The 46,050-nt window shown below is 66.0% G+C and carries 45 protein-coding genes and 1 pseudogene; 45 read left to right on the top strand and 1 reads right to left on the bottom strand.

The features are described from left to right. The 30 genes and pseudogenes from ACIQ51_RS08660 to xerD form a co-directional block, all read left to right on the top strand. Positions 1 to 309 (top strand): NAD(P)H-dependent oxidoreductase subunit E (locus ACIQ51_RS08660; protein ID WP_396204639.1); only part of this gene is annotated, 309 nt, incomplete at its 5' end. Continuing rightward, positions 309 to 1,637, top strand: a complete 1,329-nt coding sequence (gene nuoF, locus ACIQ51_RS08655) for an NADH-quinone oxidoreductase subunit NuoF (protein ID WP_396204638.1) — start codon at positions 309 to 311, stop codon at positions 1,635 to 1,637. The genes ACIQ51_RS08660 and nuoF, both read left to right, overlap by 1 nt. Before the next feature lie 7 nt (positions 1,638 to 1,644). After that, positions 1,645 to 3,234 (top strand): 2Fe-2S iron-sulfur cluster-binding protein, encoded by a 1,590-nt coding sequence (locus ACIQ51_RS08650; RefSeq protein WP_396204637.1) that lies wholly within the window; start codon positions 1,645 to 1,647, stop codon positions 3,232 to 3,234. 77 nt (positions 3,235 to 3,311) lie between these two features. Further along, a pseudogene (gene nuoH, locus ACIQ51_RS08645) lies at positions 3,312 to 4,319 on the top strand (NADH-quinone oxidoreductase subunit NuoH); the annotation flags it as partial. Between the two features lie 284 nt (positions 4,320 to 4,603). Continuing rightward, positions 4,604 to 5,101, top strand: a complete 498-nt coding sequence (locus tag ACIQ51_RS08640) for a NuoI/complex I 23 kDa subunit family protein (RefSeq protein ID WP_396204636.1) — start codon at positions 4,604 to 4,606, stop codon at positions 5,099 to 5,101. Next, positions 5,098 to 5,604, top strand: a complete 507-nt coding sequence (locus ACIQ51_RS08635; RefSeq protein ID WP_396204635.1) for an NADH-quinone oxidoreductase subunit J — start codon at positions 5,098 to 5,100, stop codon at positions 5,602 to 5,604. Before ACIQ51_RS08640 ends, ACIQ51_RS08635 begins: the two co-directional genes overlap by 4 nt. Further along, positions 5,601 to 5,894, top strand: a complete 294-nt coding sequence (nuoK, locus tag ACIQ51_RS08630; protein ID WP_396204634.1) for an NADH-quinone oxidoreductase subunit NuoK — start codon at positions 5,601 to 5,603, stop codon at positions 5,892 to 5,894. The genes ACIQ51_RS08635 and nuoK overlap by 4 nt, the downstream gene beginning before the upstream one ends. Next, positions 5,891 to 7,918: an NADH-quinone oxidoreductase subunit L gene (nuoL, locus tag ACIQ51_RS08625; RefSeq protein WP_396204633.1), complete on the top strand. Its 2,028-nt coding sequence runs from the start codon at positions 5,891 to 5,893 to the stop codon at positions 7,916 to 7,918. The genes nuoK and nuoL overlap by 4 nt, the downstream gene beginning before the upstream one ends. Positions 7,919 to 7,921: 3 nt before the next feature. Further along, complete coding sequence (locus ACIQ51_RS08620) at positions 7,922 to 9,496, top strand: NuoM family protein (RefSeq protein ID WP_396204632.1); 1,575 nt, start codon at positions 7,922 to 7,924, stop codon at positions 9,494 to 9,496. Beyond that, complete coding sequence (locus tag ACIQ51_RS08615) at positions 9,493 to 11,079, top strand: NADH-quinone oxidoreductase subunit N (RefSeq protein WP_396204631.1); 1,587 nt, start codon at positions 9,493 to 9,495, stop codon at positions 11,077 to 11,079. The genes ACIQ51_RS08620 and ACIQ51_RS08615 overlap by 4 nt, the downstream gene beginning before the upstream one ends. A 108-nt stretch (positions 11,080 to 11,187) precedes the next feature. Next, the gene (locus tag ACIQ51_RS08610) at positions 11,188 to 12,567 is read left to right on the top strand and encodes a phosphomannomutase/phosphoglucomutase (RefSeq protein WP_396204630.1); all 1,380 of its coding nucleotides are present in this window, start codon (positions 11,188 to 11,190) and stop codon (positions 12,565 to 12,567) included. Between the two features lie 21 nt (positions 12,568 to 12,588). Further along, the gene (locus tag ACIQ51_RS08605; RefSeq protein ID WP_396204629.1) at positions 12,589 to 14,412 is read left to right on the top strand and encodes a UPF0182 family protein; all 1,824 of its coding nucleotides are present in this window, start codon (positions 12,589 to 12,591) and stop codon (positions 14,410 to 14,412) included. An 88-nt stretch (positions 14,413 to 14,500) separates the two neighbouring features. Continuing rightward, on the top strand, positions 14,501 to 15,115 hold the full coding sequence (locus ACIQ51_RS08600; protein ID WP_396204628.1) for a hypothetical protein: 615 nt from the start codon (positions 14,501 to 14,503) through the stop codon (positions 15,113 to 15,115). 143 nt (positions 15,116 to 15,258) lie between these two features. Further along, complete coding sequence (gene sucC, locus ACIQ51_RS08595) at positions 15,259 to 16,404, top strand: ADP-forming succinate--CoA ligase subunit beta (protein ID WP_396204627.1); 1,146 nt, start codon at positions 15,259 to 15,261, stop codon at positions 16,402 to 16,404. Further along, positions 16,401 to 17,273, top strand: a complete 873-nt coding sequence (sucD, locus tag ACIQ51_RS08590) for a succinate--CoA ligase subunit alpha (protein ID WP_396204626.1) — start codon at positions 16,401 to 16,403, stop codon at positions 17,271 to 17,273. Before sucC ends, sucD begins: the two co-directional genes overlap by 4 nt. 95 nt (positions 17,274 to 17,368) lie before the next feature. Next, positions 17,369 to 17,788, top strand: a complete 420-nt coding sequence (gene ndk, locus ACIQ51_RS08585; RefSeq protein WP_396204625.1) for a nucleoside-diphosphate kinase — start codon at positions 17,369 to 17,371, stop codon at positions 17,786 to 17,788. Positions 17,789 to 17,885: 97 nt separating this feature from the next. Then, complete coding sequence (locus ACIQ51_RS08580; RefSeq protein WP_396204624.1) at positions 17,886 to 18,386, top strand: YceD family protein; 501 nt, start codon at positions 17,886 to 17,888, stop codon at positions 18,384 to 18,386. A 45-nt stretch (positions 18,387 to 18,431) separates the two neighbouring features. Continuing rightward, entirely contained in the window at positions 18,432 to 18,614 is a 183-nt protein-coding gene (gene rpmF / locus ACIQ51_RS08575) for a 50S ribosomal protein L32 (RefSeq protein ID WP_396204623.1), read from the top strand. Between the two features lie 2 nt (positions 18,615 to 18,616). Next, positions 18,617 to 19,657, top strand: coding sequence for a phosphate acyltransferase PlsX (gene plsX, locus ACIQ51_RS08570; protein WP_396204622.1), 1,041 nt, complete (start codon positions 18,617 to 18,619; stop codon positions 19,655 to 19,657). Continuing rightward, positions 19,654 to 20,646, top strand: coding sequence for a beta-ketoacyl-ACP synthase III (locus ACIQ51_RS08565; RefSeq protein WP_396204621.1), 993 nt, complete (start codon positions 19,654 to 19,656; stop codon positions 20,644 to 20,646). The genes plsX and ACIQ51_RS08565 overlap by 4 nt, the downstream gene beginning before the upstream one ends. 47 nt (positions 20,647 to 20,693) lie before the next feature. Further along, positions 20,694 to 21,641 carry an ACP S-malonyltransferase gene (gene fabD, locus ACIQ51_RS08560; RefSeq protein WP_396204620.1) on the top strand — a complete coding sequence of 316 codons (948 nt, stop codon included), beginning with the start codon at positions 20,694 to 20,696 and terminating at the stop codon, positions 21,639 to 21,641. Positions 21,642 to 21,655: 14 nt separating this feature from the next. Continuing rightward, complete coding sequence (gene fabG / locus ACIQ51_RS08555; RefSeq protein WP_396204619.1) at positions 21,656 to 22,417, top strand: 3-oxoacyl-[acyl-carrier-protein] reductase; 762 nt, start codon at positions 21,656 to 21,658, stop codon at positions 22,415 to 22,417. 116 nt (positions 22,418 to 22,533) lie between these two features. Then, positions 22,534 to 22,773 (top strand): acyl carrier protein, encoded by a 240-nt coding sequence (locus tag ACIQ51_RS08550; protein WP_396204618.1) that lies wholly within the window; start codon positions 22,534 to 22,536, stop codon positions 22,771 to 22,773. Further along, positions 22,773 to 24,014: a beta-ketoacyl-ACP synthase II gene (gene fabF / locus ACIQ51_RS08545; RefSeq protein WP_396204617.1), complete on the top strand. Its 1,242-nt coding sequence runs from the start codon at positions 22,773 to 22,775 to the stop codon at positions 24,012 to 24,014. Before ACIQ51_RS08550 ends, fabF begins: the two co-directional genes overlap by 1 nt. Positions 24,015 to 24,080: 66 nt before the next feature. Further along, on the top strand, positions 24,081 to 25,280 hold the full coding sequence (locus tag ACIQ51_RS08540) for a CofH family radical SAM protein (RefSeq protein ID WP_396204616.1): 1,200 nt from the start codon (positions 24,081 to 24,083) through the stop codon (positions 25,278 to 25,280). 1 nt (position 25,281) lies between these two features. Further along, positions 25,282 to 26,139 carry a menaquinone biosynthesis protein gene (locus tag ACIQ51_RS08535; RefSeq protein WP_396204615.1) on the top strand — a complete coding sequence of 286 codons (858 nt, stop codon included), beginning with the start codon at positions 25,282 to 25,284 and terminating at the stop codon, positions 26,137 to 26,139. A 30-nt stretch (positions 26,140 to 26,169) separates the two neighbouring features. Beyond that, positions 26,170 to 27,207, top strand: a complete 1,038-nt coding sequence (mqnC, locus tag ACIQ51_RS08530) for a cyclic dehypoxanthinyl futalosine synthase (protein WP_396204614.1) — start codon at positions 26,170 to 26,172, stop codon at positions 27,205 to 27,207. Beyond that, positions 27,204 to 27,710 (top strand): 2-C-methyl-D-erythritol 2,4-cyclodiphosphate synthase, encoded by a 507-nt coding sequence (gene ispF / locus ACIQ51_RS08525; RefSeq protein ID WP_396204613.1) that lies wholly within the window; start codon positions 27,204 to 27,206, stop codon positions 27,708 to 27,710. The genes mqnC and ispF overlap by 4 nt, the downstream gene beginning before the upstream one ends. A 34-nt stretch (positions 27,711 to 27,744) precedes the next feature. Continuing rightward, positions 27,745 to 28,377 (top strand): DedA family protein, encoded by a 633-nt coding sequence (locus ACIQ51_RS08520; protein ID WP_396204612.1) that lies wholly within the window; start codon positions 27,745 to 27,747, stop codon positions 28,375 to 28,377. Then, positions 28,374 to 29,315, top strand: coding sequence for a site-specific tyrosine recombinase XerD (gene xerD / locus ACIQ51_RS08515; RefSeq protein WP_396204611.1), 942 nt, complete (start codon positions 28,374 to 28,376; stop codon positions 29,313 to 29,315). Before ACIQ51_RS08520 ends, xerD begins: the two co-directional genes overlap by 4 nt. A gap of 47 nt (positions 29,316 to 29,362) precedes the next feature. On the opposite strand, the gene ACIQ51_RS08510 is transcribed toward xerD, so the two are convergent. After that, positions 29,363 to 30,307, bottom strand: coding sequence for a TerC family protein (locus ACIQ51_RS08510; RefSeq protein WP_396204610.1), 945 nt, complete (start codon positions 30,305 to 30,307; stop codon positions 29,363 to 29,365). Positions 30,308 to 30,424: 117 nt separating this feature from the next. On the opposite strand from ACIQ51_RS08510, the gene kdsB reads away from it, so the two are divergent. The 15 genes from kdsB to dapF all read left to right on the top strand — a co-directional run bounded on the left by kdsB (position 30,425) and on the right by dapF (position 45,698). Beyond that, the gene (gene kdsB / locus ACIQ51_RS08505) at positions 30,425 to 31,198 is read left to right on the top strand and encodes a 3-deoxy-manno-octulosonate cytidylyltransferase (RefSeq protein ID WP_396204609.1); all 774 of its coding nucleotides are present in this window, start codon (positions 30,425 to 30,427) and stop codon (positions 31,196 to 31,198) included. Positions 31,199 to 31,246: 48 nt separating this feature from the next. Next, complete coding sequence (locus tag ACIQ51_RS08500; RefSeq protein ID WP_396204608.1) at positions 31,247 to 32,923, top strand: CTP synthase; 1,677 nt, start codon at positions 31,247 to 31,249, stop codon at positions 32,921 to 32,923. Next, the gene (gene kdsA, locus ACIQ51_RS08495; protein ID WP_396204607.1) at positions 32,920 to 33,762 is read left to right on the top strand and encodes a 3-deoxy-8-phosphooctulonate synthase; all 843 of its coding nucleotides are present in this window, start codon (positions 32,920 to 32,922) and stop codon (positions 33,760 to 33,762) included. Before ACIQ51_RS08500 ends, kdsA begins: the two co-directional genes overlap by 4 nt. Positions 33,763 to 33,776: 14 nt before the next feature. Continuing rightward, entirely contained in the window at positions 33,777 to 34,397 is a 621-nt protein-coding gene (locus tag ACIQ51_RS08490; RefSeq protein WP_396204606.1) for a KdsC family phosphatase, read from the top strand. Further along, positions 34,394 to 35,380, top strand: coding sequence for an SIS domain-containing protein (locus ACIQ51_RS08485; RefSeq protein ID WP_396204605.1), 987 nt, complete (start codon positions 34,394 to 34,396; stop codon positions 35,378 to 35,380). Before ACIQ51_RS08490 ends, ACIQ51_RS08485 begins: the two co-directional genes overlap by 4 nt. A gap of 14 nt (positions 35,381 to 35,394) precedes the next feature. After that, positions 35,395 to 35,958, top strand: a complete 564-nt coding sequence (gene lptC / locus ACIQ51_RS08480; protein WP_396204604.1) for an LPS export ABC transporter periplasmic protein LptC — start codon at positions 35,395 to 35,397, stop codon at positions 35,956 to 35,958. 221 nt (positions 35,959 to 36,179) lie between these two features. After that, positions 36,180 to 37,739 (top strand): hypothetical protein, encoded by a 1,560-nt coding sequence (locus ACIQ51_RS08475; protein ID WP_396204603.1) that lies wholly within the window; start codon positions 36,180 to 36,182, stop codon positions 37,737 to 37,739. 389 nt (positions 37,740 to 38,128) lie between these two features. Next, positions 38,129 to 38,932 carry an LPS export ABC transporter ATP-binding protein gene (gene lptB / locus ACIQ51_RS08470; protein WP_396204640.1) on the top strand — a complete coding sequence of 268 codons (804 nt, stop codon included), beginning with the start codon at positions 38,129 to 38,131 and terminating at the stop codon, positions 38,930 to 38,932. Continuing rightward, the gene (gene rpoN / locus ACIQ51_RS08465; RefSeq protein WP_396204602.1) at positions 38,932 to 40,428 is read left to right on the top strand and encodes an RNA polymerase factor sigma-54; all 1,497 of its coding nucleotides are present in this window, start codon (positions 38,932 to 38,934) and stop codon (positions 40,426 to 40,428) included. Before lptB ends, rpoN begins: the two co-directional genes overlap by 1 nt. Positions 40,429 to 40,492: 64 nt before the next feature. Beyond that, positions 40,493 to 41,524, top strand: coding sequence for a glycosyltransferase family 2 protein (locus tag ACIQ51_RS08460; protein ID WP_396204601.1), 1,032 nt, complete (start codon positions 40,493 to 40,495; stop codon positions 41,522 to 41,524). A gap of 23 nt (positions 41,525 to 41,547) precedes the next feature. Then, the gene (locus ACIQ51_RS08455; protein ID WP_396204600.1) at positions 41,548 to 42,771 is read left to right on the top strand and encodes a glycosyltransferase; all 1,224 of its coding nucleotides are present in this window, start codon (positions 41,548 to 41,550) and stop codon (positions 42,769 to 42,771) included. A gap of 2 nt (positions 42,772 to 42,773) precedes the next feature. Further along, entirely contained in the window at positions 42,774 to 43,724 is a 951-nt protein-coding gene (locus ACIQ51_RS08450) for a lysylphosphatidylglycerol synthase domain-containing protein (protein ID WP_396204599.1), read from the top strand. A 50-nt stretch (positions 43,725 to 43,774) separates the two neighbouring features. Further along, entirely contained in the window at positions 43,775 to 44,104 is a 330-nt protein-coding gene (locus ACIQ51_RS08445) for a hypothetical protein (RefSeq protein ID WP_396204598.1), read from the top strand. Between the two features lie 8 nt (positions 44,105 to 44,112). Next, on the top strand, positions 44,113 to 44,865 hold the full coding sequence (locus ACIQ51_RS08440) for a polyprenol monophosphomannose synthase (protein ID WP_396204597.1): 753 nt from the start codon (positions 44,113 to 44,115) through the stop codon (positions 44,863 to 44,865). Continuing rightward, positions 44,865 to 45,698, top strand: a complete 834-nt coding sequence (gene dapF, locus ACIQ51_RS08435) for a diaminopimelate epimerase (protein ID WP_396204596.1) — start codon at positions 44,865 to 44,867, stop codon at positions 45,696 to 45,698. The genes ACIQ51_RS08440 and dapF overlap by 1 nt, the downstream gene beginning before the upstream one ends. Positions 45,699 to 46,050: the final 352 nt, after the last annotated feature.

The raw sequence follows: 46,050 nt of genomic DNA, 5'->3' as shown, positions 1-46,050 counted from the left end.
CCGGCCTACGTCAAGGGCGTGGTGAGCTTCTACACCATGTACCACCAGCACCCGGTAGGTCGCCACTTCGTTCAGGTATGCACCACCACGCCGTGCAACGTGTGCGGCGCCGAAGACGTGGTGAAGAGCTTTCTCGAGCACACCGGCTGTGGTGATCTCGGGCTCACGAGTGCCGATGGAAAGTACACGGTCATCGAGGTGGAGTGCCTCGGCGCCTGCGGCTTCGCCACGCCCGTGATGATCAACAACACCTTCATCGAATCCGTGACACCTGAGTCGGTGCCACGCATTCTGTCGGAGCTGAAGTAATGGGATACCCGCACACGTCGCATCCGCGGGAGACACCGGTGCTTTCGAAGTACTTCGGCGATGCCGAGGCGCGCACGCTGGACGGCTGGCGCGCCCGCGGCGGCTATCAAGCGCTCCAGACGGCGCTGGTCACCGACCCGCAGGAATTGCAGGGCATCGTGAAGGACTCGGGCCTGCGTGGCCGTGGTGGGGCAGGCTTCCCGACGGGCATGAAGTGGTCGTTCATGAAGCCCGACGGCAAGACACACTACCTCTGCTGTAACGCCGACGAGTCGGAGCCCGGCACGTTCAAGGATCGCGAAATCATGCGCTGGACGCCGCACGGCCTCGTGGAGGGCGTGGCCCTTGCGGCCCATGCCATCTACGCGGAGACGGCCTACATCTACATCCGCGGGGAGTTCACCGAGCCGTACGCGCGCGTCACCAAGGCCGTGGAAGAGGCGTACGCTGCTGGTGTTCTTGGCGCCAACGCCATGGGCTCCGGCAAGCGCGTCGATGTGCACGTGCACCGCGGAGCAGGGGCGTACATCTGCGGTGAAGAAACGGCGCTGATGAATTCGCTCGAAGGGCGTCGTGGCAATCCGCGCATCAAGCCGCCGTTCCCGGCGGTGGCCGGGCTGTTCGGCAAGCCGACCACGATCAATAACGTGGAAACGCTCACCACCGTACCCTACATCATCAAGAATGGGGCAGCGTGGTACAAGCAGTTCGGCCGTGCCGACAACCCCAAGAGCATCGGCACCAAGCTGTTTTCGGTGTGCGGCAACATCACCCGCCCCGGCAACTATGAAGTCGCGCTGGGGTTCCCATTCAAGGAGTTCCTGTACGACCTGTGCGGGGGCCCGCTTCCAGGGCGTGAAATCAAGGCGGTGATCCCTGGTGGATCCTCGGTGCCGATCCTGACGCGCGAGGAGGCCGAAGGCGCCATCATGGACTACGAGGGCATGGTCGCCGCCGGCACCATGCTGGGCTCCGGCGGCGTGATCGTGTTCGATGACCGCCAGTGCATGGTTCGACAGATCGCGCGCCTCACGCGCTTCTATGCCCACGAGAGCTGCGCGCAGTGTTCCCAGTGCCGGGAAGGCACGGCGTGGACCACGCGCATCATGGAGCGCATTCGCGACGGGGAGGGGACAGCGGAGGACCTCGATACGCTGCTCTCGATCGCCGACAACATGAGCGGCAAGACGATCTGCGTGCTGAGCGATTCCTGCGCCACGCCCGTCGTGTCCGGGCTCAAGAAGTTCCGCCACGAGTTCGAAGCAAAGATCGCCGCGAATCCGTCGATGGTCACCGTGCCCGGGGCGTTCCGCGCCTCGGCAGCGTGAGGACCGCATGCCTGACGTGAAGATGGTGTCGCTGACGATCGAAGGGCGCCCGGTCTCCGTACCGGACGGCATGTCGATTCTCGAGGCGGCTAAGACCGCCGGGGTGCTCATTCCGCACTACTGCTACCATCCGGGACTCCCGGTGGCGGGCGTGTGCCGCATGTGCCTCGTGGAAGTCGAGAAGTTCCCCAAACTGGCCCCTGCGTGCGCCACCAGTGTCATGGAAGGGCAGGTGGTACACGTGCACTCACCCAAGGCGCTCGAAGCCCGCAAGGGGGTGCTCGAGTTCCTGCTCATCAACCACCCGCTCGATTGCCCCATCTGCGATCAAGCCGGTGAGTGCGAGCTGCAGGACTACACCTTCGCCGAAGGGCGCAACGATTCGCGGTATCGCGAACCGAAGCGCTTCAATCCCGTTGAGGATTTCGGCGGCGATGTGCTTTATGTGCAGAACCGCTGCATCCTGTGCACGCGATGCGTGCGCTTCATGGGCGACGTGGCGCACGAGCCCGTGCTCAATGTGTCGGAGCGCGGCGATCGCGCGTTCATCGGCAAGGCCGAAGGGCACGACCTGACGAACCCGTGGGCCGGGAACGTGATCGACCTGTGCCCGGTGGGCGCACTGCTCAGCAAGGACTTCCTCAACAAGGCGCGTGCGTGGGAGCTCGATCGGGCCCCCACGATCTGTACCGGCTGTAGCCAGGGCTGCAACGCCGTGGCGGAGACCCGCGACAACGTGCCCGTGCGCCTCAAGCCGCGTCCCAACGATGCGGTCAACCAGTACTACATGTGCGAGGTGGGTCGAGAGACCTACCGCGAGTTCGCGCGTCGCGATCGTGCCGACCAGCCTATGGTCCGCATGAACGGCGGCCTGCAAGTCGTCGACTGGGATACCGCGCTGAGCGCCTCGGCACGGGTGATCAGCGGCGGCCGGGTAGTCGTGGTCGCGTCACCCAATCTGTCGAATGAAGCGCTCTTTCTTCTCGATCGTCTGGTGGCACGGACGAACGGGCAGGGGATCTTCCGCCTTGAGCGTGGCGCCGTGGTGCCGCTTCCTGGCGCACCGGACCTGGCGCTTCGAGAGGAGCGCGCGGCGAATGCCGTGGGCGCCCGACAGCTTGGCTTTACCGAAGTCGCACAGATCACCGATGCGATTCGAGCGGGCGACACGCTCCTGGTGGTCGGTGATTCCCTCGACGGAATGAGCGCCGACATGCTCGCGCGTGCCGCTCAGCTGGTGTATGTGGGGACGACGGTGCCGACCCTCGCGCAGGCATGGGCCGCTGTGGTCCTCCCGGTGACCAATACCTGGGAGGAAGAAGGGACCTTCACCAACATCCGTGGTCGTGTGCAGCGCTTTCTCCAGGCGCGCACCGCTCCGGGTGTGGCACGCCCCACGTGGTTCGTACTGGGGGATCTGCTCGGCGCCATGGGCGACACGGGAGACTATCACCTCCCGTCGGACGTGTTCGCGGCGCTCGCGTCGTCGCGACCGGCCTTCGCCGGTCTCGAATATGAGGCGCTTGGCCTCCACGGCCTGCCAATCATCGAGCAGACGCTTGCCAGCGCGGCCACGGTGGCGGGGGCTTCGGTATGACCCCCACGGCACTCCTGGCCGCCATCGACCTAGGCACGTGGTTTCCCTACGCCGATTCACAGCAGGCGCCGGCGGCCATCGGCACCTTCGTGGCGGCCAGTGTCATCAAGATCCTCGTATTCTTCGGAATCTACCTGGTTACCGTTGCGCTGCTCACGCTGCTTGAGCGCAAGCTCGCCGCGTGGTTCCAGGACCGACGCGGCCCCAATCGCGCGGGCCCTGGCGGCATTCTCCAGCCCGTGGCCGACGGCATCAAGAATTTCATGAAGGAAGAAACCAATCCGGTTTTTGCGGATCGGTGGCTTTTTATCCTCGCACCGGCGCTGGCGTTCATCCCCGCCATGCTCACGTGGGCCGTGCTGCCGTTTGCGGCGCCGCTCCCCACGCCGTGGGGACTGATCGACATGGCGATTGCGCCGCTGCCCGTGGGCTTCCTGTTCTCGCTCGCGATCTCGTCGCTTGGCGTGTACGGGATCGTGCTGGCGGGTTGGTCATCCAACAACAAGTACGCGCTCCTCGGGGGACTCCGCTCGAGCGCCCAGATGATCTCGTATGAGATCGCGATGGGCATGTCGACCATCCCCGTAATCCTGCTCGCCGGCAACGTCTCGATCGGCGCGATTATCCAGCAGCAGGCCTCGACGGGCTGGAACGTGCTATCGCTCACGATCGCGTGGTTCACGTTCCTCGTGGCCGCCTTCGCCGAGACCAACCGTTTGCCGTTCGACCTGCCGGAAGCCGAGTCGGAACTGGTGGCCGGATATCACACCGAGTACAGCGGCATGAAGTTCTCGATGTTCTTCATCGCCGAGTATGCCAACATGCTCACGGTGAGCGGCCTCACCGCCGCGCTGTTTTTCGGCGGCTGGGACATCCCTTTCACGCAGTGGGACAACGTCGCCCCGTTCACGGTGCTCAAGACGCTGACGACGCTGCTCATGACGTTGATCAAGACCGGCTTCTTCATCTTCGTGTTCATGTGGGTGCGCTGGACGCTGCCGCGATTCCGCTACGACCAGCTGATGTCGCTGGGATGGAGCGTGATGCTTCCCGTGGCACTCGCCTATATCGTCATCATCGCCGCTGCCACCCTCGGCCTCGATATGCTCGGCGTGGCCCGTGGCCCGGTGTTCTCGCTTGCCCTGCTCGGGCTCAACATCGCGCTCATCGCGCTGCTGCTGGGATGGCTGGATCGCGGCAAGCTGATCAGCCCGGCGAGTGCGCGCGTGGGCCCTACGGACCTCGAGCGCCTGCGGGCGCGCGGTCTCGACCTGTCGCGTCGCCAGTTGGCTACGCAGCAGGCACTTCCCGGCGCCACCGGAGTGGTGGGCGCCCCGACACCGACGTTGCTCGCCGAGGGAGGCGACTGATGGCCATCGGCGTGAAGGTCATGGAGCGTCCGCTCGAGCGCGTGAGCTACGTGCGCGCGACGCTCAAGGGGATGGCGGTGACGCTGAAGCACCTCGTGGATCCCCACAAGGTGACCATGGAGTATCCGGAGACGAAGTGGGATCTCTCGCCGCGCTGGCGCGGCACACACCGTATGCTCACCACGGAGGACGGCAAGGCCAAATGTGTGGCCTGCGGTTTGTGCCCCACGGTGTGCCCGGCGAACTGTATCAAGCTCACCCCCGGCGAGGACGAGCAGGGCAACCGCTATCCTCTGGTCTTCGAGATCGACGAATTCCGCTGCATTTTCTGTGGCTACTGCCAGGAGGTGTGTCCGGAGGAGGCGATCCACGTGGGGCGGCATTACGAGAACGCCGAGTATGACCGCGCGGCGTTCGTCTACGACCTCGAGCGCCTGATGGCGCAGACGCATCCGGTCAGCGAGTTGTGGGACCCCGCAGACCCGAAGGGTGAATGAACGGCTTCTTCGAGTTCCAGTTCTATTTCTTCGCGCTGCTCGCGGTCGCGTCGGCGATCCTCTTCGTGACACGCAAGAACCCGGTACCGGCTGCGCTCTGGCTGGTCAACGTGATGTTTGCATTGGCCGGCCTCTATGTGATGCTCGACGCGCCGTTCGTGAGTGCCATTCAGGTACTGGTTTACGCCGGCGCGATCATGGTGGTGTTCGTCTTCGTCGTGATGCTCCTCAACCTCGGCCGCAACGAAATCTCCGATCTGCGCTCGTTGAGTACGCGGATCGGGGCAGGGCTGATGGGCCTTGCGCTGCTGGCCAACCTGCTGGTGGCGTTACGCCGCAAGCTGCCGCGGATCGAACCGGCGTCGGTCTCGGACAATGTGGTTGAGCCGGTCGCCGCGTCGCTTTTCACCGACTATCTCGTGGCTTTCGAACTCACCAGCCTCGTGCTCTTGGTGGCCGTGGTGGGTGCGGTACTCCTTGCCAAGAAGCGGGTGCGGGTATGATCACCGAAGCGCTCATCGTTTCCGCCCTCCTGTTCGTGATCGGCGTCGTCGGCGTGCTCACCCGTCGCAACGCGATCATCCTGTTCATGTGCGCGGAGCTCATGCTCAATGCCGTGAACCTGAGCTTCGTGGCGTTCACGAAACTTCATAACGTCACAGGTCACGTATTCGTGATCATGGTGATGACCATCGCCGCCGCCGAGGCGGCCGTTGGGCTGGCGATCATCCTTTCGATCTTCCGGCATTTCGGCACGGTGGACCTGTCGAACCTTCGGACCCTCCGCGGATGATCGCTGCCTTGCTGCCGATCCTCATCCTGCTGCCGATCCTCGGCTTCTTGGTGAACGGCGTCATTGCGCTCACGCGCACCCCCGATGCCGTCACGGGAGAGCGCTCCACGGCCCGGCATCCGGTCGTCTCCCTCATCGGCCCGGGCGTGATCATTGCCAGCTTCGCGCTGGCCATCGCCCTGTTCATGCGCATGCGCGTGGGACTAGCCGGCCCGGCGGTGGTGTCGCTTGGACAGTGGATGCCCGTCGGTAATCTGGTGGTGGACTGGAGTTTCCAGCTCGATCAGCTGTCGATGCTGATGGTCCTCGTGATCACCGGCGTGGGATCCCTCATTCACCTGTTCTCGATTGGCTACATGAAGGAGGATCCGGGGTACGCCCGCTACTTCGCGTATCTCAATCTCTTCGTGGCCTTCATGCTCGTGCTCGTACTGGGGGGCAGCTACCCGGTCATGTTCGTGGGCTGGGAGGGCGTGGGCCTGGCATCGTATCTGCTGATCGGCTTCTGGTTCAGCGACAAGGCCAATGCCGATGCCGGCAAGAAGGCCTTCGTCGTCAATCGCGTCGGCGACTTCGGCTTCCTCGTGGCGATGTTCCTGATCTGGAGCACCACACAGAAACTCGATTACCTCGGGGCGCATGCGGCGCTCGGCGGAATGGCGGGCGCACCGGTGGTGCTCGCCATCGCGCTCTTCCTGTTCGTTGGGTGCGCCGGCAAGAGCGCGCAGCTGCCGCTGTATATCTGGCTCCCCGATGCCATGGCCGGCCCGACCCCCGTCTCAGCGCTGATCCACGCCGCCACGATGGTGACCGCCGGTGTCTATCTGGTGGCCCGCGCTGCGCCGATTTTCTCGGGTGCACCGGAAGCCTCGCTCGTCGTGGCGACGGTTGGCGCCCTCACGGCGCTGTTCGCGGCCACCATCGCGTTGCGACAGTGGGACATCAAGAAGGTGCTGGCCTACTCCACGGTATCGCAGCTCGGATACATGTTCATCGGCGTGGGGACCGGTGCCTACACTGCCGGTGTCTTTCATCTGGTCACGCACGCCTTCTTCAAGGCCCTGCTGTTCCTCGGTGCCGGGTCGGTGATCCATGCGATGCACCACGCGTATCACCACACGCATCGCCAGGAGGACCCGCAGGACCTTCGCAACATGGGCGGACTTCGGCGTTTCATGCCGGCGACGGCCGCCGCAATGACGCTGGCGACGCTGGCCATTGCCGGTGTGCCTCCGCTGGCCGGTTTCTTTTCAAAGGACGAGATCCTGGCCAGTGTGTTTGCGCGTGCCCACGGGTCACCCCTGGCATCCGCGTCACTCCTGGGCATTCCGGGCAGCTCGCTCCTGTACGTCGTGTACGGCATCGGCGTCGTGACGGCGCTGCTGACCGCCATCTACATGACCCGCATGCTGCTGCTCGCTTTCTACGGTGACAATCGCACCGGTGAGTCAGAGCAGGGTGCGCTGCACGAGGCACCGCTGATCATGACGGCCCCTGTGCTGGTACTGGGTGCGCTCACGGTGGCCGGCGGCTGGCTCAACCTGCCCGCGCTCCTGCCCATTGGCCCCGTCGGTGTCCTCGAGCAATGGCTGGCGCCGGTGACGGGGGCGAGTGCGGCCCGCCTCTCCGGCGGTGGGCACCTCGATCACAATACCGAGGTGGTGCTCGTTGCGATCGCGATCGGTGCGGCCCTCGCGGGGATCGCGCTGGCGATCGTGCTGTATCGGAAGCCGATCAGCGACAAGGCCAATGCTCCGGCAGACACGGGACTGTTGGCGCGTGCCTATGGCGTGGATGCGCTAGTCGACGCCATGATCGTGCGTCCCGTACAAGCGTTCGCCACCGTGGTCCTCGCCCGCGGCGTGGATCGCCAGGTGGATCGTGGTTTCAACGCCGGCGGCTCGCTGTTATCGCGTACGGCGGCGCTCATGGGCGCCCGCCTGCAGGATGGTGACGCGGGCAAGTACGCGTGGCTGCTTGCCGCCGGCGCCGTCGCGCTGATCGCCGCCCTCACGTTGAGCTGACCGATGCAACAGATGCTCCTTTCCCTTGGCGTGGATCAGTGGGTGCTTCCCGCCATGCTCCTGTGGCCGATCCTCGCCGCGCTCACCGTACGCCTCGTGGGTCGTGATGTGGTCGCCGACCCGGCTGCTGCCGTGGCGCCGACCGGGGGCCCCGACGCACGGGTACTCACCCTCGGTGCGCTCATGATCGAGGCGCTGCTCGCCCTTCTCCTCTGGGGCGTATACGATCCGGCCCAGCGCGGCTGGCAGGCGCGCGTCGACCTGCCGTGGCTCACGGATATCGGGGCAACGATCAGCCTTGGCGTGGACGGGCTGTCGCTCCCCATGGTGTTGCTCACCGCGCTGGTGGTACCCCTGTCGCTGCTCGGGTCGTGGAACAATGTACGTGTTCGCACGCCGGCCTTCGGTGCGCTTGCGCTGCTGCTCACCAGCGGACTGGTGGGCGTGTTCGTCACCCTCGATCTCCTGCTGTTCTATCTCGCGTGGGAACTGATGCTCATTCCCACGTACCTACTCGTGGGCATCTGGGGCGCCGCGGGCACGTCACGCGCGAGCCTCCGCTACGTGCTGTTCACGCTCGTGGGCTCGCTGCTGATGCTGGTGGCGATCGTGGTGCTCTGGAATCTGGGTGGAGGCACAACGCTGCACCTCGATGCCTTGCGGGTGATCGCACTCTCTCCCAAGACACAACTGCTGATGTTCGGCGCGTTTTTCGCCGCGTTCGGGGTGAAGTCTGCTCTGGTGCCGTTCCATACATGGCTTCCCGACGCACAGAGCGCCGCGCCCACGCTCGTGTCGATAACGCTCGGGCTCAAGGTCGGTGCCTACGCGATCCTGCGTTTCGCCATTCCGCTCTTCCCGGCCGCCGCTACGAATGAGCAGGTGCGTAGTATCATCCTCGTTTTGTCAGTCATCGCGATTCTCTATGGCGCCCTGCTGGCCATGGCGCAGACGGACTTCAAGCGAATGATCTCCTACAGCTCCATCAGCCATCTGGGCTTCATCATGCTCGGGTGCTTCGCGCTCACGCAGCAGAGCGTGCAGGGGGCGGTGCTGAGCATCGTGAACAGCGGCATTTCCACCAGTGCCCTCTTCCTTCTGGCGGGCATGCTCGAGGATCGCACCGGCTCCACCGAGATGAATAGCTACGGCGGCATCGCCAAGGTCGTGCCCTGGTTCAGCGTGATGCTCACGTTGGTGATGCTCTCCTCGGTGGCACTCCCGGGGACCAACGGCTTCGTGGGTGAGTTTCTCGTGCTGATCGGTACCTACGCCGAGTTGCCGCTGCTGGCGGTGATCGCCACGAGTGGTGTGATTTTCGCCGCGGCCTATGGCATGCGCGCCCTACAGCGCGTGCTCTTCGAGCCGCTCGACGCGGCACGTAACGGCGCGCTCGCCGATCTCGATGGCCGGGAGAAGTTTGTCATGACCGCTTTCGCCGCGGTCATCCTCTATCTTGGCGTGATGCCGCAGCCGCTGCTCCGGCGCGCCGAACGGGCGACGCAGGACCTGGTTGAGGCGGTCCGTTTCGGCCCGAACGCCCCCGCGCAGCTTCCTCCTGTGTCGCTGAACCGATGAGCGAATTCGTGTCTGCCGGCGCGCTGCTTCGCGCCCTTGCTCCCGAGCTCCTACTCTCCGCCGGTGCCATGGCGATGTTGCTGGGGGCGGTGTGGACACCGCAGAGCCAGCACGCAGGCCAGGCGGAGGGTGCCGAGCGCACCGCCACACTCGCCCGCTTCGGCATGGTGCTCTGCATGCTGGTCGGGCTGGTAGTGATGATCGCGTGGGGCGATGGGGCCGCCGGCACCGCAGATCTGCGCATCGCCGGTGACGGCTTCCGCTGGGCGATCGATCTCGTGATCCTGCTCGGCACCGTGATGGCGCTGGTGCTACTCGAGGCCGAGCAACATCGCAGCGCCGCCTTCAGCCCCGAGGTACCGGTACTCGTACTGCTCGCGGCGGTCGGCATGATGGTTTTGGCGGCGGCCCGCGATCTCATGTTCGTGTTCTTGGGCGTTGAGCTCATGTCGCTCGCCATTTACGTGCTGGCTGGCGTGAACCGACGGAGTGCTCGCGGCGCCGAGGCGGCGGTGAAGTACTTCCTGTTGGGGGCGGTGTCGACGGGCTTCCTCCTGTATGGCATGGCCCTGATCTACGGCGCCACGGGGAGCACGCGGTTCACGGACATCGCGCAGTGGCTGGGCGGTCATCCCTCACTGACACCGCTCTTCGTGCTCGGTGCGGCGCTGCTGCTGGTGGGACTTGCCTTCAAGGTGGCTGCGGCGCCGTTCCATTTGTGGACGCCGGATGTGTATGATGGCGCGCCGCTCCCCGTGACGGCGTTCATGTCGGCGACGGTGAAGACAGCGGCGTTTGCCGTGTTTGCCCGCATCATGGTGGAAACACTGGGACTGGCCGCTGCGCGCTGGCACACAGGCATGTGGTGGCTTGCCGTGGTGACGATGGTGGTGGGTAATGTGTTCGCGCTCTCACAAAGCAACCTCGTGCGCATGCTGGCGTACTCGAGCATCGCGCACGCCGGCTACCTGCTGGTGGCCCTCGTGGTTGGAGGGAGCGCCGCAACCACGGCCATCGTGTTCTACATGGTGTCGTACACGCTCGCGACGATGGGCGCGTTCGGCGTGCTTGTGGCAATCAACGACGGGCGGGATCACGCCCCCACGCTCAACGACATCGCCGGCTTGTGGCTGGTGCGTCCCTGGCTGGCGGCCGCGATGGCGGTCTTCCTGTTGGCGTTCCTCGGAATGCCACTGGCCGGGGGCATGGGCTTCTTCGCCAAGTGGTACGTGCTGCAGGCGGCACTGCAGGCCTCCGTCCCGCAGACGATCCTCGCGGTGGTGCTCGTGCTGACCAGCGCTGTGTCGGCCGCCTATTATCTGCAGGTGGTCACGGCGATGTTCATGCGTCCGCGTGCCGAAGGGCAGGCGCTCCCCGGTCATGCGCCGGCCGCGCACGCGCTCATCGCGGTCACCGCGGCGGCCCTGCTGGTGCTCGGCGTCTATCCGACCCCCGTGGTACAGTTGGCCCGGCAGGCCGGAACGAGTGGCAGTGCATCCAGCCCGGCCGCCCCAGTCAGAGATCCCGAAGGGGCCCGTATCCAGGCGGCCACCTTCACCCCGGCCGTGGCCGTGCCGCGCTGAGGCGTCCGACCTCAGGTAGTTTCGTGAAGACCCGTACTTGAGTGGTTTCCGATAGAGCAGACCAGTCCGGTCGGTAGGTCACCTCTCCGTCCCCCGATTCACGTTGGCATGAGCATCAGTCGAACGATCTTCCGTCAGTATGATGTCCGCGGCATCGTGGGTACCGATCTCACGACTGAGGTCGCCTATGGTTTAGGGCGAGGATACGCGGCGCTGCTGGCGGAGCGGGGCATCGTGGGCGCGGTGGCGGTGGGCCGCGACAACCGTCCCAGTGGCACGGCGCTGCGCGACGCGTTGGTCCGTGGACTGACCGAGTGCGGTGTAAGCGTGGTCGACGTGGGTGTGGTCCCCACGCCGCTGCTGTATTGGGCGCTGCACCATGAGCCGGTCGTGGGCGGCATCCAGATCACCGGCTCACACAATCCGCCCGAGTACAATGGGTTCAAGATGTGCCTCGGTACGGCATCGCTGCACGGCGCCGACATCCAGGCGCTGTATGAGCTGATCGTCGGTGGACGTTTCCCGGTGGGGGAGGGACGGGTACGCCATGTCGAAGTGATCGATCGCTATGTGCAGGACATCGTCGCCAAGGTGGGACGCCTCACCCACCGCGATGGCACCCCGCTCAAGGTGGTCTACGACTGTGGCAATGGGGCGGGCGCCCTCGTGGCGCCGCAGCTGTTCGCCGCGCTCGGGGTGGATGGCATCGGCCTCTTCACGGAGAGTGATGGCCGTTTCCCGAACCATCATCCCGACCCCACGGTCCCTGAGAACCTCGAGGACTGTATCGCCGCCGTAAAGGAGAGCGGCGCCGAGATCGGCGTGGCGTTCGACGGGGACGCTGACCGCATCGGGGTAGTCGATGCCCGTGGGCGTATCATCTGGGGCGACCACATCCTGATTCTCTACGCGCGCGATGTTCTGGCACGCACCGGTCGCGGCCAGCCGATCATCTTCGACGTGAAGTGCTCGCAGGCCCTCACCGACGGCATCGAAAAGGCGGGCGGCACCGCCGTGATGTGGAAGACGGGGCACTCGCTCATCAAGGACAAGATGAAGGAGATGCAGGCCCCGATCGCCGGCGAGATGTCGGGGCACATGTTCTTCACCGAAGGCTTCTATGGCCACGACGATGCCCTCTATGCGGCGGCGCGGCTGCTGCGGATCATCGCCGACAGCGGCAAGCGCATCGACGAACTCCTTGCCGATGTCCCGCCCTTCGTCTCCACGCCCGAACTCCGCATCGACACCGATGAGGCCACCAAGTTCGCCATCATGTCCCGGGCGGTGCCGTACTTCAAGGCCACGCACGACGTGATCGACGTGGACGGGGTGCGCGTGCTGTTCGGCGACGGATGGGGATTGCTGCGGGCATCCAACACGCAGCCCGTGATCGTGGCCCGGTACGAGGCGCGCACGCCGGAGCGTCTCGACGAGATCCGCGGCGTCATGGAAGGTTTCCTCCGTGCGCAGGGCGTGCCGCTCTGATCGCGCTCCGGGCCCTCTGACGTGCGCGCGCGCGGCTGGCTGCTGCTTGCCGTGACCCTTGCGGTCGTGCTGCTCCTGGTGGGCCGCACCGCGACGGTGCTGTATGTCGATCTCGCCTGGTTTGCCGCGATGGGTGCCCCGTCGCTGTTCTGGGAGCAGGTGCTCGATCGGGCGCTGCTGCAGGGGGGCGCGTGGCTAGTCGGCTCCGGCTTCGCCTTTGCCAATCTGCACGCCGTACGGCGCACCATCCTCACCGTCGCCGTCCCGTCGCGCGTCGCCAACATCGAGCTCACGGCCATGGTGCCCGGGCGGCGTCTGCTGTCGGCCACGATCATCGTGGCACTGCTCGTGGGGGCGGTACTCGCGATTCCCCTCACCAACTGGGAAGATCTCGCCCTCGTGCGGCATGGGGTGCCTTTCGGAGAAATCGAAGGGATCTTCGATCGGGATCTCGGGCACTACGTGTACTGGCTTCCCTTGGAGGAAGCGCTGTACCTGTGGTCCCTCGTCAGTGTGGTGGCCGTTACGGCGCTCGTGCTCGTGCTGTATGCCCTCACGCGTTCCCTGCGCCTCGAAGGGCGGCGCATCGCGGCCTCCTCGCACGTGCGGCGACATCTCAGTGTGCTGGGCGCACTGGTCCTGTTGCTGCTCGCCTGGAGCTATCGGCTCGACGCCTTCGATCTCCTCCAACAGGGGAGTGGGCCCGATGGCCAATTCCTACGCGTGGATCATCGGGTGACACTCCGCATGGATGCGGTGCTTGCCTACGGTTCCGCCATCGCCGCCCTGATCATCTTGCGCACCGGCTGGGCCGGACAACTGCGGGCGGCCTTTGTCACGCTCACCGCAGTGCTTGTCGCGGCGGTGCTCCTGCGCCACGCGGCCCCCGTCGTCCTCGCGCGTGGCGATACGTTGGGCGATCCCGCGCGCCGCGACCTCGATTACGTCGCTTCGCGCGCGCTGTACAGCCGCCGTGCCTTCGATGTCGACGCCATCCGCATGACCGTCGGCGACAGCAGCGGAGCGGCACCAGTCCCGACCCGCATTGCATCGCTCGCCGCACGAACCAGTCTCTGGGACCGAACCACGCTGGAACGCACGGTGGGGGAGCCACCGCCGGTAACGGATCGGTCGGCGCGCGTCGTGCGCCCTGCCCGGAACATGGACGCCGCGCCGATGGGATGGACAGTGGCCAACGGTCACCTGTCAGCGCTCCTTCTGCACCGTCCCACGGGCGCGAAGGAGGACTGGCGCGCGGTGGTGCTCGATGTCACGCGCCCGGTGCTGCGTGACAGTACGATCGATGTCGCCGGCACAGGCGGCGCCGAGGCGGATCCGTGGCCGTTGGTGGGCCCGGGGATGCAGGGAGAGCGCCTGCTCGACGCCGCCGTCGCCCCTGAGGTACCCGCCGCGTCACTTGCGTCGCGCACCTCGCGATTGGCGCACGCGTGGGCCTTGCGCAATGTGTCGCTGCTCCACGCCGACACGGCGGCAGCGCCCCCCGTGCTAGTGACCTATCGCGACGTGCGCGAACGCGTCCGGCGACTCGCCCCCGTCTTTGCGCAGGGGAGTGACGTGGTCCCCGTGCAGGATGGCGACCGGCTCTACTGGACATTGCATCTCTACAGCGCCTCCGATCGCTATCCACTCAGCCAGCGATGGCAAATCGCCGGCCGTGTGTACGCGTACTTCAAGCTGGCGGCCACCGCCGTCGTAGACGCGGCGACGGGACGGGTGCTCCTGGTGTCCGTCGCGCACCCCGATCCGCTGATGCGCACCTGGATGACCCGATGGCCGGCCCTCTTCACGCCGGTGAGCGCTCTCCCAGCTGCCCCCCGCCAGTGACGGCGCGTTCGCCCAGGCACGTACCTTCGCCCGGTATGGATCGCGGAGCCAAGGCAGCGACACCCGGCACCTTCCGGACAGCGCGTTTGTGGGAGGAACGCCCGCGCCGGTGCTGTTCGACGGTGGCCGGACCGCGGTGCTTGGCTGGAGCGTGCCGGTTCTGGGCCCGGAGGAACAACTCAACGGGGTGTTCACGGCGACCGGGGGGGCGGAACGGAGTGCCTGGTGGTCCCGCGAGACGCCCCCCACATCGTGGCGCCAGACGATCAGCCGACTCCAGACGGCGCTCGACCATGTCCTCGACAGTGCGCGTACGGGCGCCCGGGAAGCCACACGACGGGATACCCGCTGGCGCTTGGGACGCCCCCAGCCCCTGGTCTCCACACGCGGGGTGCTCGTGTTTCAGACGCTGTCGTTCGCCCGAGGTGATGGCAGCACCGTCGTGGCGCGTGTCGCCGTTACCGATGGAACGCGGACCGGCGTGGGCCCCACGCTTGGCGAGGCGTTGCAGGCGCTGGGCGAAACCGTGTCGGCAGCGGGAGAGCCGGCCGGACCGCCGGTCTCACTCGGCACCGACAGCCGCGAAGCCGGAGCCGCTCGGCTCTATGAGGCCATGCGTGAGGCGATGCAACGGGGGGACTGGCGAGCCTTCGGCGCAGCGTTCGACAGCCTCGGACGTGTATTGGGACGACCGCCGCAGTAGCTGCGGCCGGGGTGTCGCTGCCGGTTCACGGCGGCGCCTCGTGATCGGGCCACCGGATCATCAGCAACGGGCATATTGCTGTTTGCCGGTACGACCACCTAGCATTGAATCGCTGACATTCCCCAGATCACCTTGGAGAGCGCGTGAACCTACACGAGTATCAGGCGAAGGAGCTGTTACGGGCGGCCGGCGTGCCAATCCCGCCCGGCGAGATCGCCACGACGCCGGACCAGGCGGAAGCGATCGCCCGGTCGTACGGCACGGCAGTGATGGTGAAGGCCCAGGTACATGCCGGAGGCCGCGGTAAGGCTGGCGGCGTGAAGTTCTGCCCCACGCCGGAAGCCGCCAAGGAAAAGGCCACGGCGATCCTCGGCATGACCATCAAGGATCTCACCGTCGAGAAGGTGCTGGTGACGGTCGCGGCCGACATCGGCTCCGAGGCCTATGTGGGCATCATCGTGGACCGCGCCACCAAGAAGCCGGTGTTCATGGTGTCCGCCGCCGGCGGCATCGACATCGAGGAAGTCGCGGCCAGCACGCCCGAAAAAATCCTCTACCACCCGGTCGACACGCGCTACGGCCTCCTGCCGTTCGAAGCGATGCGCATGGGCTTCTTCCTGTACAAGGACGTGAAGCTCGCGCGTCAGGCCGCGAAGATCATGCAGCAGCTCTACACGGCGTTCATGAACGCCGGCTGCTCGCTCGCCGAAATCAATCCGCTGGTGATGACGCCACAGGGCGAACTCATTGCGGTCGACGGCAAGATGGTCATCGACGACAACGAACTCGATCGTCGCCCAGAAATTTCGGCGCTGCGCGACGAGTCGTCGGAAGCACCGAGCGAAGTCGATGCGCGCAACGCGAACCTCACGTTCATCAAGCTCGATGGCAACGTGGGCTGCGTGGTGAACGGCGCCGGTCTCGCCATGGCGACGATGGACCTCGTGAAGTACTACGGTGGTGATCCGGCGAACTTCCTCGACATCGGCGGTTCATCGAATCCGGAGAAGGTCGTGAATGCGTTGCGCATCATCACCGCCGACCCGAACGTGAAGTGCATTCTGTTCAACATTTTCGGTGGCATCACGCGCACCGATGACGTCGCCAATGGCATCGTCACGGCGACCAAACAGAATCCGCTGAAGGTGCCCATCGTCATTCGCCTCACCGGCACCAACGAGGAGATCGCCCTGAAGATTCTCAAGGACAACGGCTTCGCGGCCTCGAGCGACATGGATTCGGCCGTGCAGCGCGCCGTGGAACTCGCCACCAAGGGAGGTGCGGCGTGAGCATCTTCATTGACAAGGCCACCAAGCTGGTGGTGCAGGGGATCACGGGCCGTGACGGCTCGTTCCATGCCAAGCAGATGATCGAGTACGGCACACAGGTCGTGGCCGGCGTGACCCCCGGCAAGGGGGGGCAGACGTTCGAGGGCACGGCGCCCATCTTCGACACCGTGCACGATGCGGTGCAGGCGACGGGGGCCAACACCTCGGTCATCTACGTGCCGCCCATGTTCGCCGCCGATGCGATCATGGAAGCCGCGGCCGCGGGCGTGAAGTTCATCGTCTGCATCACCGAGGGCGTGCCGGTGCTGGACATGACGCGCGTGTATCCGTTCGTGAAAGAGCACGGCGCGCGCTTGCTCGGCCCGAACTGCCCGGGCCTCATCACCCCCGGCGAGAGCAAGGTGGGCATTATCCCCGGCCGCATCTGCGCGCCCGGCCCGGTGGGTGTGGTGAGCCGCTCGGGTACGCTCACGTATGAGGTCGTGAACGCGCTCACCAAGGCCGGCATCGGCCAGAGCACCTGCGTGGGCATCGGCGGTGACCCGATCAACGGGACCAACTTCATTGATTGCCTCGCCGCGTTCGAGAAGGACCCGAACACCAAGGCCGTGGCCATGATGGGCGAGATCGGGGGGACCGACGAGCAGGAAGCCGCCGACTTCGTGAAGCAGCACATGACCAAGCCGGTCGTCGGCTTTATCGCCGGCCAGACCGCTCCGCCGGGCCGGCGGATGGGTCACGCGGGCGCCATTATCTCCGGATCGGCCGGGACGGCCGCGGAGAAGATCGAGGCGTTCAAGGCCGCCGGGATGGGTGTGGCCCAGCGTCCTGTAGACTTTGTGGAGCTGATCAAGGCCCGTCTTTCCTGAGGGCCCGGGTTGGTTATCTTGCGCGCGGCGGGGGCTTCGGCTCCCGCCGCGCCGTGTTTCGGGCGCCCCCCTCACCATTCAGACCTACTCGGACCATGGCTGGCCGTCGCACTCTTACGATCGTCAAGCCCGACGCCTTCGGCGCCGGCAATGCAGGCAATATCATCGCGCTGCTTGAGAAGCAGGGCTTTCAGGTGAAGGCCGCGCGCGTCATGCACCTGACCACGGCCCAAGCCGGTGCGTTTTACGAAGTGCACAAGGAGCGCCCGTTTTTTGGCGAGCTCGTCGACTTCATGACCAGCGGTCCGTGCATGCCGATGATCTTGGAAAAGGACGAGGCCGTAGCGGCCCTTCGCACGGCGATCGGCGCGACCGATCCGGCCGAGGCCGCCGCGGGCACGGTGCGCAAGCTGTACGCCGAGTCGAAGGGGAAGAACGCGATCCATGCGTCCGACTCCGACGAGAACGCGGCGCGTGAGGCCCGCTTCTTCTTTGCCGAAGCCGACGTGATCTAACTCCGCACGACGGCGGCACTTGGGCCGGCCGTCCGCGGGGCAGAAAAGCAGCGCCAGCCCTTGTGTCCCGCGGGCTGGCGCTCTACGTTACACGGCTATGCTGTGCTTTGACATCCGCACCCTGGAAGCCCGCGCCGAAAGCGTTGATGGTCGGCTCGACGCCGGGGATCCGGTGTGGGAGGCAGACGATTCACGTCCGGTAGAGCCCGGGGTGCACGTGACGGGCCGTCTCTCGAGTGCGGGGCACGACCGCTTTTATTTCAGCGGCCGGTTCGAAGGCACGGCAGTGGCGGAGTGCAGGCGTTGCCTGAACGAAGCCATTGTGCAGGTGTCGGAGGATGTGCAGTTGATCTTTGCCGAGTCCGGTTCGGACGAGGCAGAGGAAGACGACGTCGTGCTGATCCCTGCAGGCGAGCGGGAACTCGATCTTCGCTCGGCGGTGCGCGAGGAGTGGCTGCTGGCCGTTCCGGCGTTTGCGCTGTGCCGGGAGGAGTGCCGGGGACTCTGTCCGTCCTGCGGCGCCGATCGCAATACGGGGGAATGCACCTGTCCCCCACCATCTGATCCCCGCTGGGACGTTCTGCGCACACTGCGCTGAGCCTCCGGCGGTCCTTACGTCTCGAAAAGTTCAGGTCAGCATCCCATGGCCGTACCGAAGCGCCGTACCTCCAAGCGGCGGAAGCGCGCCCGCAACACGCACAAGACCGCGCCCGCCATCGTGATTCAGTCGTGCCCCCAGTGTGGCACGGCCAAGCGCCCGCACCGCGTTTGCGGGGAATGCGGGTTCTATGCCGGCGAGCAGCGGGTAACGGCGCAGGAAGCGTAAGCTTGGCGCGCATCGCCGTGGATGCCATGGGGGGCGATTTCGCCCCCCGGGCCCCCATCGCGGGCGCCCTCCAGGCGCTCGGCGCCCTGGCTCCCGATCACCACATCGAGCTGGTTGGCCAGACGGCCGTCATCGAAGCGGAACTCGAGACGCTCTTGCGTGATGAGTTCGCGGCCCTCGCGCATGTCCGGGATCGCCTGTCGATCGTTGAGGCGCCCGAGGTGATCGAGATGACGGACAAGCCGTCGGTCGCGCTCAGGGGCAAGACCAACAGTTCCATGGTCGTCGGCATCAAGCGTGTCGCCGAGGGCCGTGCGCACGCGTTTGTCTCCGCCGGCAACACCGGTGCGCAGATGGCCGCGTCTTTGGTGTTGCTCAAGCTCCACCCGGGACTGACCCGCCCTGCCATCGGGACCATCTTCCCCACGGCCTCGCAGCCCGTCCTCGTGCTCGACGTGGGCGCCAATGTGGATTGTGCGGCCGAAGAGCTGGTACAGTTCGCACGCATTGGCACGGTCTACGCCCGCGCACTGCTCGGGCGTGACACCCCGGCCGTCGGATTGCTCTCCATCGGTGAAGAGCCCGAGAAGGGGAATCTCGCCGTCAAGGAAGCCCACCAGCGCCTCCTCGGCGCCGGCGTGCACTTCATCGGCAACGTGGAGGGGCGGGACTTACCGAAGGGCCGCTGCGATCGCGGGCCCATCGACGTGGTCGTGTGCGACGGATTCACCGGGAACATCCTGCTCAAGTTCTACGAGGGCATCGGCCCGATGCTGATCGGCATGGTCTCCAAGGTCGCCGGTCTCGATGCCCGTGAGATTGCCGGCTCCCTCAAGGAACTCGATGTGGATGAGTACGGCGGAGCCCCCCTCCTGGGCGTGCGCGGTGTGTCCATCATCTCCCACGGCAAGAGCTCTCCCAAAGCCATCAAGAACGCGATCGCCGTCGCGCTGCGCGCCTACGAGTCGGGGATGACCGAGGAGATTGGTCACCGGCTCGCTGAATCGATGCCGCAGGCGCTCGCCACCGGATCCGCGACATGAAGCGTCCGTTCTCGTATATCGCCGGCACCGGCCACGCCGTACCGGACAGGATCGTCACGAACCATGACCTCGCGGCCATGGGGATCGACACTAACGACGAGTGGATCGTCGAGCGTACCGGCATTCGCCAGCGCCACATCGCCGAGCCGGGCGAGTCGCTCAGCTCCCTCTGTGCGAAAGCGTCGCAGCAGGCCATGGCGCGAGCCGGCGTCACGGCGGGCGAGATCGATGTCATCATCGTGGGCACCGCGTCGCCGGATCATCTCCTCCCGTCGCAGGCCGTTGAAGTGCAGACGGCGCTCGGTGCCTCGCGCGCGGCCGCGTTCGACGTGGCCTCGGCCTGCTCGGGCTGGCTCTACGGGGCCATCGTGGGCGATTCGATGATTGCCAGCGGTGCGGCCGACACGGTGCTCGTAATCGGTGCCGAGAAGCTCAGTGCGATCGTGGACTGGACCGATCGCAACACCTGCATCCTCTTTGCCGATGGCGCCGGCGCCACCGTCCTCCGGCGCGCGAAGGGGGAGAAGCGGGAGAAGGGCATTCTTTCGACCTTTATGCGCTCCGACGGATCGCTGGCCGAATTGCTGTGGCGTCCGGCCGGCGGCGGCGCCGAGCCGTATTCGCCGGAGACGGCAAGCCGAGCCTGTATCCAGATGGCGGGGCGCGAAGTGTTCAAGCACGCTGTACGCTCCATGGCCGAAGCGACCGATCGCGCGCTCGACAGTGCGCGCATCACCGCGGCCGATGTGGATCTTCTCATTCCGCACCAGGCAAACATCCGCATCATCGAAGCCACGGCCAAACATGCCGGCATCCCGATGGACAAGGTGTTCGTCAACGTCGATCGCTTTGGTAACACCTCGGCGGCGTCCATTCCGATCGCGCTCAATGACGCGAGGGAGCAGGGTCGTGTGAAGGAGGGGAGCACCGTGCTGTTCGCCGCGTTCGGCGCTGGCTTTACGTGGGGCTCCCTCGTCGTGCGGTTCTGACCGCGGCGCCCCAGGCCACTCCGCACTCACCGATACCCCCGATGGCCATGCAATACGTGCTCCTGCTGCCCGGTCAGGGTTCGCAGAAGGTCGGCATGGGCAAGGACCTCTACGAGGCCTTCCCGGCAGCCCGCGACGCCTTTCACGCGGTGGACGATGCCGTGGGTGCCGCGCTATCCACGCTGGCCTTTGAGGGGCCGGCCGACGAGCTCACGCTCACACTCAATGCCCAGCCGGCATTGCTGGCGCACAGCGCCGCGGTCTGGGCGGTGCTGCGTGAGGCGATCGGCGAGCACGTCGTGAGCGCGGCGGGGCACTCGCTTGGCGAGTTCTCGGCGTACCACACGGCAGGGACCCTTGAGCTCGGGGCGGCGGCGCGCATCGTTCGACGTCGCGGCACCCTGATGTACGAGCAGGGGGTCCAGCGCCCCGGCGCCATGGCCGCCATCCTGGGCGTGCTCACTGTCAGCATCGATGACCTCTGCGCGCAGGCATCCGCCGAACGTGGGCTCGTCGTTCCGGCCAATTACAACAGCGAAGAGCAGGTGGTGATCTCGGGCGAAGTGGCCGGCGTGGAACGGGCCATGGAGCTGGCCAAGGACGCGGGCGCCAAGCGCTGCCTGCCGCTGCCCGTCAGCGGCGCCTTCCACTCGCCACTCATGGCACCGGCCGTCGACGGACTTGCGCAGGCGCTCGATGCCGAATCGTGGCATGCGCCGCGCATGCCGGTGGTCGCCAACGTCAACGCCGAGCCGATCACCGACGCGCAGGTGGCCCGTGACCTGCTGGTGCAGCAGCTCACCGCACCGGTGCAGTGGACGCGCGTGATGCGGGCGCTGGCCGAGCGTAATCCCGACGCCACGTTCGTCGAGATTGGCAGCGGCGCCGTGCTCACCGGTCTGGCGCGACGGATTGCACCGGGCGTGAAGACGGCGGCGGTGGGTACCGTGGCGGAGGTCGAGAAGTTCCTCGACACCGCGGCTCAGAACTCTTAACAGGCGCGCACGCTATGGCGACGGGAATGCAGATCGATCTGAGCGGCCGGGTGGCACTCGTGACGGGCTCCACGCGCGGCATCGGCCGCGCCATTGCCACGCGCCTGGCGCGTGCCGGCGCCCGCGTCGCGGTCACGGGGCGCGACCAGGCCAAAGCCAGCGCGGCGGCCGCAGAGATCGCAGCCGAGACAGGCGCGGACGTCCGGGGATTTGCCGCGGACGTCGCCGAGGTCGCGCAGGCGACGGCGCTGATCGAGGCGGTGGAGAAGGACTTCGGGCAGGTGGACATTTTGGTGAACAATGCCGGCCTCACCCGCGACAATCTCCTGATGCGTCTCAAGGACGATGATTGGGATGCCGTGCTGCACGCCAACTTGCGCGGCGCCTTCGCCACCTGTCGGGCGGCCAGCCGGGGCATGATGAAGCGTCGCTGGGGGCGCATCATCAACGTGGCCAGCGTGGTGGGGCTGATCGGCAACAAGGGGCAGGCCAACTACGCAGCAAGCAAGGCGGGGCTGATCGGCATGACCAAGTCGATCGCCAAGGAGCTCGCCTCCCGGAACGTGCTCGCCAACGTGGTGGCCCCGGGGTTCATCGAGACCGACATGACGGCGGCGATGCCCCCTGAGGCCCGGGCTTCGATGAGTGCGGGGATACCGCTCGAGCGGCTCGGGACTCCCGACGACATTGCGGGCATGGTGGTCGTGCTCGCATCCGACCTGACCAGTTATGTGACGGGGCAGGTCTTTGTGGTGGACGGCGGCCTGGTGATGTAGGCTGGCCGGGGAGGCGGCGAAAAATGGCGGGAATTGTCCCGTCTCCCCTCCCTGTGCCGCGGCCTTTTGGCTAAGTTCCCCATTCTCACTCCATCAACTTCAGAGGAACCGTTCCCATGTCGGATCACGCGTCGAAGATCAAGGATATCATCGAGAAGGAACTCGGCGTTGAGCGCGAGAAGCTCACCCCCGAGGCGAGCTTCATCGAGGACCTCGGCGCTGACTCGCTCGACATCGTCGAACTGGTCATGGAGTTCGAGAAGGAATTCAGCATCGACATCCCGGACGAGGACGCCGAGAAGCTGCGCACCGTGGGTGACGCCATCGCGTACCTCGAGGCGAAGGTCGCGGGCTGATGAAGCGGCGGGTCGTCGTCACGGGCTTGGGGGCGGTTACGCCCGTCGGTAACGACGTGGCGACGACCTGGCAGTCGCTGCTGAGCGGGGTCTCGGGAGGCGCATACATCACGAAGTTCGACGCCTCCGAGTTCAAGGTGAAGTTCGCCTGCGAGGTGAAGGGCTTCGACGTGGGCCAGTACATGGACCGCAAGGAAGCCAAGCGCGCCGATCTGTTCACGCAGTACGCCATGGCGGCCGCGGTGCAAGCCATGCGCGACGCGGGACTGGAGCAGGGCGGCTATGTCGCGGAAGACACCGGTGTGATCATCGGCAGTGGCATCGGCGGACTGTCCACGATGGAAGAGCAGCACTCGGCGCTGATCCAGTCTGGCAACCGGCGCATTTCGCCGTTCTTCGTCCCCATGTTCATCGCTGACATTGCGGCGGGCGTGGTGTCCATGCGCTTCGGCGCCAAGGGCCCGAATTTCGCGACCATGTCCGCCTGCGCCACCAGTGCGCACGCCATCGGCGAGGCCTTCCGCACGATCACGTACGGCGACGCGTCGGTCATGATCTGCGGCGGGACCGAGGCATCGGTGTGCCCGATGGCCATCGGGGGGTTCGGCAACATGACGGCACTCTCCGAGCGCAATGACTCGCCGGCCACGGCATCGCGTCCATTCGACGCGACCCGCGACGGCTTCGTTCTGGGCGAGGGAGCCGGTGTCGTGGTGCTCGAGGAACTTGAGCACGCGCTCAACCGCGGGGCGCGGATCTACGGCGAGATCATCGGATACGGTGCTACCGGCGACGCGTATCATCTCACGGGTCAGCCGGAGGCCCACGAGGGGCTTCAGCGCGCCATGCGCAAGGCGATGGCCGACGGCAAGATTGCGCCCACGGATGTCGATTATATCAATGCGCACGGCACGTCGACGCCGCTCAACGATCCCAACGAGATCAAGGGCATCAAGGCGGTCTTCGGCGACCACGCGCACAAGCTATCGGTCAGTTCCACGAAGTCGGCCACCGGGCACATGCTCGGGGCGGCCGGTGGGGTGGAGTTCATCGCCTGCGCCATGGCCATCCGCGACGGCATGATCCCTCCCACCATCAACTACACCACGCCCGATCCGGAGTGCGATCTCGACGTGACGCCGAACACGCCCAAGGCGCGTGCGGTCAACGTTGTGCTCTCCAACAGCTCCGGTTTTGGCGGCCACAACGTCTCGATCGCGCTCCGACGCTGGCACGGGTAAGCCCGTCGGGGCGCTTGTCGAGGTGACGCGCGGCATGACGCCGCGCCGGAGCCCGGGTACGTCCTGATGCCGCTTGCAGTACCATTCGACCTCGACTCGCTGCGCGATTCGGCGCTGCGCCCCATCGGCGAGAAGCTGATCGCGGGCCAGCGTCTTTCCGTCGCCGACGGACGCACGCTCTACACGTCCCCCGATGTCCTCGGGGTGGGTGCCATGGCCGATGCTGCGAATCGCGCTCGCCACGGCAACGTCGTCACGTTCGCCGCAAACCAGCACATCAATCCGACGAACATCTGCGTGCTACGGAAGACCTGCGTCTTCTGCGGCTACGCGCGCCTGCCCAAGGAGGACGGAGCATATCGCTACTCCCTCGATCAGGTGCTTGCTGAATCGGACCGCGCCGATGGCACCATCACCCGCGAGTTTCACATCGTGGGTGGGCTCGACATGCAGGCGGGCCTCGAGTACTACACGTCGATGTTCCGCGCGCTCAAGCAGCGGCATCCCCAGGTGCACATCAAGGCACTGACGGCCGTTGAGATCGCGCACATCGCGCGTATCGAGAAGATGAGCCGGGAGGACGTCCTGATCGCGCTGCGGGAGGCCGGCCTCGACACGCTGCCGGGCGGTGGCGCCGAAACGTTCAGTGCCGCGGTGCGCGAGCAGATCGCCGACAAGAAGCTCGGCGGCGCTGACTACATCGATGTGCATCGCACAGCGCACACGCTCGGAATCCGCTCCAACTGCACGATGCTCTACGGGCACGTGGAGACCATCGACGATCGCCTGGAACACCTCACCATGCTCCGTGAGCTGCAGGACGATACCGGGGGATTCCTCGCCTTCATTCCGCTCGCCTACCACCCCGACGACAACGAACTCGGAGCGACCCTCGGCCGTCAGGGTACCAGCACCACCGGGGTCGATGACCTGCGTAACCTTGCCGTCGGCCGTCTGTTTCTCGACAACTTCCAGCATATCAAGTCACACTGGATCATGGTGTCGTCGGCGGTATCGCAGATTGCGCTGCATTTTGGCGTGAACGACATCGAAGGCACCGTCGTGCGCGAGAAGATCTATCACGCCGTGGGCGCCAGCACTCCGCAAGGCATGACGCTGCCGCAGCTGCTCCAGCTGATTCGCGGCTCGGGTAAGGTCCCGGCAGAGCGTGACTCGTTCTACCGGATCATCCGCGACTTCGCCCCCGACGACACCGGGGAGGCGATCAGCGCCCCTGCCGATGCGCGCGCCGCCGTGGTGGCCTGACATGAGTAGCCAGCTGCGGGTGGGGCGCATCCGGTACATCAACTGCTATCCGGTGTACGGCGCGATTGAGCGTGGGATCGTACCGCTCGCCGGTCAGTTGGTCGACGGCATCCCCACGCAGCTCAACCGCCTGATGGCGGCAGGTGAGATCGACGTGAGCGTGGTGTCGGCCGTGGAATATGCGCGTGACGCGCACCAGTTCCTCCTGCTCCCTGAACTGGGGATCACCAGCGACGGGCCCGTGCGCAGCGTGATGCTCTTCAGCAAGCGGGCGGCGCAGGACTTGGGAGGTCGCCGCGTGGTCGTAAGCCGCAGCAGCATGACCTCGGTCGCCCTGCTTGAACTGTTGTTCGAACACGTGTGGAAGTGCCGCCCCGAGTTCGTCCCGGGGGACGCGGAACTCGGCGACATTGCGCGGTTCAGTGACGAGGAGCACGAGGCACGGCTGGTGATCGGCGACGCCGCCCTCAAGCTCTTCGATGCCGCCAATCGCGGTGGCCCATGGGCCGAACGGTATCCGTACATCGAGGACCTCGGCGCTGCTTGGAAGGCGTGGACCGGTTTGCCTTTTGTCTTCGCTGTATGGGTGGCGCAGCGGCGTACTCCCGTGCACGCGTCCCTCGCCGCGCACGCCTCGCTCATCGCCAGTCGCGACTGGGGGCTGCAGCATCTCGACCAGCTCTCCGTGCAGGCGGCGCTGGCAAGTGGCGTTCCGCGCGAGACCTGTCGCGAGTACTTCGCCGGGCTCGATTATCGGTTGTCGTATCCGCATCTCGCTGGACTGACCGAGTTCTTCCGCCGACTAGTGCTGGCCGGACGCGTGCCCGACGGCACGCTGGCTTTCCTGCCTGCTGCCTGACCGGCTTTTCCGACTCCTAGAGTGACCGTCATGCGCGATCTTCTCGATTTCTACACCAACGCCCCCCTGCTCGAACTCGGCATCGAAGCCGATCGCATTCGCGAGCAGAAGCATCCGCATGGTGTCGTCACATACATCGTCGACCGCAACATCAACTACACGAACGTGTGTGTCGCTGACTGCGGCTTCTGCGCGTTCTATCGCCGCCCCAAACACGGGGAAGGGTACACGCTGTCCTACGAGCAGATCGGTCACAAGATCGAGGAAACGAAGGCGCTGGGGGGTGTGCAGATCCTCATTCAGGGCGGGCACAATCCCTACATCCCGTTTGAGTGGTACCTCGAGCTGCTGCGCTACATCAAGAAGTACCACCCCATTCACATTCACGGCTTTTCGCCCAGTGAAGTGGACTTCTTCTCGACGCGATTCCGCATGGACGCCACCGAGGTAATCCGGGAGCTCAAAGCCGCAGGGCTCGACAGCATCCCCGGCGGTGGTGGGGAAATTCTCGTGCAGCGGGTGCGTGACATTGCCGCCCCCAAGAAGGCCGGCGCTGATCGCTGGCTCGAAATCATGGAGCTTGCGCACAACGCCGGCATGAAGACGTCGGTCACGATGATGTACGGCATCGGCGAAACGCTGGCCGAGCGCATCGAGCACCTGCAGCGCGTGCGCGAGTTGCAGGCGCGCACCCAGGGGTTCACGGCGTTCATCACGTGGCCGCTACAGCCGGAAAACACGCCCACCATGTCGCACATGCCCCGGACCGATGCCACCACGTACCTGCGTACCGTGGCTCTTTCGCGAATCGTGCTCGATAATGTTCCCAACCTACAGTCGTCCTGGGTCACCATGGGCATGAAGGTGGGGCAGATGGCGCTCAAGTTCGGCTGCAACGACTTCGGCTCGCTGATGATCGAGGAGAATGTCGTGTCGGCAGCCAATACGACGCATCGCACGACCGTCGAGGAACTCGACCGTCTCATCATCGACGCGGGCTTCTCGCCCGCGCGTCGCCGACAGGACTACTCGATCATCGCCGAATCGCCGGCAACGGTGGCGGCGTGACGTACGTGCCCCCGTCAGCGTTCGTGCACACTCGGGTGGGGATCGGGTACGATTCCCATCGCTTTGGGGAAGGCGGTCCGATGCGCCTCGGCGGTATCGACATTCCGGGTGAGGTGCACTGCGCCGGCCATTCCGACGGTGATGCCATCTGCCATGCCGTCACCGACGCCATCCTCGGTGCTGCCGCCCTTGGCGATATCGGCCAGATGTTCCCGGATACGGACCCGGCCAACAAGGGCAGGGACTCCATCGCGATGCTCAAGGCGGCCGTGGAGCGTCTCTGGGCAGCGGGCTATCGCGTGCACAACGTGGATGTCACGGTCATCGCGCAGCGGCCCAAGATCGGTCCGCACCGGGACGCCATGCGCTCCGTTCTGGGCGAGGCACTGCGTGTCCCGCACGACCAGGTGTTCGTCAAGGGCAAGACGAACGAGGGCATGGGATGGATCGGTCGGGAGGAAGGGCTCGCCGTGATGTGCACGGCGACCATTCACGGCGCCTGACCACCGCCGGTCGAGTCCTCGACGTGCGCACAGCATGAATGATCTGCTCGCGTGGCTCGCGTCGCTCCCGGAACCGCTGCTGTACGGAGCGCTCGTCGCAGCAGCCTTCGCGGAGAACGTGTTCCCGCCACTGCCAGCCGATACCGTCATCGCACTCGGCGCTTTCGTCGCGGCGCGTGGCAACGGCACGGCGTTGGGAGTGTGGGGGGCCACGATGCTGGGCAATGTGGGCGGTGCCATGCTCATGTACGGGTTGGGGCATCGCTACGGACTGCCATGGCTCCTGAGGCGCTTTCCGAGGATCGTATCCACGGCAGGCGCCGATCGCTTCGCCGAGCGCTTCAAGGCGCAGGGACTGGCGGCCGTCGTCGTGAGTCGGTTCCTGCCGGGGGTGCGCGCGGTGGTGCCGCCGATGGCCGGGGCGCTGGGGGTCGGTGCCATGCGGGCCGCCATCGCCATGACGCTGGCCTCGGGCGTTTGGTACGGGCTCGTATGCGTGCTCGCGTTCCGGGCCGGTGCCAATGCCGACGGGCTCTTGGCCCGCATTGCCGAACAGCAGCGTGCGCTCGGGCTAGCGGCCCTGGCCATCACGGTGGTGGGTGGCGTAGGCCTCTGGTGGCGCCTCGGCTCGAAACGTGACCGTGGGCGCAGACGCAACAAGCGATGAGTGATCCGTTGCCGCCGGCGCCCCTCGACACCGACACGCGCGACCTGCGCCGTGGCTTTCACCTGCAACCCTTCGAGGATGCCTTGGCCCTTGAGGAGGGGGCAAGCCCGCGCACCATCGAGGCGTATCGCCGTGATGTCATCCGCTGCGCCGCATGGTTGCGCGACCAGCGCATCACGACAGCGCGCGACATCACGCCGGCCGCCTTGCGTGAGTTCGTCTATCATCTCAAGGATCTCGGGCTTGCCGGCAGTTCGATTCGCCGCAACATCTCCGCGCTCCGGACGTGGTTTCGCATCCTGGTTGCCGAGGGCCTCGTGCATACGGACCCCACGGAGCGCCTCGACGCGCCGCAGCGGTGGCGCACCCTGCCTGAAGTACTGTCAGTTGACGAGATCTTGCGTCTTCTGGCCGCGCCGCAACTTGATGAACGCCTCGCCTTCCGCGATCGCGCCATGCTCGAACTTGCCTACGGCGCGGGGCTGCGCGTCTCGGAGTGGATCGGTCTGGCGGTGAAGGACGTCCTGCTGGAGGACGGCCTCGTACGCGTGTTCGGCAAAGGCAGCAAGGAGCGACTGGTCCCGATCGGCCGCTCAGCGATCGGCGCCGTGGCAGTGTACCTTCGCGAGCTACGCGCCGTACTCGAACGGGGCCAAGGGAAGGGGATTCTCTTCCTCAATGGGCAGGGGAAGCCGCTCACGCGCATGGGGGCGTGGAAGATCCTCCGCAAGTACGTGGACCAGGCCGGGATCGAGAAGGCCGTGTCTCCCCATACCCTACGGCACTCCTTCGCCACCCACCTGCTCGAGGGAGGCGCCGACCTGCGGGCCGTACAGGAAATGCTGGGACACGCCGACATCGCGACGACGCAGATCTACACACACGTGGATCGTGAGTATCTCCGGAGTGTGCACAAGCAGTTCCATCCCCGCGCCTGAGGGCTCCGCCTACCACTGGTTGCCGCCGCCGACGGCGCGGCAGGCAGTCAGTCTCCGGTGGGCGCCTTCACCCTTGGCGGGATCACCAGCGAGAGCAGCACGCTGCCCACCAGTACGCCGGCAACGATCCCGAGTGACGGGCCAATAGCGATGGGGCGCACCTCGCTGATCAGCATCTTGAGGCCCACGAACGCCAGGACGACCGCCAAGCCGTATTTGAGGAGGTGAAACTTGCCCATGACCCCGGCGAGCACGAAATACAGCGACCGTAGCCCCAGAATGGCGAAGACATTCGACGTGTACACGAGAAACGGGTTGCGCGTCACCCCAAAGATCGCGGGGATGGAGTCGAGGGCGAACACCACGTCGGTCGTTTCCACCAGCGCCAGCACCACGAACAGTGGAGTGGCCACAAGCCGCACGGCGCCCCCGGGGGAGAGCGATTCACGGACAAAGAATCGTTCCCCGTGAAGTTGGGTGGTAAGCGGGAGGAAGCGGCGCACCACACGGATTACCGGGTTCTGCTCGGGCTCGATCTCGCTGTCGCCCCCGAAGGCCATTTTGAACCCGGTGTAGAGGAGAAAGGCCCCGAAGAGATAGATGATCCAGTGAAACTGGGCGAGCAGCAGGGCGCCGGCGCCGATCATCGCGCCGCGCATGCCCAGCGCGCCAAGAATGCCCCAGAACAGCACCCGATGCTGCAGTTCCGGCGGAACGCGGAAATAGCCGAAAATCAGGATGAACACGAACAGGTTATCGACCGATAGCGCCTGTTCGACCAGATACCCGGCATAGAACTCGAACATGGCTTGGCGACCCATCGCCTGACCGATCCACAGGCCGAATCCGATCGCCAGCGAGATCCAGACGGCGCTCCAGCCGAGCGCTTCTCGGACCGAAACCGCGTGGGCCTTCCGGTTGAACACCCCGAGGTCGAGGGCGAGGAGGAAGAGCACGAGCGCGTTGAAAGCGATCCACCACGATGTTGGCATGCCAGCAAACTGAAGGTGACCAAAAGCCCAGCTGTCGGCCCGTTTGCCTTGGCGCGCCGAAGCGGGTATCTTAACTGGCGTGAATTTTGCTGCAACCACGCCCCAACATCCCGGACAATGCCTGTCCTTGCGGTGATTCCGGCGCGCCTGGGCGCGACCCGACTTCCCCGCAAACCGCTTCGCCTCCTTGGGGGCGAACCCCTTGTCGTCCGGGTCTATCAGCGCGTCCTCGCGCTGCAGGTCGCGGATGCGGTGGTGGTGGCGACCGACCACGACGCGGTGCGCGACGCCTGTGCCGCCCGCGGCATCCCTGTGGTGCTGACCAGCAGCGACCATGCCAGCGGTACCGACCGGGTCGCCGAGGTGGCCCGGCGGCCCGAGTTCGGGGGCATGGACGTCCTGCTCAATGTACAGGGCGACGAGCCGTTCGTGTCCCGTGAGGCGCTGGCAGGGGCGGTCGGCGTGGTCAGGTCGGGGCACGCTCCGATCGGGACGGCGGCCGTACCCGTCGCCGCCGAGGCGCTGCACTCTCCCGACGTCGTGAAGGTCGTCTGCACCGATGAGGGCCGCGCGCTCTATTTTTCACGGGCACCCATTCCGTACCTGCGCGATGCCGGCGACCGGTCGATGCTCACGCCGCTCGTGCATCAGCACATCGGCGTGTATGCCTACACCCGTCAGGCCCTGCAGCAATGGGTGCAGTGGTCGCCACACCCGCTCGAACTCGTCGAACGTCTCGAACAGCTCCGTCCGCTGGCGCACGGCCTCTCCATCGGGGTGGCGCACGTGCCGGCAGCGGAGGGCGGCATCGACACCGAGGACGACCTCCGGCGCGCGAACGCGCGATGGAGCGTCTTTTCCACTAGTGCCCCGTCGATCGCGCCGGTTTGAGGCGCGACGTTCATGATACCTGACTAGGACCCTACCGAGACTCCGTTCATGTCCACCACGCTTCCCCCGACGGGCCAGACGTCCGCTCCGAAGTACATCTTCGTCACGGGTGGTGTCGTATCGTCGCTCGGCAAGGGCATCGCAGCGGCGTCGCTCGGCCGATTGCTCGTCGAGCGCGGGTTCCGCGTGACGATGATGAAGCTTGATCCGTACCTCAATGTCGATCCCGGCACCATGTCGCCGTTTCAGCACGGCGAAGTGTTCGTTACCGACGACGGCGCGGAAACCGACCTCGATCTCGGACACTACGAGCGCTTCCTCGATCGCCCCCTCTCGCAGGCCAACAACATCACGACAGGGCGCATCTACTCGAACGTGATCACCAAGGAACGTCGCGGTGAGTATCTGGGCTCGACGGTGCAGGTGATTCCCCACATCACCGACGAGATCAAGAATGCCGTGCGGCGCATCGCGCCCGGCAACGACGTCGTCCTCGTCGAAGTCGGCGGCACGGTGGGTGACATTGAGTCGCTGCCATTCCTCGAAGCCATCCGGCAGTTCCGCCGAGAGGTCGGCAAGGAGAACGCCATCTTCGTACACCTCACCCTCGTGCCCTACATCGCGGCCGCCGGCGAGGTGAAGACCAAACCCACGCAGCACTCCGTGCGCGAGCTCATGGAAATCGGTATCCAGCCCGACTTCCTGATCTGCCGCAGCGAGAAGCCGCTGCAGGACGATGTGAAGCGCAAGATCGCCCTCTTTTGCAACGTCGATTTCGGGGCCGTCATCGAAAGCCCCGACGTGCCCACGATCTACCAGATCCCGCTGGTGTTCGAACAGCAGGGGTTCGCCGATCGCGTGATGGAGCGCCTCCGCCTCACCGCGCCCACGCCCGATCTCTCCGCGTGGCGTACCATGGTGCAGCGCATCACGCATCCGCGTGAAAAAGTGAAGATCTGCGTCGTCGGCAAGTACACGGACTACGTGGACAGCTACAAGAGCGTGCAGGAAGCGCTTATCCACGGCGGCATCGCCAACGATGTGGGCGTAGAGCTGGCCTGGACGTCGAGCGACTTGTTCACCAGCGCCGAGAAGGCCCGCGAGATCCTGTCGCAGCATCACGGCCTCCTCGTGCCCGGCGGCTTCGGGGTCCGCGGGGTGGAGGGCATGGTGGAAGCCATCCGCGCCGCCCGTGAGATGCAGTTGCCGTTCTTCGGTATCTGCCTCGGCATGCAGGTGGCCATCATCGAGTTCTCTCGCAACGTGCTTGGCCTCAGTGATAGCCACTCAAGCGAGTTCGCCCCGGAATGCGGCCATCCCGTCATCTCCCTGATGGATTCGCAGCGGGAAGTCACCGACAAGGGCGGCACCATGCGCCTCGGTGCCTATCCGTGCCGCCTGCAGCGCGGATCGCGCGCCGCCCAGACCTACGGGCAGCCGGAGGTGAGCGAGCGGCACCGGCACCGCTACGAGGTCTCCAACCGGTATCGCGAGCGGTTCATCGAGCAGGGCATGCAGCTCAGCGGCCTCTCCCCCGACGATTCGCTCGTCGAGATGATCGAGCTGCCCGCGCATCCCTGGTTCATGGGCTGCCAGTTTCACCCGGAGCTACAGTCGCGCCCCTTACGTCCGCACCCGCTGTTCGCCGGGTTTGTGGCCGCCGCGGCCGACCGTCGTCGGGCGGAGGCGGCCGGCGCGCCGACGCCTGCGCCTGTGCGCCAGTGACGGAATCATCAGTCGTGGCCGAGGCGCTGTTTCCATCCGACCGGCTGTTCCTCATCGCCGGTCCCTGCCAGCTCGAAGACGATACCCTCAACCTACAGGTCGGTGAGGCGCTCGCGCGCCTCGCCGAACAGGTGCCGGGCGGCGTGATCTTCAAGGCAAGTTTTGACAAGGCCAATCGCTCCAACGTGGACGGTGTCCGTGGGCCTGGCCTCGATGCCGGCCTGGCCGCACTCGACCGGGTGCGCACCGCCACGGGATTGCCTATCCTCACCGATGTCCACGAGGCAGGGCAGTGCGCGCCCGCCGCCGACGTGGTGGACGTGTTGCAGATCCCCGCCTTTCTTTGCCGCCAAACCGATCTACTGCTCGCCGCCGGCGCGACGGGCAAGGCGGTGAACGTGAAGAAGGGGCAGTGGATGCACCCGGAAGGCATGATGGGTGCCGTGCGCAAGGTCGAAGCCGGGGCGGCACTCGCCGGACGGCGAGCCGGCGCGCTCGCCGTGACCGAACGCGGTACGTTCTTCGGCTACGGGGATCTCGTGGTGGACATGCGCGCCTTTCCGCGAATGCGCGAGGCATGCCAGGTACCGGTAATCTTCGACGCCACGCACAGCGTCCAGCGTCCAGGGCAGGGTGCCGGCGGCACCAGCGGCGGTGCCCGTGAATTCATTCCACCGCTCACCTTCGCCGCCGTGGCCGCGGGGGCGCAGGGGTTGTTCCTCGAGACACACCCGCGTCCCGACATGGCGCCAAGCGATGGCCCCAACATGATGTCACTCGAGGCGCTCCCCGATCTCGTCAAGCGCGCCGTGGACATCTGGGACCGGGCCTCGCGTTGATGACGCAGGCAGGCATGCTCCCTCCGCTGGAGTTGGACGCTCCCCGCATCGAGCCCGCGATTGCGCGACGCATCAAGGTCGTTGGCTTCGACGTGGATGGTGTGCTCACCGATGGTGGGCTCTACCTCGGCAGTGCCACGCACGATGGGCAGCGCATCCCGTTCGAACTCAAGCGCTACGATGTGCAGGATGGTCTCGGTATCGCCATGCTGCGTGATTGTGGACTCAAGGTCGTACTCATCACCGGCCGCGTATCCGACAGTGTGGCGACCCGTGGCCGTGAACTGCGCGTCGATGCGTGTGTTCAGGATGCGCAGGCGAAGAAGCTCCCCGCGATGCGTCGGCTCTGTGCAGAGTTCGCAGTGAGCCTCGATGAGGTGGCCTTTGTGGGCGACGACCTTCCCGATCTTGCGCTCCTCCGCGCCGTCGGACTGGCCGTGGCGGTGGGCAACTGCGTCCCCGAGGTGGCCCGGTGCGCCCATCTTCGCCTCACGTCACGGGGCGGCCAGGGCGCCGTGCGCGAGTTTGCCGAGGCGCTGCTCGCGGCCCGCGGCGAGTGGAGCGAGGCCGTGGAGCGGTACGTGAAGAGTCGCAGCTTAGACGATTCGGACGAGGCGTCCGAGGTGGTGCAATGACCGTGCAACCGCTTCACGAGACGAGCGCCGCACACGCCATCGAACGAGGCCGCCGCGTGTTGTCGCTCGAGGCGGACGCGCTACGCGCCTCCGCAACGGCGCTCGGCGAGGAATTCGCACGCGCCGTATTCCTGCTGGCCACCTGCCGTGGTCGCGTGATCATCGCCGGTGTCGGCAAGTCCGGGCTGGTGGGCCGCAAGATGGCCGCCACGTTCACATCGACGGGCACGCCGGCCATGTTCCTGCATCCCGTCGAGAGCGTACACGGGGATCTCGGCATCGTCGGCCCGGACGACGTGGCGATTCTCATCTCGAAGAGCGGCGAGAGCGAGGAATTGCTGGGGCTCATCGAGGCACTCGCCAGAATGGGGGTGCCCATGATCGGCATGACGGCCGTGCCGTCGTCGCGCTTGGGCCGGCTGACTGACGTGCCGCTCGATCTGGGCGTACGTGAGGAAGCGTGTCCGCACGATCTCGCCCCCACCACCAGCACGACCGTCACGATGGCGCTGGGCGATGCGCTCGCCGTGGCGGTGCTGCAGGAGAAGGGGTTCAGGGCGGAAGACTTCGCGAAACTGCATCCCGGCGGCGCGCTCGGGCGTCGGCTGCTCACGCGGGTGGCCGATGTCATGGAGCGTGACCGTCTACCGGTACTCGAGGGCGGCGCCACGATGCGCGATGCGGTGGTGCTGCTGGCAGAACGCCGCGGCATCGCCATTGTGATGGAACAGGAACGGGTGTCCGGGGTCGTCACGGCTGGCGATCTCGCCAGACTGCTTGAGCGACAGCACGACGTGCTGTCGGTGGCCGTGGCCGCGGTCATGACCTCATCGCCCAAGTTGGCGGAAGACCACGAATTGGGGAGCGCGGTGGTACATCGGATGGAAACGCTCGGGATCATGGCTATGCCGGTGGTAAACCCGGCAGGGCAACTTGTGGGTGTGGTGCACCTGCATGACCTCATGCGCGCCGGGGCCGTGTAATGGCGCCGGGTCATATGCAACGCGCATTGCGGACCGTGGTGGGCGCCGGGCTGGCGGTCATCGCGCTGAGTGCCGCGGCCTGCCCGAAGAAGGCGCCGGCCATGAAGCGTGCAAAGGGCAGTGCCATTCCGGATTCCGCCGATCAGGTAGCCTTCGGGGTGCGCCACGTGCTCACCAACAAGGGGGTGAACAACGGCGAACTGCTGGCCGATACCGCCTTCTCCTACGAGGACGGTAGTCGCCTCGAGATGCGACGCGTGAATCTCACTTTCTTCACCGCGCAGGGGCTCAAGGATGGCGTGCTCACCTCGCGCACCGGCAGCTACAATACGCGTCTGCAGCGCCTAGAGGCGCGCGGCGACGTGGTCGTGGCGCGCGAGGACGGCAAGCGCTTTACGTCACAGCAGTTGGTATTCGATCAGGTGCGGAACCAGTTCTACTCCGATTCCGCCTTCGTGCTGAACGAGCCCAAGCGCCAGCTTTCCGGGATCGGCTTCGAGTCTGACCCGAAGCTCAACAACTTCCGCTGCCTTCGTGCCTGCAAGGGCGTGGCGCCGGTGCAGGTTCCCACGCGCTGATGCCCCTTTTCCAGCCGGTCCGCCTGCGGCCTCGCGTGCGCGCCCTCGTGCTACCGAGCGTGGTGCTGGCGCTCGCGAGTATCGCCGGGTGTCGCGGCGCGCGGAAGGCTCCGGCTGCCGCGCCCAGCGCCGCACCCGCTACGACTCCCGCTACGACTCCCGCTACGACTCCCGTTGCGGCTCCGGTTGCGGCGCCGGCTCCGGCCGCAGCTGCGCCGGCGGTGCCGGCTGATTCCGCCGCGCCAAAGCCGGTCGACTCGGTCAAGAAGACCAGTGACAGCGCCGGGGTTTCACCCGGCGCGCGACCGGCCGACACGTCCAAGACGGCGGCGCCACGAAAGAAGCCGGCCGCGGCATCGCGTCCGTGCGTGATGGACTTCTCCGAGTCGCCGCCGGAGACGCGCCTGCTGTACAGCCGCGTCAGCGAGGGGGTCTCCAACAGCTTCATCGGCGGTGGCTTCGTGGGCCATTGTCAGGGCGAGAACAACCGCCTACGCGCCGACAGTGCCGAGCAGTTCCAGGCCGCGGGGATCGTGAATCTGTACGGCAACGTCGTGTACGAAGAGCCCAACAAGGTGCAGATCACCGCCACGCACGCCACGTACTTCACTAGGGAAGGGCGCCTCTACGCCGACGGGAATGTCGTCGCGACACAGCTGCCGACCCGAAGCACGTTCGCTGGTCCGAGCATCGAATATTTCCGCAGCACCCCCGAGCGGCCCCAGGCGCGACTGATCGCGCCGGCCCGTTCAGTGGCCACGCTCATCGAGAAGGACAGCGCCGGAAGGACGCAGCCCCCCACCAGCGTCGCGGCCAATCGCTTCGAAGAGACCGGCGATTCGCTGTTAATGGCCTGGGGCGACGTCCAGATCGATCGTGAGTCGATCAACGCAAGCGCCGATTCGGCGTCGTTCGACAAGCTGACCGAGAAGTCGCGCCTCATCCGCACCGCCCGTATTGTGAACCGCGACGCCGCTCGGCGGTTCACCCTCGTGGGCGACACGATCGACATGTACAGCACCGCCCGACAGCTCGACCGCGTAGTGGCCCGCCACAAGGGCATCGCCACCAGTGATGAGCTTGTGCTCAACGCCGAGACGATCGACATGCGGCTGGTGAAACAGCAGCTCTCGGAGGCGTTTGCCTTCGGGAAGGGCAGGGCCAAGGCGACCACGCCGCAACAGGATGTGGTTGCGGACTCCCTGTGGATCCGCATGGCCGACAAGCAGGTGCGTGAGGTGCGCGCGATCGGCAGCGCGGTGGCGATTGGTACGCCCGACACACTCAGGATTACCACGAAGGACAAGGATGTGCTGCGTGGCGATAGCGTACTGGCGTTTTTCGACAGTAGCGCCGCCGCAGTCGCCGACACGGTCAATGGCGCCAAGCTCAGGGAGATTCGCGCCCTTGGCAACGCCAGTTCGCTCTTCCACCTCGCCAGTTCCAAAGGCAAGAGCACCCCGCCCGCGATCAACTACGTGCGTGGCGTCCGGATCTTTGTGAACTTCGACACGGGTGCCGTACGGGATGTGCGGGTAGATTCTGCCGCGTCCGGTGTGTATCTCGAACCAGCACCCGACAGTCTTTCCGACAGCACCGCCTCGGCCGCCGACCGTAGCCGAGCCCAGCAGGGACGTGCGGGAGACCGGAATGCGCGCCCGACGAAGCCGGCTCCAAGCAAGACACCACAGTCGCCCTCGCGTCGTCCGCCGGGAAGAGAGTCCGTCGCCCCGGAGCGTCCGCTGGTGCATCCCATCTCCGACCCAGATCGCCGTCCATGACCGATTCGTCCGCCTCCCGTACGCCCGCTGTCCACGATGACATGCTGTCGCTGGTGGAGCGCGCGGTACATGGGGATCGATCGCTGGCGATCGTGATGGGGGCCATTCTCGAGGGGGCCGACATGACCGGCGCCGTCCCGCTGCACGCGCTGGTACGGCACTACATCGAGCTGGCCGGAGACGGACACGCCCTCACCCCCGACGACGTGCGCAGCCATCTGGCGGCCGCACTGCTGCCACGATTGGCGGCAGCTGGCGTGATCGAGCCAACCGCTGGTGGGGAGCATGAGCACGATCCCACGATCCGGGTGGTGCCGTCGGTGTGGGTGGAGCTTCAGGCCCAGCGTGCCGAGTTGGCACGTGCACTGCGCACGACGGGCGAACACCGCCTGTCATCCACGGCGCACCCGGCAGTAGGTGCGGAGAGTTCCGTGCTCTCGGCCGAGGGACTGGTGAAAGTCTATCGCAACCGGCGCGTGGTGGACGACGTCTCGGTGCGGGTGGCACAGGGCGAGATCGTGGGGCTGCTAGGTCCCAATGGCGCAGGCAAGACCACCACCTTCTACATGCTGGTGGGGCTCATCGCACCGCAGACCGGGAAGATCCAGCTCGACGGGACCGACATCACCAAGATGCCCATGTACGAGCGCGCGCGACAGGGCATCGGCTACCTCTCGCAAGAGCCGTCGATCTTCCGCAAGCTTACCGTCGAGCAGAACATCCTGGCCATCCTCGAGACACTCGACCTCTCGGCGGCAGAGCGGAAGGAGCGCCTGGAGACGCTGCTCGACGAGCTCAGCATCAAGCATCTGCGAAACAGCCGCGCGTATCAGCTGTCGGGCGGTGAACGCCGCCGTCTCGAGATCACGCGAGCCCTTGTCACGCAACCGAAGTTTATGATGCTCGACGAGCCCTTTGCGGGTGTCGATCCTATTGCCGTGCACGATATTCAGACCATCGTAGCGGGCCTCCGCCACCGTGGCATAGGCGTGCTCATCAGTGACCACAATGTCGAACAGACCCTCGACATCGTCGACCGCGCGTACATCATGTATGATGGGGTCGTCAAGGTGTCCGGTACCGTTCGTGAACTCGTCTTCGACGACACCGTAGCGGAGATTTACCTCGGGCCGACGCTTTCGGCTCGACTCCGTGCACGATTCGCGCAAGCCGACGAGGGAGTACGTGTGTAATGAAAACTGGCCTGCAGCAACACGCTGGACTCCGGCAGGAACTGAAGGTCAATCCACGCCTCTACCAGGCGATGGACCTGCTGTACATGCCACTGCTCGACCTGCAACAGCACCTCAAGCAAGAGCTGCTCACGAACCCCTTTCTCGAGCTGGTCGAGCCCGAGGACGAAGACGACGACTCCACCGATCCGGAGGAGGCTGCGTCGGAACCGCAGGACCTCGCCGAGTCCGAGACGACGACTGAAGCCGAGCCGGAGAAGACCGGCGACGACGATGTGGACTGGGAAGCCGTGCTGCTCGATGGCTTCGAAACGGGCGGACAGCGTGAGGAGCACGAAGAGCGCGAGTGGTACGAGCCGGTCACTGTCGCCACCAAAGACCTCTCGGACCACCTGACGGAACAGCTGTCCCTGCTCGAACTCTCGCCGCGCCAGGCGTTTCTTGCCGACGAATTCGTGGGCAACATCAATGACGACGGCTATCTCGCCTGCCTCCTCACGGAGATTCAGCGGGGCGTAAATGAGTTGCTCGTGCGAGAGGCGGATGAGCGCGAGATCGAGGGTAACGTGCCGGAGTTTTCCGACACGGAGATGCTCCAGGTGTTGCAGATCATCCAGGATCTGGATCCGCCGGGCGTTGGTGCGCGAGACCTGCGCGAGTGCCTGCTGCTGCAGCTGCGCGCCGCCGGACAGCGGGACACCCTCGCCTATCGGCTGGTGGAGGAGGCATTTGAGGAGCTGATTGGGCACCGCTGGAGTGAACTGTCCAAGCGCTTTGGCATCAGTGCGCAGGAGGTGCAGGGCGCTGCCGACGAGATCAAGAAGCTCGACCCCAAACCCGGGCTCCGCTACAGTGCCGGCGGTGACAATTACATCATTCCCGACCTCGTCGTCGACAAGATCGACGGGCAGTACCACATCTTTCTCAACGACGGGAATCTTCCGCGCCTCAAGCTATCGCGTGCCTATCGGGAGATTGCCCGCGACAAGAAGCGCTTTGATACCGAGAGCAAGGACTTCATTGCCAGCAAGCTCAATTCGGCGAACTGGATGATCCAGGCCATCGAGCAGCGTCGGCAGACCATGCTCAAGGTCATGCACTACATCGTCGATCGGCAGAAGGACTTCTTCGAACGCGGGGTGCAGGCACTCAAGCCGCTCACCCTGCGTGAGGTGGCCGAGGCGGTCGGGATGCATGAGTCCACGGTAAGCCGCGTGACGAACGAAAAGTTCGTGCAAACACCGCGTGGTGTGCTACCACTCAAGTTCTTCTTCTCGTCCGGGCTATCGACGGCAGACGGCGACGATGTATCGGCGCGCGGCATCAAGGACCAGATCGAAAAGCTGGTGGCGGGCGAGGATCCCAAGCACCCCCTCACCGACCAGGCTATCGTGGAGGTCCTGCAGCAGACCGGGGTGCAGATTGCGCGACGCACCGTGGCCAAGTACCGTGACCAGCTCGGGGTGTTGCCCGCCCGCATGCGGAAGCGCGTGTGAGCCTCCCCGCGCCGACCGCATGGACGGTAGCATTCCCGAGTAACCAGCCCCAACCCCTCTTCGCATGGCTGTGAGTTCCCATCTGCTTCGCACCACGCCCCGCCCGGGTCTGCGCCCGGCGGTGGACGTCAGTGTCCTGGTACCGGCCAAGGACGAGGTGGGAAACCTGGCCCTCTTCGTCGAACTCTGCGACGCGATGATCCGCGAGCAGTCGGCGCGCTACGAGGTGGTGGTGGTCGATGACGGGTCCACCGATGGCAGCTGGGCGCTCCTGCAGGAGCTGCGCGAGCGATACCCCTTTCTGCATCCCGTGCGGCATCGCGCCCAGCGCGGCATCGCGGAGGGGCTGCGCACCGGATATCTGCAAGCCCGCGGGGACGTGCTGGTGTTCTACCCGGCCGACCTGCAGTTCAAGCCGGAAGACATTCCGAGTCTCGTGGGACCGATTCTCGCCGGCGAGTCCGACATGGTGACCGGCTACAAGCAGGGCAAGTACGAAAAGGCGTTCGTCTCCAGCACCTACAACAAGCTGAGTCGCATGCTCTTTCACGTGCCGGTGCGTGATCTCAACAACGTGAAGGCCTATCGTCGGGAGATCATGGCCTCGCTGCCCATGCGCCCCGACTTCCATCGCTACATGATCGTCATGGCGGCCGCGCAGGGGTACACGGTCACCGAAGTCCCGATTCCGCTGTATGCGCGCCATTCGGGCCGCTCCAAGTTCGGCCTCTCGCGCATCCCGGTGGGCGTGCTCGACATGCTTGCGGTCTGGTTCGAGCTGCGCTTCGGCCAGAAGCCACTGCTGGCCTTCGGCATGCTTGGCGCCGCCCTCTTCGCGATCGGCGTACTGGCTGGACTGGGCGCCCTCGGGTGGCTGCTCGCAAGCGGGCAGGGGCAGCGTTGGGTGTGGACTGTCATCCAGACGTGCCTCATACTCGGCTCGGTCTTTTTTGCGACCGGTCTGCTCGGCGAGCAGATCGCTCAGCAGCGCGCGGAAGTGCGTGAGATGCGCCGTGAACTCGATGAGCTGGCGGCACGCCAGTACGAGCAGGACGCCCCCGGTGGCGCGCGCGACGACACGCGCGGCAGCCCCTGACGTACATCGCCACACCCTCCGCGGTGCCCACGCCGCGTCTCCTCTTCGTCACGCACAACGTGCCGCGGTGTGAGGGCGACGCGGCCGGGTCGTTCGTGCTGCGGCTGGCGGTCGCCCTACAGGCTGCTGGCGCCCGCGTGGACATCATCGCGCCCGGTGCACCGGGACTCGCTCCCCTTGGCACCATTGAGGGCGTACAGATCGCGCGCGTCCGCTACGCCGACGACGCGCGCATGACCCTCGCGTACACCGGCACGATGGCCGACGCAGTGCAGGGGTCATGGAGTGGTCGCCTGGCCCTGGTGCAGCTGCTCGCAGCCACACGACGCGCCGTGCGCCGCGCCATCGACGGGGCACGCCGAGAGGGGGCCCCCTACGACGTGGTGCACGTACACTGGTGGTTTCCCTCGGGGTTGGCACTCTGGCGCGCCCATCGCGCGGGCGATCCACCGCGCGTCATCACGATGCACGGCTCCGACGTGCGGCTCGCCGAGCATTTCGTACCGGCCCATCCGGTCATGCGCAGCGTCCTCGGCGAGTACGCCGCCTGCACCGCAGTGTCCTCGTGGCTTGCCGCTGCCGCGCAACGCATCGCGCCGACCGCCGCCATCGAGGTCGCGCCCATGCCAGTCGACACCCGGCACTTCGGAAGCGTCGGCCACGACGCACCGCGTCAGGGGCTGCTGTTCGTCGGTCGTCTCAACGCGCAAAAGGGGCTGCGCGATCTCCTGTCCGCGTTGGCCCTCCCGCCGCTGGCCACCGCGGCGCCGTCATCCGCGCGACCCGTCACGTTGGACGTCGTCGGAGAGGGCCCCGATCGCGAGGCGCTGCAGGCCCATGCGCGCGCACTCGGTGTGGACGATCGGGTGCGATGGCTCGGCCACCTCGCGCAGCCGGACCTCGTGCCTCGCTATCGGGACGCCTGCGCCGTGGTCATGCCCTCGAGGGGCGAAGGACTCGGGCTCGTCGCCGTCGAAGCACAGCTGTGTGGCACGCCCGTGGTCGCCTATCGCGATGGCGGCCTCCCCGACGTGGTCCGGGACGCTCACGGCGGCACCCTTGTGGCTCCGGGTGATGTCCCCGGGCTCGCGGCCGCCGTCGCGCAGTTGATCGCCACGCCGGAGAATGTGCGCACGCGTGGCCGCGCGGCGTGGGCCGACATGCACGAGCGCTTCACCCCCGAGGCGGTGGCCGCGCGCTATCTCGCCATCTACCGACGCGTGCTCGCGTCGCCCGGACCGGCCTGATCGTGCGCCGCCTCCTCCGATCAACGCTGCTGCGCGGACTGCTGCTCGCCCTGACGTTCGGCTGTATCGGCTATGCACTCGCCCGCCAGTGGAGCGACGTACAGGGAGCGGCCCGCGCCGTCGAGATCCGATGGGGATGGATCCTGGCGGCAAGTCTGGTGGTGCTCGGCACCTACGCGGTGCTCATCCAAAGCTGGCGCATGCTCCTTGCCGGCTGGGGCGGCCATTTGCCGTATCCCACGGCGGTGCGAATCTGGACGATCGCCAATCTCGGGCGCTATCTGCCAGGCAAGGTCTGGTCGATCAGCGCGCTCGGCGTCATGGCAGCGGCCGAAGGCGTATCGGGTGTGGCCGCCGCAGGCGCGGCCATTCTGGGCACCTCGCTCAACATCGGCGCGGGCTTCGCGGTGGCGGTCATCACCGGCACCAAGGGCCTCGATGGCATCTACCCGGGCTTCGGCGCGGCCTCTCGCGTCGGTGCCCTCGTCTTTGTCGCAGGCGTCGCCGCGCTCCCCTGGGTGCTGCCGGCGCTGCTCGATCGGTTTGCGCGCTGGCGCGCCATGCCGGTCAGCGACCAGCATCTGACACGCGGCACTATCTGGCTGTCCGCCGCCATCAACGCGGCCTCGTGGGTGGGGTACGGGGTGGCCTTCGCCCTCTTTGCACAGGGCGTGACGCCACAGATCAGTCGTGATCCGGTGCTCTTCATCGCCGGCTACTCGGCGTCGTACCTCGTGGGCTTCCTCGCGATCTTCGCGCCGGGCGGCGTTGGGGTACGCGAGCTCGCGCTCAGCGGATTCCTCGTGGGGATCGGTGCGGCCGGGCAGGGCGAGGCGGTCATCCTTGGCGCGACCTCCAGAATCTGGCTGACCGTCCTCGAGATCCTGCCCGGGGTCATCGGTCTCCTGTCGATGACCCCGGCCCAGCGCGCGTCGCTTCGCAAAAGGGGGTAGCCTCTCCGGTGTCGGATCGGTGCGTTTCCGCAGCGCCTTTTCCCAGCCCAGTGCCATTCGACGTCAGAATCAGCAAGTATGTAGGCGGTGCGATCGCACGCGCAGTGCAGGGGCCGGCCCCGGCCGGCAGCACGCTGATCGTATTCAAGAACGACTACCTAGGCCGGACCGCGCAGGTGGACGGACAACCCACCACGGTGCACCGCGCCGACTTCACCCTGATCGGAGTTGAACTGCCGAGCGGCGCGCGGTCCGGGCGCCTCCGGTTCACGAGCGACGCCTACGAATCCCGGAAGCGGCTAGCGGTGCCGGCCCTCTGGGCGGTGGTGCTCCGGTGGACCGTAGGGCGCGCGAGCGACCGGCGGCAGGTTGCCGTATGATGACACTGATGAAGCCCCCCGCTCGCGGTGCGCTCGCTTCCGGCGAGCGCGGCGTCGTGATCGTCCCGACGTATAACGAAAGCGAGAACGTCACTCGCATCGTCCCACGGATCCTTGAACAGGACCCGCGGCTCGACGTGCTGGTCGTCGACGACAATTCGCCGGATGGCACCGGCAGGTTGGCCGATGCGCTGGCCGCCGCGGATTCCCGGGTACACGTGCTTCACCGGGAGGGCAAACAGGGCCTTGGGCGGGCCTATCTCGCCGGCTTCCAGTGGGCCCTCGAACGGGATTACGCGTACGTCTTCGAGATGGACGCCGACTTCTCGCACGATCCGGGGCACCTGCCGGAGTTTCTCGCCGCCATCAAGGATGCCGATCTCGTCCTCGGATCGCGATATCGCGATGGCAAGGTCACGGTGGTGAACTGGCCCATGACGCGCCTCATGTTGTCGTACGGGGCCAACATCTACGCCCGCGCGGTCACGGGACTTCGGCTGGGCGACGGGACCGGCGGCTTCAAGTGCTTCCGCCGTCACGTCCTCGAGGCCATTCCGCTGGATCAGGTCAAGTCGAATGGCTACGCCTTCCAGATCGAGATGAGCTTCCGCGCCTGGAAGCGCGGTTTCCGCATCGCGGAAATCCCCATCGTGTTTCATGACCGCACGGAGGGGGAGTCGAAAATGTCCAAGCGGATCGTACGCGAGGCCATCTGGATGGTGTGGCGCCTCCGGTGGTGGGGCATGACCGGTCGGTTTTGATGGACAATCTGAAGGGGGTCCCATTCGCCAAGATGACGGGGTCGGGGAACGATTTCGTCTTCTTCGACGGCAGGGAGGTGTCACTCGAACGTGTGACATCACCTGAGATGATCAAGCGTATCTGCCATCGCAACAATGGGATAGGCGCCGACGGCGTAGTGGTCTTGGAACCCCAGTCGGACGACGGGGCCGTGCGCATCCATTACTTCAACAGCGACGGTTCGCCGGCAGATCTCTGCGGGAACGCCACGCTGTGCTCCACGGCGCTGGCAGCCGAACTCGGCATGGCATCGGCAGCCGGTATGCGACTGGTAACGGGAGCCGGCGTCATTACCAGCCGCTTCGGAGCGCTCCCGGAAATCGATTTCCAGCCGGTCATGGAGGTCGCCCCGGCGATTCCCATTGAGCTCGCCCCCGGAGAACAGCGCATCGGGTTTGCGGTAGCGGGGATTCCGCACCTCGTCGTCTTGTGCGAGAGCGCCGACGCGGTCGCCCTTACGCAACGCGGTCCTGGGCTGCGCTGGCACCCGCTCACAGGCGGAAAGGGCGCCAACGTGAATTGGGTGTCGCCGCTCCCCGGCGGACTGTGGCGCTATCGGACCTTCGAGCGGGGCGTGGAGGGCGAGACCCTCGCGTGCGGAACGGGGGCGGTGGCCACGGCCATTCTGCTGGCCGAATGGGGACTCACCGGCGGCGAGATGGTCACCATTCGCACGAGCTCCGGCCGGGACCTGCGCATTTCATTACGCCGACCGGCAGACGCCGAAGGCTGCTACCCCACGCTCTGCGGCGAAGGGCGGGTGGTGTTCCGGGGCACGATCGAAAGCCTCTGACGGGCACGCGATGGCCGCAGGATGCCACCCGGATGCCACCCGGATGCCACCCGGATGCCACCTGGAGGCCCCTCGGCCGCTCAGCGGACGGCGCCCGGCACGAGGCGCCGTTCGTCGTTTCGGGAGGGACGGCGCCGCCAATTGGCGCCCCGGCGGCCCGTTGCGTAGCGCCTGACCACGCCTCCGGGAAGTTCTGTGGATACGTGGACATACGGCATTTTCGTGAGCGCGTGCAGCCAGGCCACATTCATCGCACCAGCACAAACCAAAGCACAACAATGACTTAAGGCGCCTGTCTGCGTCGAGCCTGGCGCGTCCCCGTGGACTTCTCCACAGTTGTCCACGATCATTG

The sequence above is a fragment of the Gemmatimonas sp. genome (assembly GCF_044344655.1).
Taxonomy (GTDB): Bacteria; Gemmatimonadota; Gemmatimonadetes; order Gemmatimonadales; family Gemmatimonadaceae; genus Gemmatimonas.
This window is presented reverse-complemented; position numbering and strand designations above follow the sequence as displayed.

Coding starts and splice junctions, on each gene's coding strand:
- nuoF (WP_396204638.1), top strand. CDS start 309: ATGGGATACCCGCACACGTCGCATCCGCGGGAGACACCGGTGCTTTCG.
- ACIQ51_RS08650 (WP_396204637.1), top strand. CDS start 1,645: ATGCCTGACGTGAAGATGGTGTCGCTGACGATCGAAGGGCGCCCGGTC.
- ACIQ51_RS08640 (WP_396204636.1), top strand. CDS start 4,604: ATGGCCATCGGCGTGAAGGTCATGGAGCGTCCGCTCGAGCGCGTGAGC.
- ACIQ51_RS08635 (WP_396204635.1), top strand. CDS start 5,098: ATGAACGGCTTCTTCGAGTTCCAGTTCTATTTCTTCGCGCTGCTCGCG.
- nuoK (WP_396204634.1), top strand. CDS start 5,601: ATGATCACCGAAGCGCTCATCGTTTCCGCCCTCCTGTTCGTGATCGGC.
- nuoL (WP_396204633.1), top strand. CDS start 5,891: ATGATCGCTGCCTTGCTGCCGATCCTCATCCTGCTGCCGATCCTCGGC.
- ACIQ51_RS08620 (WP_396204632.1), top strand. CDS start 7,922: ATGCAACAGATGCTCCTTTCCCTTGGCGTGGATCAGTGGGTGCTTCCC.
- ACIQ51_RS08615 (WP_396204631.1), top strand. CDS start 9,493: ATGAGCGAATTCGTGTCTGCCGGCGCGCTGCTTCGCGCCCTTGCTCCC.
- ACIQ51_RS08610 (WP_396204630.1), top strand. CDS start 11,188: ATGAGCATCAGTCGAACGATCTTCCGTCAGTATGATGTCCGCGGCATC.
- ndk (WP_396204625.1), top strand. CDS start 17,369: ATGGCTGGCCGTCGCACTCTTACGATCGTCAAGCCCGACGCCTTCGGC.
- ACIQ51_RS08580 (WP_396204624.1), top strand. CDS start 17,886: ATGCTGTGCTTTGACATCCGCACCCTGGAAGCCCGCGCCGAAAGCGTT.
- rpmF (WP_396204623.1), top strand. CDS start 18,432: ATGGCCGTACCGAAGCGCCGTACCTCCAAGCGGCGGAAGCGCGCCCGC.
- ACIQ51_RS08565 (WP_396204621.1), top strand. CDS start 19,654: ATGAAGCGTCCGTTCTCGTATATCGCCGGCACCGGCCACGCCGTACCG.
- fabD (WP_396204620.1), top strand. CDS start 20,694: ATGCAATACGTGCTCCTGCTGCCCGGTCAGGGTTCGCAGAAGGTCGGC.
- fabG (WP_396204619.1), top strand. CDS start 21,656: ATGGCGACGGGAATGCAGATCGATCTGAGCGGCCGGGTGGCACTCGTG.
- ACIQ51_RS08550 (WP_396204618.1), top strand. CDS start 22,534: ATGTCGGATCACGCGTCGAAGATCAAGGATATCATCGAGAAGGAACTC.
- fabF (WP_396204617.1), top strand. CDS start 22,773: ATGAAGCGGCGGGTCGTCGTCACGGGCTTGGGGGCGGTTACGCCCGTC.
- ACIQ51_RS08540 (WP_396204616.1), top strand. CDS start 24,081: ATGCCGCTTGCAGTACCATTCGACCTCGACTCGCTGCGCGATTCGGCG.
- ACIQ51_RS08535 (WP_396204615.1), top strand. CDS start 25,282: ATGAGTAGCCAGCTGCGGGTGGGGCGCATCCGGTACATCAACTGCTAT.
- mqnC (WP_396204614.1), top strand. CDS start 26,170: ATGCGCGATCTTCTCGATTTCTACACCAACGCCCCCCTGCTCGAACTC.
- ACIQ51_RS08520 (WP_396204612.1), top strand. CDS start 27,745: ATGAATGATCTGCTCGCGTGGCTCGCGTCGCTCCCGGAACCGCTGCTG.
- xerD (WP_396204611.1), top strand. CDS start 28,374: ATGAGTGATCCGTTGCCGCCGGCGCCCCTCGACACCGACACGCGCGAC.
- ACIQ51_RS08510 (WP_396204610.1), bottom strand. CDS start 30,307: ATGCCAACATCGTGGTGGATCGCTTTCAACGCGCTCGTGCTCTTCCTC.
- kdsB (WP_396204609.1), top strand. CDS start 30,425: ATGCCTGTCCTTGCGGTGATTCCGGCGCGCCTGGGCGCGACCCGACTT.
- ACIQ51_RS08500 (WP_396204608.1), top strand. CDS start 31,247: ATGTCCACCACGCTTCCCCCGACGGGCCAGACGTCCGCTCCGAAGTAC.
- ACIQ51_RS08490 (WP_396204606.1), top strand. CDS start 33,777: ATGCTCCCTCCGCTGGAGTTGGACGCTCCCCGCATCGAGCCCGCGATT.
- ACIQ51_RS08485 (WP_396204605.1), top strand. CDS start 34,394: ATGACCGTGCAACCGCTTCACGAGACGAGCGCCGCACACGCCATCGAA.
- lptC (WP_396204604.1), top strand. CDS start 35,395: ATGCAACGCGCATTGCGGACCGTGGTGGGCGCCGGGCTGGCGGTCATC.
- rpoN (WP_396204602.1), top strand. CDS start 38,932: ATGAAAACTGGCCTGCAGCAACACGCTGGACTCCGGCAGGAACTGAAG.
- ACIQ51_RS08460 (WP_396204601.1), top strand. CDS start 40,493: ATGGCTGTGAGTTCCCATCTGCTTCGCACCACGCCCCGCCCGGGTCTG.
- ACIQ51_RS08440 (WP_396204597.1), top strand. CDS start 44,113: ATGAAGCCCCCCGCTCGCGGTGCGCTCGCTTCCGGCGAGCGCGGCGTC.
- dapF (WP_396204596.1), top strand. CDS start 44,865: ATGGACAATCTGAAGGGGGTCCCATTCGCCAAGATGACGGGGTCGGGG.